The organism is Afifella sp. IM 167, assembly GCF_020144925.1.
GTDB lineage: Bacteria > Pseudomonadota > Alphaproteobacteria > Rhizobiales > Afifellaceae > Afifella.
Genome location: NZ_NSLC01000007.1, coordinates 55526 through 111903, shown reverse-complemented (window position 1 = coordinate 111903; position 56378 = coordinate 55526). Strand labels below are relative to the sequence as shown.

Annotated in this window: 56 protein-coding genes (2 of these 56 running past the window's edge); 39 read left to right on the top strand and 17 right to left on the bottom strand. The window is 66.5% G+C overall.

Going from position 1 to position 56378, the window contains the following annotated elements:
* Nucleotides 1–93: the end of a DUF6538 domain-containing protein gene (locus CLD20_RS20410; protein ID WP_370636902.1), read on the top strand. It extends 267 nt beyond the left edge of the window; 93 of the gene's 360 nt are visible here — the last part of the coding sequence; its start codon lies beyond the left edge, outside the window; the stop codon is at nucleotides 91–93.
* Between the two features lie 6 nt (nucleotides 94–99).
* On the opposite strand, the gene CLD20_RS14000 is transcribed toward CLD20_RS20410, so the two are convergent.
* The 3 genes from CLD20_RS14000 to CLD20_RS13990 are packed head-to-tail and all read right to left on the bottom strand — an operon-like array spanning nucleotide 100 to nucleotide 2990.
* Nucleotides 100–1005 (bottom strand): NAD(P)-dependent oxidoreductase, encoded by a 906-nt coding sequence (locus tag CLD20_RS14000; RefSeq protein ID WP_224407276.1) that lies wholly within the window; start codon nucleotides 1003–1005, stop codon nucleotides 100–102.
* A gap of 45 nt (nucleotides 1006–1050) precedes the next feature.
* Entirely contained in the window at nucleotides 1051–1815 is a 765-nt protein-coding gene (locus CLD20_RS13995) for an acetoacetate decarboxylase family protein (RefSeq protein WP_224407275.1), read from the bottom strand.
* Between the two features lie 23 nt (nucleotides 1816–1838).
* Nucleotides 1839–2990, bottom strand: coding sequence for an alpha-hydroxy acid oxidase (locus CLD20_RS13990; RefSeq protein ID WP_224407274.1), 1152 nt, complete (start codon nucleotides 2988–2990; stop codon nucleotides 1839–1841).
* Between the two features lie 293 nt (nucleotides 2991–3283).
* Between CLD20_RS13990 and CLD20_RS13985 the strand changes: the two genes are divergently transcribed.
* The 15 genes from CLD20_RS13985 (at nucleotide 3284) to CLD20_RS13915 (ending at nucleotide 18607) form a co-directional block, all read left to right on the top strand.
* Nucleotides 3284–4024: an SDR family NAD(P)-dependent oxidoreductase gene (locus tag CLD20_RS13985; protein WP_224407273.1), complete on the top strand. Its 741-nt coding sequence runs from the start codon at nucleotides 3284–3286 to the stop codon at nucleotides 4022–4024.
* A 38-nt stretch (nucleotides 4025–4062) separates the two neighbouring features.
* Nucleotides 4063–4914, top strand: coding sequence for a fumarylacetoacetate hydrolase family protein (locus tag CLD20_RS13980; protein ID WP_224407272.1), 852 nt, complete (start codon nucleotides 4063–4065; stop codon nucleotides 4912–4914).
* Between the two features lie 119 nt (nucleotides 4915–5033).
* Complete coding sequence (locus CLD20_RS13975; protein ID WP_224407271.1) at nucleotides 5034–6059, top strand: TRAP transporter substrate-binding protein; 1026 nt, start codon at nucleotides 5034–5036, stop codon at nucleotides 6057–6059.
* Between the two features lie 85 nt (nucleotides 6060–6144).
* Complete coding sequence (locus CLD20_RS13970; protein ID WP_224407270.1) at nucleotides 6145–6633, top strand: TRAP transporter small permease subunit; 489 nt, start codon at nucleotides 6145–6147, stop codon at nucleotides 6631–6633.
* Nucleotides 6623–7936, top strand: coding sequence for a TRAP transporter large permease subunit (locus CLD20_RS13965; protein ID WP_224407269.1), 1314 nt, complete (start codon nucleotides 6623–6625; stop codon nucleotides 7934–7936). The genes CLD20_RS13970 and CLD20_RS13965 overlap by 11 nt, the downstream gene beginning before the upstream one ends.
* Nucleotides 7937–7944: 8 nt before the next feature.
* Complete coding sequence (locus tag CLD20_RS13960) at nucleotides 7945–8946, top strand: GntR family transcriptional regulator (RefSeq protein ID WP_224407268.1); 1002 nt, start codon at nucleotides 7945–7947, stop codon at nucleotides 8944–8946.
* A 241-nt stretch (nucleotides 8947–9187) separates the two neighbouring features.
* Nucleotides 9188–9988: an IclR family transcriptional regulator gene (locus CLD20_RS13955; protein ID WP_224407267.1), complete on the top strand. Its 801-nt coding sequence runs from the start codon at nucleotides 9188–9190 to the stop codon at nucleotides 9986–9988.
* A 235-nt stretch (nucleotides 9989–10223) separates the two neighbouring features.
* Complete coding sequence (locus CLD20_RS13950) at nucleotides 10224–10736, top strand: TRAP transporter small permease (RefSeq protein ID WP_224407266.1); 513 nt, start codon at nucleotides 10224–10226, stop codon at nucleotides 10734–10736.
* A 17-nt stretch (nucleotides 10737–10753) separates the two neighbouring features.
* Nucleotides 10754–12061: a TRAP transporter large permease gene (locus CLD20_RS13945; protein WP_224407265.1), complete on the top strand. Its 1308-nt coding sequence runs from the start codon at nucleotides 10754–10756 to the stop codon at nucleotides 12059–12061.
* Entirely contained in the window at nucleotides 12058–12828 is a 771-nt protein-coding gene (locus tag CLD20_RS13940; protein WP_224407264.1) for an SDR family NAD(P)-dependent oxidoreductase, read from the top strand. Before CLD20_RS13945 ends, CLD20_RS13940 begins: the two co-directional genes overlap by 4 nt.
* Nucleotides 12825–15053 carry a thiamine pyrophosphate-dependent enzyme gene (locus CLD20_RS13935; protein ID WP_224407263.1) on the top strand — a complete coding sequence of 743 codons (2229 nt, stop codon included), beginning with the start codon at nucleotides 12825–12827 and terminating at the stop codon, nucleotides 15051–15053. The genes CLD20_RS13940 and CLD20_RS13935 overlap by 4 nt, the downstream gene beginning before the upstream one ends.
* A gap of 47 nt (nucleotides 15054–15100) precedes the next feature.
* Entirely contained in the window at nucleotides 15101–15559 is a 459-nt protein-coding gene (locus tag CLD20_RS13930; RefSeq protein ID WP_224407262.1) for a VOC family protein, read from the top strand.
* A complete protein-coding gene (locus tag CLD20_RS13925; RefSeq protein ID WP_224407261.1) occupies nucleotides 15556–16464 on the top strand; it encodes an NAD(P)-dependent oxidoreductase in 909 nt (302 codons plus the stop codon). Before CLD20_RS13930 ends, CLD20_RS13925 begins: the two co-directional genes overlap by 4 nt.
* Before the next feature lie 282 nt (nucleotides 16465–16746).
* Nucleotides 16747–17910: a TRAP transporter substrate-binding protein gene (locus CLD20_RS13920; RefSeq protein ID WP_224407260.1), complete on the top strand. Its 1164-nt coding sequence runs from the start codon at nucleotides 16747–16749 to the stop codon at nucleotides 17908–17910.
* A 190-nt stretch (nucleotides 17911–18100) separates the two neighbouring features.
* Nucleotides 18101–18607 (top strand): TIGR02444 family protein, encoded by a 507-nt coding sequence (locus CLD20_RS13915; RefSeq protein ID WP_224407259.1) that lies wholly within the window; start codon nucleotides 18101–18103, stop codon nucleotides 18605–18607.
* 57 nt (nucleotides 18608–18664) lie between these two features.
* Here the strand turns inward: CLD20_RS13915 and CLD20_RS13910 are convergent, their stop codons facing one another.
* The 3 genes from CLD20_RS13910 to CLD20_RS13900 form a co-directional block, all read right to left on the bottom strand.
* Nucleotides 18665–19273 (bottom strand): UbiX family flavin prenyltransferase, encoded by a 609-nt coding sequence (locus CLD20_RS13910; protein WP_224407258.1) that lies wholly within the window; start codon nucleotides 19271–19273, stop codon nucleotides 18665–18667.
* Nucleotides 19274–19338: 65 nt separating this feature from the next.
* Nucleotides 19339–20526, bottom strand: coding sequence for a cystathionine beta-lyase (gene metC / locus CLD20_RS13905; protein WP_224407257.1), 1188 nt, complete (start codon nucleotides 20524–20526; stop codon nucleotides 19339–19341).
* Nucleotides 20527–20533: 7 nt separating this feature from the next.
* Nucleotides 20534–21157, bottom strand: a complete 624-nt coding sequence (locus tag CLD20_RS13900) for a VOC family protein (RefSeq protein ID WP_224407256.1) — start codon at nucleotides 21155–21157, stop codon at nucleotides 20534–20536.
* Nucleotides 21158–21743: 586 nt separating this feature from the next.
* On the opposite strand from CLD20_RS13900, the gene CLD20_RS13895 reads away from it, so the two are divergent.
* The 9 genes from CLD20_RS13895 (at nucleotide 21744) to CLD20_RS13855 (ending at nucleotide 31125) form a co-directional block, all read left to right on the top strand.
* Nucleotides 21744–22553, top strand: coding sequence for an ABC transporter permease (locus CLD20_RS13895; protein ID WP_224407255.1), 810 nt, complete (start codon nucleotides 21744–21746; stop codon nucleotides 22551–22553).
* Between the two features lie 44 nt (nucleotides 22554–22597).
* Nucleotides 22598–23530 (top strand): ABC transporter substrate-binding protein, encoded by a 933-nt coding sequence (locus CLD20_RS13890; protein ID WP_224407254.1) that lies wholly within the window; start codon nucleotides 22598–22600, stop codon nucleotides 23528–23530.
* A gap of 75 nt (nucleotides 23531–23605) precedes the next feature.
* The gene (locus CLD20_RS13885; RefSeq protein ID WP_224407253.1) at nucleotides 23606–24418 is read left to right on the top strand and encodes an ABC transporter ATP-binding protein; all 813 of its coding nucleotides are present in this window, start codon (nucleotides 23606–23608) and stop codon (nucleotides 24416–24418) included.
* Between the two features lie 106 nt (nucleotides 24419–24524).
* Complete coding sequence (locus tag CLD20_RS13880; RefSeq protein WP_224407252.1) at nucleotides 24525–26171, top strand: UbiD family decarboxylase; 1647 nt, start codon at nucleotides 24525–24527, stop codon at nucleotides 26169–26171.
* Nucleotides 26172–26199: 28 nt separating this feature from the next.
* On the top strand, nucleotides 26200–27717 hold the full coding sequence (locus CLD20_RS13875; protein ID WP_224407251.1) for a class I adenylate-forming enzyme family protein: 1518 nt from the start codon (nucleotides 26200–26202) through the stop codon (nucleotides 27715–27717).
* Nucleotides 27718–27751: 34 nt separating this feature from the next.
* Complete coding sequence (locus CLD20_RS13870; protein ID WP_224407250.1) at nucleotides 27752–28174, top strand: PaaI family thioesterase; 423 nt, start codon at nucleotides 27752–27754, stop codon at nucleotides 28172–28174.
* A gap of 181 nt (nucleotides 28175–28355) precedes the next feature.
* Nucleotides 28356–29378, top strand: coding sequence for a zinc-binding dehydrogenase (locus CLD20_RS13865; RefSeq protein ID WP_224407249.1), 1023 nt, complete (start codon nucleotides 28356–28358; stop codon nucleotides 29376–29378).
* A gap of 88 nt (nucleotides 29379–29466) precedes the next feature.
* Entirely contained in the window at nucleotides 29467–30282 is an 816-nt protein-coding gene (locus tag CLD20_RS13860) for a GntR family transcriptional regulator (RefSeq protein WP_224407248.1), read from the top strand.
* A gap of 96 nt (nucleotides 30283–30378) precedes the next feature.
* Nucleotides 30379–31125 carry an SDR family oxidoreductase gene (locus tag CLD20_RS13855; RefSeq protein ID WP_224407247.1) on the top strand — a complete coding sequence of 249 codons (747 nt, stop codon included), beginning with the start codon at nucleotides 30379–30381 and terminating at the stop codon, nucleotides 31123–31125.
* 41 nt (nucleotides 31126–31166) lie between these two features.
* On the opposite strand, the gene CLD20_RS13850 is transcribed toward CLD20_RS13855, so the two are convergent.
* The 11 genes from CLD20_RS13850 to CLD20_RS13800 form a co-directional block, all read right to left on the bottom strand.
* Nucleotides 31167–31970, bottom strand: a complete 804-nt coding sequence (locus CLD20_RS13850; RefSeq protein WP_224407246.1) for a hypothetical protein — start codon at nucleotides 31968–31970, stop codon at nucleotides 31167–31169.
* 4 nt (nucleotides 31971–31974) lie between these two features.
* Nucleotides 31975–33249 (bottom strand): amidase family protein, encoded by a 1275-nt coding sequence (locus tag CLD20_RS13845; protein WP_224407245.1) that lies wholly within the window; start codon nucleotides 33247–33249, stop codon nucleotides 31975–31977.
* 48 nt (nucleotides 33250–33297) lie between these two features.
* The gene (locus CLD20_RS13840) at nucleotides 33298–33996 is read right to left on the bottom strand and encodes a DUF2848 domain-containing protein (RefSeq protein WP_224407244.1); all 699 of its coding nucleotides are present in this window, start codon (nucleotides 33994–33996) and stop codon (nucleotides 33298–33300) included.
* Nucleotides 33997–34028: 32 nt separating this feature from the next.
* Nucleotides 34029–35309, bottom strand: a complete 1281-nt coding sequence (locus CLD20_RS13835) for a TRAP transporter large permease (RefSeq protein WP_224407243.1) — start codon at nucleotides 35307–35309, stop codon at nucleotides 34029–34031.
* Nucleotides 35306–35881, bottom strand: a complete 576-nt coding sequence (locus tag CLD20_RS13830; protein WP_224407242.1) for a TRAP transporter small permease — start codon at nucleotides 35879–35881, stop codon at nucleotides 35306–35308. The genes CLD20_RS13835 and CLD20_RS13830 overlap by 4 nt, the downstream gene beginning before the upstream one ends.
* Nucleotides 35882–35900: 19 nt before the next feature.
* Nucleotides 35901–36965, bottom strand: coding sequence for a TRAP transporter substrate-binding protein (locus tag CLD20_RS13825; protein WP_224407241.1), 1065 nt, complete (start codon nucleotides 36963–36965; stop codon nucleotides 35901–35903).
* Nucleotides 36966–37024: 59 nt separating this feature from the next.
* Nucleotides 37025–37822, bottom strand: a complete 798-nt coding sequence (locus CLD20_RS13820) for a putative hydro-lyase (protein WP_370636899.1) — start codon at nucleotides 37820–37822, stop codon at nucleotides 37025–37027.
* Between the two features lie 99 nt (nucleotides 37823–37921).
* Nucleotides 37922–38827 (bottom strand): LysR family transcriptional regulator, encoded by a 906-nt coding sequence (locus tag CLD20_RS13815; RefSeq protein ID WP_224407240.1) that lies wholly within the window; start codon nucleotides 38825–38827, stop codon nucleotides 37922–37924.
* Between the two features lie 9 nt (nucleotides 38828–38836).
* Nucleotides 38837–39655, bottom strand: a complete 819-nt coding sequence (locus CLD20_RS13810) for an ABC transporter permease (protein ID WP_224407239.1) — start codon at nucleotides 39653–39655, stop codon at nucleotides 38837–38839.
* A complete protein-coding gene (locus CLD20_RS13805; RefSeq protein ID WP_224407238.1) occupies nucleotides 39652–40908 on the bottom strand; it encodes an ABC transporter permease in 1257 nt (418 codons plus the stop codon). Before CLD20_RS13805 ends, CLD20_RS13810 begins: the two co-directional genes overlap by 4 nt.
* A gap of 8 nt (nucleotides 40909–40916) precedes the next feature.
* On the bottom strand, nucleotides 40917–41966 hold the full coding sequence (locus CLD20_RS13800) for an ABC transporter substrate-binding protein (RefSeq protein ID WP_370636897.1): 1050 nt from the start codon (nucleotides 41964–41966) through the stop codon (nucleotides 40917–40919).
* A gap of 264 nt (nucleotides 41967–42230) precedes the next feature.
* Between CLD20_RS13800 and CLD20_RS13795 the strand changes: the two genes are divergently transcribed.
* From CLD20_RS13795 to CLD20_RS13730, 14 genes are all read left to right on the top strand, one after another.
* Nucleotides 42231–42938, top strand: a complete 708-nt coding sequence (locus tag CLD20_RS13795) for a Crp/Fnr family transcriptional regulator (RefSeq protein ID WP_224407236.1) — start codon at nucleotides 42231–42233, stop codon at nucleotides 42936–42938.
* Between the two features lie 168 nt (nucleotides 42939–43106).
* Nucleotides 43107–43757, top strand: a complete 651-nt coding sequence (locus tag CLD20_RS13790) for an SCO family protein (protein WP_224407235.1) — start codon at nucleotides 43107–43109, stop codon at nucleotides 43755–43757.
* A gap of 44 nt (nucleotides 43758–43801) precedes the next feature.
* Nucleotides 43802–44356 carry a DM9 repeat-containing protein gene (locus CLD20_RS13785; RefSeq protein ID WP_224407234.1) on the top strand — a complete coding sequence of 185 codons (555 nt, stop codon included), beginning with the start codon at nucleotides 43802–43804 and terminating at the stop codon, nucleotides 44354–44356.
* Nucleotides 44357–44781: 425 nt separating this feature from the next.
* The gene (gene nosZ, locus CLD20_RS13780; RefSeq protein WP_224407233.1) at nucleotides 44782–47019 is read left to right on the top strand and encodes a Sec-dependent nitrous-oxide reductase; all 2238 of its coding nucleotides are present in this window, start codon (nucleotides 44782–44784) and stop codon (nucleotides 47017–47019) included.
* Nucleotides 47020–47090: 71 nt separating this feature from the next.
* On the top strand, nucleotides 47091–47852 hold the full coding sequence (locus CLD20_RS13775; RefSeq protein WP_224407232.1) for a c-type cytochrome: 762 nt from the start codon (nucleotides 47091–47093) through the stop codon (nucleotides 47850–47852).
* A 29-nt stretch (nucleotides 47853–47881) separates the two neighbouring features.
* Nucleotides 47882–48592 carry a c-type cytochrome gene (locus CLD20_RS13770; protein ID WP_224407231.1) on the top strand — a complete coding sequence of 237 codons (711 nt, stop codon included), beginning with the start codon at nucleotides 47882–47884 and terminating at the stop codon, nucleotides 48590–48592.
* Nucleotides 48593–48660: 68 nt separating this feature from the next.
* On the top strand, nucleotides 48661–49983 hold the full coding sequence (locus CLD20_RS13765) for a hypothetical protein (RefSeq protein ID WP_224407230.1): 1323 nt from the start codon (nucleotides 48661–48663) through the stop codon (nucleotides 49981–49983).
* Between the two features lie 16 nt (nucleotides 49984–49999).
* Nucleotides 50000–51373, top strand: a complete 1374-nt coding sequence (nosD, locus tag CLD20_RS13760; RefSeq protein ID WP_224407229.1) for a nitrous oxide reductase family maturation protein NosD — start codon at nucleotides 50000–50002, stop codon at nucleotides 51371–51373.
* A complete protein-coding gene (locus CLD20_RS13755; protein WP_224407228.1) occupies nucleotides 51370–52284 on the top strand; it encodes a 4Fe-4S dicluster domain-containing protein in 915 nt (304 codons plus the stop codon). Before nosD ends, CLD20_RS13755 begins: the two co-directional genes overlap by 4 nt.
* Complete coding sequence (locus tag CLD20_RS13750; protein ID WP_224407227.1) at nucleotides 52281–53261, top strand: NapH/MauN family ferredoxin-type protein; 981 nt, start codon at nucleotides 52281–52283, stop codon at nucleotides 53259–53261. The genes CLD20_RS13755 and CLD20_RS13750 overlap by 4 nt, the downstream gene beginning before the upstream one ends.
* Nucleotides 53258–54166 carry an ABC transporter ATP-binding protein gene (locus tag CLD20_RS13745; RefSeq protein ID WP_224407226.1) on the top strand — a complete coding sequence of 303 codons (909 nt, stop codon included), beginning with the start codon at nucleotides 53258–53260 and terminating at the stop codon, nucleotides 54164–54166. Before CLD20_RS13750 ends, CLD20_RS13745 begins: the two co-directional genes overlap by 4 nt.
* Nucleotides 54163–54771 carry a nitrous oxide reductase accessory protein NosL gene (locus CLD20_RS13740; protein ID WP_224407225.1) on the top strand — a complete coding sequence of 203 codons (609 nt, stop codon included), beginning with the start codon at nucleotides 54163–54165 and terminating at the stop codon, nucleotides 54769–54771. Before CLD20_RS13745 ends, CLD20_RS13740 begins: the two co-directional genes overlap by 4 nt.
* On the top strand, nucleotides 54768–55595 hold the full coding sequence (locus CLD20_RS13735) for an ABC transporter permease (RefSeq protein WP_224407224.1): 828 nt from the start codon (nucleotides 54768–54770) through the stop codon (nucleotides 55593–55595). Before CLD20_RS13740 ends, CLD20_RS13735 begins: the two co-directional genes overlap by 4 nt.
* 113 nt (nucleotides 55596–55708) lie before the next feature.
* A protein-coding gene (locus tag CLD20_RS13730) for a DeoR/GlpR family DNA-binding transcription regulator (RefSeq protein WP_224407430.1) crosses the window boundary here: on the top strand, nucleotides 55709–56378 show its 5' portion. Its footprint extends 122 nt past the window's final position; 670 of the gene's 792 nt are visible here — the first part of the coding sequence; the start codon lies at nucleotides 55709–55711; the stop codon falls past the right edge of the window.

The window sequence follows — 56378 nt, the reverse complement described above, 5'->3', positions numbered from 1 at the left end:
GCGACTAATCAAGAGCAAAGGCGCAAGTTATATTCGGAAGTGGCGGGAACAACGATCAGCTCGCCAGGGATATGCTTCCCGTCATGGATGTAGCCGGGATCACTGCCCGGCCATTTCGGCTCTGAGCGCCGTTGGGAGAGGCTGGAGCCGAAAGCCAAGGGCATGTTCGGCGAGCGCGCCCGAGACGTTGTTGACGAAGATGGGTGCCGCAGGCGTTTCGCTGAAGTGGAAATGGAGACGCGGCTCGATCTTCGCGATCTCCTCCACGAGGGCCCGTGCCGTGACGCGGTAGCCGCCTGAATTGAGGATGGGAGGGAGCGAGGTCGGGCTTCGTACCGCAAGCGCAAGAAGGCGGGCGGCATCTGCGGCCGAGACAAGGCTCATGGGATCGTCGGGGGCGACGGGGATATGGATTGCGTCGCCGCGCGCCGGCTCGAGCATGTGCGACGTCCAGGCCGTGAAGCCGTGGCGGCGGCCGGGCCCGAAGACGATGCTGAGGCGCACGCCGCATGTCTCGACAGCGCTTTCGGCGCGCACGCGCCGGGCGATGAAGTCGTTGAAGGCCTTCATTGCCCCGTAGGTGGTGCCGTGCGCCTCGAGCGGGCAGGAATCGCTTTCGGTGATTTGGCGATCGCCATAGACGGACTGATCCGTGCCGTAGGCGGCGATCGAGCTCGAATAGACGACGCGCGCGACGCCACAATCGCGGGCGGCATCGAGAACGTGGAGATGACCGTTGACGTTGATGCGCGTCGAGCGATCGAGATCGGCCTCAAGCGCGTCGCCGGTCGCATAGGCCAGATTCACGATCACGTCGGGCCGGATCTCGGCGACGAGGGAAGCGACGGCCTGGCGCTCGCTCACATCGATCGCGTGGATCGGCGAGGACACCGAATCCCTGGCCGTTTCCACATCGGCGCCGACGACCGCGACCTGCGCCCGGGTGAGCTCGGCCACGAGCCGACGGCCGACGAAGCCCGCCGCGCCGAACACCAGAACCTTCATGCGCCGTCGTCCTCTGCTTTCAATCTCGCGCGGCCTCAATCGCGATCAGGGCGTCAAACGCTTCAGAAGGCGGCGATCCTCCAGCTCGAACCCGCCGGCATAGACCCGCGATGCCATGAAATGCGCACCGAGAATCTCGGGCTCGAGGTCCGCGATCGGGTCGAATTCCGACGGATAGAGCTTGAGGTCGATCTTGCCGGCGAGCGGGGCGGAATAGTCGAGCGGGGTGAGACGGTAGACGACGTCCTCATAGGCCGGCTCGGGGCGCTCGGGGTGGGGCAGGCGGCGCACGTGGATTTCGCCGCCCGGCTGCTCGTCGCCGTCGACCAGACGCACGATCGGGGCCGTTTCGTCCGGCACGAAGGTGAACTCGGCGAGCTGGAAGCCGCGGCGATTGACCCAGCCGCGGGTCGTGCCGAAGGCGTCCTCGTCGAACTGGTAGGTGCAGTCCTTCTTGGTATAGCCGAACAGCTCGCGCCCGGCGACCATGCCGATCGGATCGCTGCAATACATGTAGATGTGAGTCTGGGTGAAAAGATCCTGGTAGCGCACCGCGACGGTGATCATCAGGTCGAACATCGCGCCCTTGTGCAGCGAGAGCGTATGGCCGGGCGACAGCATGAAGCGAAAGGCGACGCGATCATTGACGCGCTCGAAGCCGCTTCCCTCCAGCATCGCGTCGATCTTCGCCGGATCCACGCGGGTCACCACCTCGACGGTGCGCAGCGTGCAGTCCCATTCGAGCGGATAGGCCGGCGAATGGTGCGGGTTCACCCCGCTCTTGGGGTAAAGCTTGAAATTGCCGAACATTGCGTTCCTCCTTCTTCGGCGTCTCAGTTGCGCGGGACGATCGTGTCGCGCGTGATCTCCTCGACCTTGCGCACGCCACACAGGGCCATGGTGAGATCGAGCTCTTTCTTGATGATGCTGAGGCAGCGCGCCACGCCATCCTCGCCGAGCGCGCCGAGGCCGTACATGTAGGCCCGGCCGATATGCGCCCCCCGGGCCCCGAGGGCGACCGCCCGGAAGACATCCTGGCCTGAGCGCACGCCGCTGTCGAAATGGACCTCCGTCTCGTTGCCGACGGCGTCGATGATGGCGGGCAGAGCATGGATGCTGGCGGGCGCTCCATCGAGCTGGCGGCCGCCATGGTTGGATACGACGATGGCGTCGGCGCCGGCGCTCACGGCATGGCGCGCGTCTTCGGGGTCCATGATTCCCTTGAGGATCAGCTTGCCGCCCCAGCGCGCCTTCACCCAGTCGACCGCTTCCCAGTCGAGTGTCTGGTCGAACTGCTCGCTGACCCACAGCGCCATCGAACTGGTGTCGTGTATGTCCGGCGCGTGACCAACGATGTTGCCGAAGGTGCGCCTTTTGGTGCGCAGCATGCCCCAGCACCAGCGCGGCTTGGTCAGGAGGTTGACGAGGTTGGCGATGGTTAGCTTGGGCGGGGTCGACAGGCCGTTCTTGATGTCCTTGTGGCGCTGCCCCTGGACCGGCAGGTCGAGGGTGAGGACGAGCGCCGAGCAGCCGGCCGCCTTGGCGCGATCGATGAGATCGCCCATGAATTTGCGGTCCTTCATCATGTAGAGCTGGAACCAGAAGGGGCGCCGCGTCGCCTCCGCGACATCCTCGATGGAGCACACGCTCATCGTCGACAGGGTGAAGGGAACGCCGAAAGCCAGGGCGGCCCGTGCGGCGAGGATCTCTCCGTCGGCGCATTGCATCCCCGCAAGGCCCGCAGGCGCGAGGGCGAGCGGCATGGCCGCGGGCTCTCCCAAAAGCGTCGTGGCGGTCGAGCGCCCCTCGATGTTCACCGCGACACGCTGCCTGAAACCCCAATCCGACATGTCGCGCGCGTTCGCCCGATAGGTCGTCTCGCTCCACGAGCCGGAATCGACATAGTCATAGAACATGCGCGGCACGCGGCGGCGCGCCAGGATCCTCAAATCCTCCACCGCAGTGACGGTTCGGTCGATATTCATGCGCGCTCGTCACCAGCCTCGATAATGAATGTCTTTTGGATGTAAAGTACGTTTGGAGCCCGCCTGTCAAGCTGCGGTCTCGCACGGTCGATCGTGGCCGAAACGCTTGGAAACAGGGCAGGGGGAACCGAACGGCAGGATGGAGACGGTAGGGGAACCCGAAGAGACTCGGGCTTGACGGCGCAACATCTGGCGTACAGGATATGCAAAATACATTCATGGCCGTGGGACAAACGCGGCGACGGGAGGACATCATGCCGCCGCAAGGCGATCCAGCCATAGCGGTCCCAGCCATGGCGGTCCCAGCCATAGCGGTCGTTGTCGGCGGGGGCGGCGATCTCGGCCGCGCCACCGCGCTTCGGTTCGCCGGCAAGGGCATCGCGGTGGCCCTGCTCGACAGCAGCCTTGAAGGCGCGCGGCGCACCCTTTCCGAGATCGAGGCGACTGGCGGGCGCGGCATTGCGCTGGCAGTGGACGTGACAGAGGCCGAAGCCCTCGCGGCCGCGATCGACACGGTCGAGGGCAGCCTCGGCGCGGTGACGATCCTGGTCAACAGCGCCGGCATCGAAGGGGCGGTCGAGCCGATCGTCACCTATCCGGAGGACGCTTTCGATCGCGTCATGGCCGTCAACGTCAAGGGCGTCTTCCTCGCCATGCAGGCCATCCTCCCGCACATGATCGCCCGCGGTCACGGCAGCGTCGTCAACGTCGCCTCCACCTCGGCGATCCGCGGACGCGGCGGGCTCGCGGGCTATGTCGCGAGCAAGCACGCCGTCCTTGGACTGACGAAGGTTGCCGCGCTGGACGTGGGCGGCCGCGGCGTGCGCGTCAACGCGGTGCTCCCCGGGCCGATCGCGGGACGCATGATCGAGAACATCGAGCGCCAGAGCGAGGGCGGCGTCCGGCGGGGGAACGCGGCGCCGGTCGCACGTCCGGAGGATGTCGCGACGGCCATCGCCTTCCTGGCGTCCGATGAGGCGCGTCACGTCAACGGCGCCGGCCTTGTCGTCGATGGCGGCTCCACGCTGATTTGATGAAGGGCTGATGTGATGAAAGGACGAGGATTTCTGCGATGAAACTTTTGAGATTTGGCGAGCCCGGCAGGGAAAAGGTCGGCGCGATCGACCGCGACGGAGCGGTCCGGGACCTCTCCGCAAAGGTCGGCGATCTCCATTCCTCCCGGTTCGAGGGCGGGCTCCTCGACGAAATCGCCAATCTCGACCTGACCGACTTTCCCGTTGTCGAGACGCCCGGCCGGCTCGGTGTCCCCTGGGAGGGGATCTCCAAATATGTCTGCATCGGCCTCAACTATTCCGATCATGCCGCGGAGGCGGGGATGCCGCTTCCGCAGCGGCCGATCGTCTTCCTGAAGGCGCCGTCGGCAATCTGCGGTCCCAATGACGACACCATACAGCCCGTCGGCTCGACGAAGCTCGACTGGGAGGTCGAGCTCGGCATCGTGATCGGCCGCACGGCCCGCAACGTGTCCGAGGAGCGGGCGGCGGACTTCATCGCCGGCTATTGCGTCCTCAACGACGTCTCCGAGCGCGCCTTCCAGATGGAGACGACGCAATGGGCGAAGGGCAAGGGCTGCGACACCTTCGGCCCCATCGGGCCGTGGCTGGTCACGCCGGACGAGATCCCCGATCCGGGCAAGCTCGACCTGTGGCTCGACGTCAACGGCGTGCGCATGCAGACCGGCAATACCGACAAGATGGTCTTCCCCGTCGCCGCGCTCATCGCCGATCTCAGCCGCTGCATGACGCTGCTGCCCGGCGACGTGATCGCAACCGGCACCCCGCCCGGCGTCGGGATGGGCATGAAGCCCGAACCCGTCTGGCTGAAGCCCGGAGACGTGGTCGAGCTCGGCATCGCCGGGCTTGGACAGCAACGCCAGAAAGTGGTGCCGAACCCGCTCGCGTGACGGGCCCGAGACAGAGGCGAAGCTGAAATGGGCCGCCTTGCGTGCGGCCCGAACGGTAAAGCAATGGCCGCTTGGCGCTGCCCGGCGGCCGCAATCTGAGAATGTGGAGGAAAAAAGAAATGACAAAAACTTTGAAGACCATCGCGGCCGCCGCTTTGTTCGCCGCGGCGCCGCTCGCGGGACCTGCCGCGGCACAGGACTACAACTGGTCGATCCAGAGCCTGTGGCAGGCCGGAACGGCGACGCAGCAGAGTTTCGAGCGCTTCGCCGAGGATGTCGCCAAGCGGACCAACGGCCAGATCAAGATCCGCGCCCTGCCGGCCGACGCGGTTGTCGGCACCGCCGAGACGCTCGAGGCGGTGCAGATGGGCGTGCTTGACGGCGAACACAACGCGCCTGCCTACTGGACCGGACGCGAGCCGGGCTTCGCGATCCTGGGCGGCCTCGTCGGCGCCTACCAGACGACGCAGCAGCTGCTTGATTATCACTACGAAAACGGCGGCCTGGAGCTCCTGCAGGAGGCCTACGAGCCGTTCGGCCTCTATCCGATCGGCATCACCACCTGGGGCGCGGAATCGCTCCCGCTGATGAAGCCGGTCGAGCATCCCTCCGAGTTCAAGGGCATGAAGCTCAGGATGTCGAAGGGCATGTTCTCCGACGTCTTCGCGCATTTCGGGGCGATCCCGATCGAAATGGCGGGCACGGAGGTCTACAGCGCGCTCGACAAGGGCGTCGTCGATGGAGCCGACTGGGGCACGCTGTCGATGAACGAGGAGCTCGGCTTCCACGACATCGCGAAATACGCGATCTATCCGAGCGTCCATTCGATGTCGATCGCCGACGTCGCGATCCGCAAGGCGGTCTGGGATTCGCTGACGCCCGAGCTGCAGCAGACGCTGAAGGACGCGGTACGCGCCTTCGCCGACGACATGGCAGATACCATGGCAAAGAAGGACGCCGAAGCCGCCGAAAAGCTGCGCGCCGAGGGCGTTACGCTGATCGACTGGAGCGACGAGGACAAGAAGACGTTCCGCGCCGCGGCCATCGATGTCTGGAAGGCTTACGCCACGCGCAGCCCGTTCGCCCAGAAGGCCCTCGATAGCCAGCTCGCCTACATGAAGAAGATTGGCCTGATCGAGGAGTGATCTTCGCGAGGGACCCTCGTTGGCCGGCTCGCTTCGGCGAGCCGGCTCTTCGAGCTTCGCAACCCGCATCATCCAAGGTACCGCGGTGGAATACATAAGCCTCTTCAACCGAAAGCTCGGCGAATACGGCTCCATGGCCGCCTATTTCGCCGTCTTCGTCATTACGGTCTACGACGTCGGGATGCGGTATTTCTTCCAGTCACCCACGGTCTGGGGGCTGGAACTCGTCATCGCGATCGCCGCCGTGCATTACGTTCTCGCCGGCGCCTACGTCCTTGGCGAAGACAAGCATGTGCGGATCGACGTGATCTACCAGACGCTGCCCTCGAGGGCGCGCATGGTTCTGGACGTCGTGGCGATCCTGCTTTCGATGATATTCCTCGCCGTCGTCGTCTACTATGGCGCCAAGCAGGCGCTTCCGGCCATTCGCAGCGGCGAAACCTCGGGCGGTGGCTGGAACTCCCACGCTCCCATGATCATGAAGGCGGCGATCCCGTGCGGCGCCACGCTGATGATCCTCGAATGCACCAGCCGCCTGAAACTCGCCATCGGGAGGATCGCCCGTGAGTGGTGAGTGGCTGAGCCTCCTGACGCTGGGCATTCTGCTCGTTCTTCTCGTCACCGGCATGCCGCTCGCATTCGCGACCGGCCTGACCGCGGTCATCCTGATCCTTTCGACCTATGGGCCGGACGCGCTCTACCTCATTCCGAGCCGGATGCTGACGCTGATGGGCAACTATGCCCTCATCGCCGTTCCGATGTTCGTGCTGATGGGCTGCCTCCTGGAAAAGGCCGGCATCGTGGAACGCCTGTTCCATGCCCTGCATGTCTGGTCGGGGCGGCTGAGGGGAGGGCTCGCCGTCGGCACCTTGCTGACCTCGACCATCCTTGCCGCCATGGTCGGCATCATCGGCGCCGAGATCGTCGTCCTCGGCCTCGTCTGCCTGCCCGCGATGCTGGCGCGCAAATACGACCGCAGACTTGCCCTCGGCGTCATCTGCAGCGGCGGCTCTCTCGGCACCCTGCTGCCGCCGAGTATCGTTCTGATCGTCTACGGGCTGGTCGCACAGGTCTCGATCGGCGAGCTCTTCCTTGCCGCGGTGCTGCCAGGCCTGCTCCTTGCCGGTCTCTACATCGCCTACGTGATGGCCGTCTGCTACTTCCAGCCGGAAAAGGGCCCGCTCGCCGATGCGGCCGATCTCGATATGCCGTTCGGCGAGAAGGTGGCGCTCGGCAGGGCGCTTGTCCTGCCGATCCTCCTCATCGGCGTAGTGCTCGGCTCGCTCTATACCGGCGTGGCAACGCCGACGGAGACGGCTGGCATCGGCGTCCTGGGCGCGCTGATCCTGGTATTCATCAACGGCAAGTTCTCGTTCGGGATGATGGCCGACGTCCTCAAGCAGACCGGCAGCACGGTCGCGATGCTGACCTGGGTGTTCTTCGGCGCCTCCGCGCTCGTCGGCATCTACACGCTGGGAGGAGGCACCTCGTTCCTTCAGGGAATGATCAGCGATCTTCCGCTGCCGCCGCTCGCTATCGTCGTGGTGATGATGCTGATCCTGATCGTCCTCGGCGCCTTCATCGACTGGATCGGCATTACCCTCCTCACCATGCCGATCTTCGTTCCGATCATCAGGGATCTGGGCTTCGATCCGATCTGGTTCGGGATACTGTTCACCATGAACATGCAGATCTCCTACCTCACGCCGCCGTTTGGCCCGGCTGCCTTCTATCTGAAGGCCGTGGCACCGCCGGATGTGACGCTCGGGGAAATCTTCAGATCGGTCATTCCTTTCGTGATGCTTCAGGTTCTGGGCCTCGCCATCGTGCTGCTCTTTCCGCAGCTCACCCAGTTTCTGCCGGCCATGATGCAATGATCAGCCCCATGACCGAAAAAACGCCAGCTCACCGGGGGCAAGCCCGTGGCCGGTCGCTCAGCCAGCGGATCTACACGCTGCTGAAGACGATGATCGAGAACGGCCGCATCAAGGGCGGCGAGCGGGTGATGGAGACGCAGGTCGCCAAGGCTTTTTCCGTCAGCCGCTCGCCTGCGCGCGCGGCGCTGATCGACCTGCGCAATGACGGCCTCCTCATGGAGATCGATGGCGGCCAGGGCTACACGATCGTCAGTGCGATTGCCTCGCCGCGCCCCGGCGAACTGGCTGTGCTCGACAGCCTGCGCCTCGATACGACGCGCCAATGGGAGCACATGTACACCGAGCTGGAGAAGGAGATCGCCATGCGCGTCCTCTTCGGCTCGGTGCAGATCAACGAGCAGACGCTTGGCGAGCATTTCGGTGTCAGCCGCACGGTGACGCGCGATGTCCTGGCGCGCATGAACGGCGTCGGCCTCGTCGTAAAGGACCGGGCCGGCCACTGGCACGCCCACAAGGTGACGCCCGAGCGCATCGGCCATCTCTACGAGCTGCGCTGGATCCTCGAGCCGCAGGCTTTGCTGCAGGCCTACCCCCTGATGCCGGCCGGGGAGGTCGAACGTGCGCGCGAGCAGACGGTCAACGTCTTGAGCCGTTCACCGATCGCCAGTGCCGAGTTCGACCGCGTCGAGGTCCATCTTCACAGCACGCTTCTCTCCTTCTGCCCGAACCTCGAGATTCTCGCGGCGCTGGAGCGCACGCAGCTCCTCTTCGTCCCGACCCGATATCTCACCGACCCGCTTCTGGCGATCCCGATGGAGCTGATCGAGGACGCGCTGAAAGAGCACCTGCACATCCTCCAATGCCTCCTCGAAGGGCAACCGGAAAAGGCCGCCCAGTATCTGGTCGACCATTTGAAGGTCGCCCAGGGGCGCTGGCTGCAGCGGTTCGAGATCGCCGCCCGGGTGGCCGACCTGAAGATGCCGAACTATCTCAGCGTCTCGCGGGCCTGATCGCTGCGAAGACCTCTGCCGGTGATGGCAGGCTGGCACCGGCGCTCTGGCCCGTTCCTTGCTTCTTAAGCGGCGAGGGGCCGCTTCCGTCGGACCACTTCTTGTTGACCTTGCGGGCACCTTTCTATAGCCGCTCGCGCATATGTGACGGGCATACATGCCGGAGCGCGCAGGGCGCGGGGGCTGGCGCTGAGAGGTGGGCTGCCGGGCGACTCGCGGAAGCGCCCACGAAGGCGAGGCGATGAGAACGAAGAATTCCGGGGCAGGGCAGAAGGCGCCCGACCGCAATCCCCCGAACGGGCCGCTGGCCAAGGTGTTCGATGTGCTGAGTCTGGCGACGGCGGATCCGGACCGCTCGCTCGGCGTCGCGGAAATTGCCGAATCGCTCAATATCCCTCGGCCGAGCGCCAATCGCATCGTCAGCAACCTCATCAAGCTCGGGCTCCTGCAGCGCGAGGTCGGGACCGGGCGGCTGATCGAGGGCGAGCGGCTGACGGGGCTCGCCATGGCGACGATGCGCGGAGCGGCCCAGCGCGGCGCGCGCCGCGAAGTGCTGCAGCAACTCGCCGCCGCCACACGCGAGACCTGTAACGTCGGCATGATCAATAGCGGCCGCGTCGTCTATCTGGACCGGGTCGAGGCCTCCTGGCCGCTCGCCCTGCGGCTTGAGGCGGGCAGCCAGGTTCCGGTCTATTGTTCGGCGATCGGCAAGCTCTTGCTGAGCCGTTTGCCGGGCCACCAGCGCGAGAGGCTCCTGCGGGCGATGCCCCTGGAGCGCCATACTCCCCGTACCATCTGCGATCTCGATCCGCTGCTTGAGGAACTCGACCGGATTGCGCGCGAGCGCGTCGCCTTCGACAACGAGGAGTGCTTCAAGGGCGTGCTCGGCGTGGCGGTGCCGATCGAGGTCGAATCGCCGTCCGCCGTCCTCGCCCTGGGGATCGCGGCCCCGAGCGCCAGGGTCACCCTGGACGAGCTGAAGAGCCATCTTCCGCTCATGCAGGAGGCGGCTGCGCGCCTTGCGCAAAGCTACGAGTTCTAGGGCTTTCCACGCAATTCTGATGTCGAAGGAGACGGCGCGCGCTCGTGCGCTTTGTGTCGATTCATCCGAATCCTGCTTGACGTCATCATTTTCCGAGATGAAAATAATCAAATAATGATAAGGCCCCAATGGGGGCCAAGAGACTTTGGAAGCCAGCGCAGCGCCGAGGGAGGATGGCCATGCGCAGATGCGATGCTCAGGCATCGGCCGTTCGCCGGAATCCGGCGGCGGCCACATGAGAATTCTGGCCCGCCTGAACGACAGCGCCGAACGCTGGGCGATGCTTTGGCTCTATGCCTTCATCACCCTGGTGATCGTCATCGAGGTGTTGCGGCGCTTCGTGTTCGACTATTCCTCGCTCTGGGGCGAGGAGGCGGCGCGCTTCGCCTTCATCTATCTCGTCTGGATCAGCGCCGCGGTCGGCATTCGCAACCGCGCCCATATCCGCTTCGACATCCTCGCCAACCTGCTTCCGCCCCGTCCCGCCGCGCTCCTTTCCGCCTTCGGCAACGTGGCGGTGATCGTCTTCGCCGTCTTTGCGGTCTACTGGTCGCTCGATCCCATCATGACGTCTCTGCGCTTCGGCTCGGTGACGGAGGGCCTGCGCCTGTCGCGGGCATGGTTCCTGGTCGCAGTGCCGCTCGGTTTCACGCTGGTGGTCATCCGCGCCCTCATGGTGCTGTGGGACGACCTCGGCAATTTCAGACATGGGCGCAGGCCCGAAGAGGGCGAAAAGCTCTTCGACTGAGCGCGAGAGGTCACCGAATGCTCTATCAGCCCATGGATGCGGCGCTTGAGATCGGCTGGGAGGTCACGCTCTCCCTGGTCATGCTCGGCGTGCTCTTCGTCCTCGCCGTGCCGGTGTGGATCTCGCTCGGCCTGACGGCGCTGCTGATGCTGTGGCTGACCGACGTTCTGCCGCTCTCCCTTCTCGGCGAGAGCCTCTTCGGCGGCGTCAACCATTACGCGCTCATCGCCATCCCGCTATATCTCCTGACGGGCGATGCTCTGGTGCGCACCGGCCTGTCGAAGAAGCTGCTGGATGTGGCGGAAGCGACGGCCGGCTCGCTGCGCTCCGGCATGGGCACCTCGACCGTGCTCGGCTGTGGTTTCTTCTCTTCCATCTCCGGCTCCGACGCCGCCGGCTGCGCCGCGGTCGGGCGCATGACCTATGGCCGGCTCGTCGAGAAGGGCTATCCGCCAAGCTACGCTTCGGCGCTGGTCGCAGCGGGCGCCTGCACCGGCATCCTCATCCCGCCCTCCATCGCCTACATCATCATCGGCATGATCCTCGGCATTTCCGCCGCTAGCCTCTTCGTCGCCGCGATCGTGCCGGGCATCCTCGTGCTTCTGGCGATCATGTTCACCAACATCGTGCTGAACCGGGTCCACGGCTACGAGGATAGCGGCGCGAAGTTCTCCTTCACGCGCTGGCGCCATGCGATGTGGGACGGCAAATACGCGCTGGCGATCCCCTTCATCATCCTCGGCGGCATCTATTCCGGCGTCTTCACGCCGACCGAGGCCGCCGCCGCCGCCGTGGCCGTCACGCTCATCATCGGCTTCGCCCAGGGCACGCTCACCTTCGCCGACATTCCCGACATGCTGTGGAGCTCGGCCAAGGTGAACGGCATCATCGTGCCGATCATCGCCGTCGCCCTGCCGCTCGCCCAGGCGCTGACGCTCGTGCAGGTGCCGCAGGGATTTGCCGGCCTCATCCGTTCGCTTACCGACGACCCGACCCTCATCACGCTGCTGATGCTGGCCGTCTTCCTGGTCGCGGGCTGCATCATGGAGGCGACGCCGAACATCGTCATCCTGGCGCCGATCATGTTCCCGCTGGCGCAGGAGATCGGCATGAACGACATCCAGTTCTGCATCTTCATGATTACCTCGCTCGGCGTCGGCTTCATCACGCCGCCTCTCGGGCTCAATCTCTTCGTCATCACCTCCGTCACGGGCGACCCGATACTCTCGGTCGCGGCGCGATCGGTGCCCTACGTGGTGTCGATCCTTCTCGTCGTGCTCCTCATCGCCTTCGTGCCGGCCCTGTCGCTGTGGTGGATGCCATGACCGCTCTTGCCTCTCTGTTTTCCCTCTCGGGCCGTCACGCGCTGGTGACGGGCGGAAGCGCCGGGCTCGGGGCGGAGATGGCGCGCGCGCTGGCCTCCGCCGGAGCCGCCGTCACCCTGGTCGCGCGCCGCGCCGAGCGCCTTGAGGAGATCTGCGCCGCCATCGCCGATGGCGGGGGCGAGGCGCATGCCCTTGCGGCCGATCTTTCCGCGCCGGACGGCGTGGAAGAGCTCGCCGGGACCCTGCGCGAGCGCGGCGTCGAGCCGGACATCCTGGTCAACGCGGCCGGCACCAATCTTCGCCAGAAGGCCGGCGAGGTGACGCGGGAGAGCTGGGCCGCCACGCTCGACCTCAATCTCGCCGTGCCCTTCTTCCTCGCCCAGGCCCTCGTGCCGGCGATGGCGCGGAAGGGCCGGGGCCGCGTCGTCAACATCGCCTCGCTGCAGTCCAAGCGCGCCTTCGCCGACAGCGTTCCCTACGGCGCCTCCAAGGGCGGCGTCGTCCAGCTCACCCGGGCGATGGCCGAGGCCTGGTCGGGGCAGGGCATCACCTGCAACGCCATCGCCCCGGGCCTCTTCCCGACGGAGCTGACGCGCGGCCTTTACGACAACGCCGAGCTGGTCGCCCAGATGGCGGCGCGCACCTGCGTCGGCCGCAATGGCGAACTCTCCGACATTCACGGCCTGGCGATCTACCTCGCCTCCGACGCCTCGGCATTCATGACCGGACAGACCCTGTACCTCGATGGAGGATTGACCGCCCGATGAACAAAAAGAACGGCACCAAGGAGCGGGGCGCCAAGACCTATCCGGGGCTGGAGCGCCTCGAACTCGACACGCCGTGGTGGGCGCTGACGGTCGCCGACGAGGACGTGCTCGCTGTGGATCGGACCGAGCTCGTCGTGATGCTGGAGCAGCTTGCCCTGATCCGCACCTTCGAGGAGCGCCTTCTGGAGCTCAGCGCCGAAGGGATCCTGCACGGTCCCGCCCATGCGAGCATCGGCCAGGAGGGCGCGGCGGTGGGAGCGATGTCCGCGCTGGATTCGCTCGACAAGATCAACGGCACCCACCGTATGCATCACCAGTTCCTGGCGAAGACGCTCAACCATTCCAGGATGGAGGGCTACTCGCCGCTGGAGCAGGGCTTCCCCCAGGGGCTGGAGGACGTGGTCTTCCGCACCTATGCCGAGATCCTGGGTCTTTCCGCCGGCTTCTGCGGCGGTCGCGGCGGCTCCATGCATCTGCGCTGGCAGGAGGCGGGGGTGCTCGGCTCCAACGCCATCGTCGGCGGCAACCCGCCCCATGCCGTGGGCTATGCCTTCGCCGATCGCATGGCCGGCCGCGACGCGGTTTCCGTCGCCTTCTTTGGCGACGGGGCGACGCAGAACGGCACCAGCTACGAGGCGATGAACCTCGCCGCGCTCTACGACACGCCGACCGTCTTCTTCATCGAGAACAACCTCTACGCCGTTTCCACCCATGTCAGCGAACAGACGCGCGAGACGCGGCTGAGCGCGCGCGGCCTCGGCCTCGGCATCCCCTCCATCACCTTCGACGGGATGGACGTCATCGCGGCGCGGCGGGCGATGCAGACCGCCAAGCAGATCATCGCCGACAGATCCGGTCCCGTGGTGCTGGAGGCGCGCACCTACCGCTATCTCCACCAGTCGGGGGCGCTCAAGGGCAGTGCTTTCGGCTACCGCAACAAGGACGAGGAGGAAGAGTGGAGCGCCCGTGACCCGCTGGTGACCTATCCGGCCCAGCTGGAGCGGCTCGGGGTGATCGACGAAAAGGGCATCGCCGCCCTCAAGGAGCGGGTCGACGGTGTGATCGACGGCGTTCTTGCCCGGCTGATCGAGAACTATTCGGACAAGAAGACCCGCCGTTTGCAGCCCTCGCTCTGGCCGGATCCGGAAGCGGTGGAGGAGGGCATCCGGGGCGACCTTTCAGAGCTCGATGGGCTGCCCCGTCTGGAGGAAGGCGAGATTGCGCCGGAGGACCGGAGCGAGGTGAAGTTCATCGACGTCATCTCGGCGGCCATGCTGCGCAACATGGAAAAGTTCGACGGGCTCGCCATCTTCGGCGAGGACGTGCATCGCCTGCGCGGCGGCACGGCTGGCGCCACGCGCGGCATCGGCGAACGCTTTCCCGAGCGCCTCATCGGCACCCCGATCTGCGAGAACGGCTTTACCGGTCTTGCCCTCGGCGCGGCGCTCAACGGCATGCGGCCCGTCATCGAGATCATGTATCCCGATTTCGCGCTCGTCGCCGCCGATCAGCTGTTCAACCAGATCGGCAAGGTGCGCCACATGTTCGGCGGGGATTTCCCGGTACCGGTGGTGGTCAGGAGCCGCGTCTCGCAGGGCACGGGCTACGGCTCGCAGCACTCGATGGATGCGGCCGGCCTCTTCGCCCTCTATCCGGGCTGGCGCATCGTCGCCGCCACTACGCCGCACGATTATATCGGCCTTCTCAACGCCGCCGTGGCCTGCGACGACCCCGTGCTCGTCCTGGAATACAATGAGCTCTTCCAGAAGCGCGGCTTCGTGCACAAGGACGACTGGAACTACATCGTCCCCTTCGGCAAGGCGCGGATCGCGCGCGAGGGCAGGGCGGCGACGATCCTCAGCTACGGGCCGATGGTCGACACCTGCTGCGAGGTCGCCGAACGGACCGGGCTCGACGCCGAAGTCATCGACCTGCGCACGCTCGACCCGCTCGGCCTCGACTGGGAGACCGTCGAGACGAGCGTGCAGCGCACCAACGCGCTGATGATCGCCGAACGCACGACGCGCGGCACCTCGATCGGCTCGCGCATCGTCAGCGACGCCCAGACCCGCCTCTTCGACTGGCTCGATCACGAGATCGTCCACGTCACCGGCACCGAATCCTCGGCCGTCGTTTCCAAGGTCCTGGAGGCCGCCGCCTTCGCCCGGCCGCAGGACGTCGAAAAGGGACTGCGCGCCATGATCGACCGACGTCGGGCGGCATGAGGAGGCGGGCGGCATGAGGAGGCGGGCGGCATGAGGAGGAAAGCGCGATGAGCATCGCCGCAACCGTGAAGGGCGTTCACCACACCGCGCTCTGCGTCACCGACTTCGAGCGCGCCCGGGACTTCTTTGTCAAGTTCGTGGGCTTCGAGCTGGAGGGCGAGATCGACCATCGCCAGGAGCCGGAGCTCGGCGAGGTGGTGGGCGAGGCCGGGGCGATGATCCGCTGGGCGCTCCTGCGCCTCGGCGCACATCGCATCGAGCTCTTCAAGTACTACCGGCCGCACGGCGCCAAGGATCCGCGCCGGCAGTGCGACTTCGGCTACACCCATCTCGCCTTCGAGGTCGAGGATGTGGATGCCGTCTACGCCCGCACCCAGGAGGCGGGCTATCCGGCCATCTCGCCACCCAAGGTCATGCGCGGCGGGCGCACCAAGGCCTTCTATCTGCGCGAACCCGAAGGCGCCGTGACGGAGTTCATCGAATTTCCGGCGGAGGCTTCCTCATGAGCGCGGCTCTCGCCTTCATCGGGCTCGGCACCATGGGAGGGCCGATGGCGGCCCGACTGGCGCAGGCGGGCTTTACCGTGCGCGGCTACGATATCGACCCGGCCAAGACGCGCGCGCTGGAAGAAGCGGGCGGCACGGCCGCCTCCAGCATCGCCGACGCCTGCGCGGGCGCCTCGATCGCCCTCACGATCCTGCCGCGCGACGCGCATGTCGAGACGGCGGCGCTCGGTCCGGGCGGGCTGCGCGAAAGCCTTCCGAAAGGCGCGCTCCTTATTGAGATGAGCACGATCTCGCCCACCACCAGCCTGGCGGTCGCCGCGGCGCTTTCTGAGGCCGGCATCCGCATGATGGACGCGCCGGTCGGGCGCACCCCCGCCGACGCCGCAAGGGGCACGCTCCTCGTCATGGCCGGCGGCGAGGCGAGCGACTTCGCCGAGGCGACGCCGGTCTTCGAGGCCTTCTCCGACAAGGCCCTGCATATGGGACCCCTCGGCAGCGGCATCCGCATGAAGGTCGCCAACAACTACATGTCGATGGTCACCATGGCGCTGACCGCCGAGACGCTCGCTTTGGCGGGCAAGGCCGGCATCGACGAGAAGATGGCCGTCGAGGTGCTGCAGAACACCGTCGCCGGGCGCGGCCAGATCAACGTCAATTATCCCAGGAAGGTCCTCGCCGGCGATATCACGCCGGACTTTCCGCTCGTCCTCGGCGAGAAGGACATCTCGCTCGGTCTGGCGCTCGGCCACGACCTCAAGGTCCCGCTCTTCCTGGGCGCGGCCGCCCGCGAGCTCTTCGGCCTCGCCCCGGCGATGGATCTGGCGCAGGCCGATTGCACGGCGCTGCTGCTCATCCTGGAAAAGCTGGCGGGGATCGAATCGCCGCCGCGCGGCGGGAAAGGATAAGCCGGTGCCATCTCTCAAGACCGCTTCGGCCTCCCTTTCGCTGCTCCTCTTTGCCGTCTTCGCCGGCAACATCGTCATGGCGAAAATCGCCAGCCTTCTCGCCACCCGGGTGCCGCTTCTGCCGCCACTCGGAGAATTCCTTCTGCTCCACGCGGCGACGATCGTGGGGATGGTTTTCCTGTACTGCGCCGAGCGGGACAGGAAGCGGAGCGCAGGTACGTGGAGCGCGTCCGTTCAGCAGGGCCCAGAGAGGCCGCCACATAACTCTACAAGGGAGAAAACATGACGTTCGACCCAACCCGGAATAAAGACCTGCCGACCTCCGAAGAGCGGAGAACATTCCTCAAGCTTGCCGGCACCGCCGGCTTCACGACGGCCGCGGTGGCGGCCGGGGCGGGCGTCCTCGGCGTTCAGCCGGCCGAAGCGCAGACCCGCGCCGAAGAGGCCGAGCGCGAGAAGGCGGCCGAACACGTGATGTCGATCGCGACCGCCTATCGCCTTGGCACGACGCGCACCTTCCCGGTGATGCAGCTGCAGCTGAAGGAGAACATCCAGAACGCCACGCGCGGCAAGGTCTATGTGCGGCTGGTGCCGGACGGCGCCCTCGGCGCGGGAACCGAGCTGGCGGAGAAGGTGCAGAACGGCACGATCCAGGCCGGCCAGCATTCGGTGGCGAACTTCGCGCCCTTTGCCTCCACGGTCGATCTCGTCAACATTCCGTACTGGTGCGGCGACAACCAGCAGTTCGTGAACCTCGTCACCTCCGACGTCTGGAAGAAGGAAGTCGATGCGAAGGTCGCCAAGAACGGCTTCCAGGTGCTGCTCTATCAACCGGTCGATCCGCGTACGGTCTCGCTGCGCCGTGGTCTGCGCGAGGAGCCGGTGCGGACCCCCGAGGATATCCGCGGCCTGAAATTCCGCGTGCCGGGCTCGAAGATCCTGGCCCAGCTCTACGACATGCTGGGCGCCAACCCGACGCCGATCGCCTGGGGCGAGACGCCCTCGGCGCTGCGCCAGGGTGTTGCCGACGCGCTCGATCCGAATGTGATGGGCCTCAACCTCTTCGGCTTCAAGGACATCGTCTCGCACGTCACCTTCGCGCGGACCGTGCCGGATGCGGGCGTTTATTCCTGCAACATCGCCTGGCTCGAGCAGCTCGATTCCGACACGCGCGAAGCGGTCGAATGGGGTGCCTACCTCACCTTCCTGCAGAACCTCTCGCAGGTTCCGGCCTCGCGCGAATACGCCATGAACGAGATGGCGGCCGCGGGCGTCCAGTTCTACTCGCCGACCGAGGAAGAGATGGCGCAGTGGAAGGAAAAGGCCGGCGCGCAGCGGCCGGAATGGGACAGCGTCAAGAAGGATCTCGTCGGCTCGCTAGAGCTCTTCGACAAGCTCAACGAGGCGGCGAACACGCCGTCCAAGTACTACGTGCACGACGCCTAGACCGGGCGTAGACTCGGGCCGCGTTCCCGGCGCGGCCCGTTTTTTTCATCGCATTCGCGGGGGAACCCGCCGCTCGCGTCCTGCCTTCTTGCGGTCCGCCGCCGCTTGCCGGAGACTGGCCCGTCGCTTCGACAAGGCCTTTCCTCCCACCCCTTGCAGCCTGCCGCGCGCAGGCGACAGGACGGCGCCGATGCCCGCATTCCCGCCCCATCCCTTCTGGGACTTCTCGCTCGCCCTCTACGGGCGCCCCGGTGTCGCCGAGGCTTGTCTGAAGCTTCAGGAAAGGCACGGTCTCGACGTCAACATCGTGCTTTTCTGCCTGTGGTCGGCCGCGGACGGGCGCGCGCCGCTCGGCGCGCGGGAGTTCGCCGCCATCCTGGAGCGGGCGGGGGAGTGGCATGAAAACGTCGTGCGTCCCCTGCGCGGGACGCGCCGGCGCATGAAGGAGGGCGCCGAAGGGCTCGAGCTTTCCCTCGTTCTGGATGTGCGCAAGAAGCTGGCCGGCATCGAGATCGACTGCGAGCATCTGGAGCAGCTCGCCATAGCGGCGGCTGCCGGGCCGGGCGCCGCAGATACCGCGGGAACACCCGCCGCCGAGCGCGCCCGTGCCAATGTGGACACCTATCTCACGGCTGTCGGCGTCGTCGCGGATGCTGAGGACCGGCAGGTCCTGGAGCGGATCATCGAAGCGATGTGACGGCCCGCCGTCGGGGCGTTCTCCTTCGCCGCCGGGCAGGGCGGTGGGAGGCGCATCTCAATCGCTTTCGCTGTCGCCACCCTGGCGCCATCGGCGAACGACGCCGACCTCAATTTCGAAGAGGTCGAGAATGCGCCCGACCGAATGGTCGATCATGTCTTCCAGCGATTGCGGCTTTGCGTAGAAGGCCGGGACGGGCGGGGCGACCACGCCGCCCATTTCCGTCACCGCCGCCATGCTGCGCAGATGTCCGAGATGCAGCGGCGTCTCGCGCACCATCAGCACCAGCCGCCGGCGTTCCTTCAGCACGACGTCCGCCGCGCGGGTCAGAAGCGTCGAGGTGACCCCCGAGGCGATCTCCGAAAGGGTGCGGATCGAGCAGGGCGCCACGATCATGCCGCGGGTATGGAAGGAGCCGCTGGAGATCGCCGCACCGATGTCCTCGACGCTGTGGCATACATCAGCAAGCGCCTTGACGGCGGCGATCTTGTAGCGGGTCTCGTGGGCGAGCGTGATCGCCGCCGAGCGGGAAATCACGAGATGCGTCTCGATCGGCACCTCGCGCAGGAGCTCCAGCAGGCGCACCCCGTAAATGACGCCGGAGGCGCCGGAAAGGCCGACGATGATACGGTCCGGCCGTGCGCCGGCGGGCTGATGGTCGGGCAAGGCGCTCTCCTGATGCTTCCGTTACACGCTTTTCTTCCGCTGCGAAGACGCGCCCCCTACCGCGCTCATGCGCTTGCCGCGGCGAATGCGAGGGCCTCGTTCATGTCGGCGATGAGATCGGAGGCGCTTTCCAGCCCGGCATGAATGCGCAGCAGCGGGCCTCCGTCCTTGCCCGGCGCGGGCTTGTCGTAGGGCAGGATCAGGCTCTCGAACCCGCCCCAGGAAAGGCCGATGCCGAAGAGCTTCAGCCGCGAGAAGAGCGCGCGCAGAACCTTGTCGTCCATCTGGTGCAGTTCCACCCCGAACAGGCCGCTCGCGCCGGTGAAGTCGCGTCTCCAGATGATGTGGCCCGGATCCTGGGGCAGGGCAGGATGCAGGACCCGTTTGACGAGCGGCTGGTCGAGCAGGCTTTCCGCCAGCATCACGCCGTTCTCCCAGTGGCGCCTCAGCCGCACGTCGAGCGTGCGAATGCCGCGCAAGGCGAGATAGAGGTCGTCCGGGCCGGCGGTCTGGCCGAGGTCGTGGGCGCCGTGCTGCAGCTGCGGCCAGACGCTCTCCCGCGCCGTCGCAACGCCGAGAAGGGCATCCGAATGTCCCACGAGATACTTCGTGGCGGCCTGGACGGAGACGTCGACGCCGTGCTCGAACGGCTTGAAATAGAGCGGCGAGGCCCAGGAATTGTCCATGACGACGATGGCACCGCCCGCATGGGCCTCCTCCGCGATGGCCGGGATGTCCTGGACCTCGAAGGTCCATGAGCCCGGCGATTCCACGTAGACGACGCGCGTGTTGGAGCGCATCAGGTCGCGGATATTGCCTCCGGCGAGCGGGTCGTAGAATTCCACCTCGATGGCAAAGCGGCCCAGCACCCGCTGCGTGAAGGCGCGCACCGGCCCGTAGACCGAGCGGGGCATGAGGACGTGATCGCCTCCCTCCAGGAACGCCAGCAGCGAATGGCAGCATGCGGCAAGCCCGGAGGGGAAGATGATGCTGCGATAGCCTCCCTCCAGATGCGCCACGGTCTCCTCAAGGCTTCGCGTCGTCGGATTGCCGAAGCGGCCATAGGTGCCGAAAGGCTCACCCGCCGATCGTTCCCGCCAGGTCTCCAGATCCGGCGCGAGGATCGTCGAGCCGCGATGCACGGGCGTGTTCACGAGGCCGGCAAAACGCTGCGGGTCGCGCCCGCCATGGACGAGAAAGGTGCAGGGATCTTCCCTGCTGTCCGGCGTCGTCACGTGAGAGATGGATTTCATGGGCGTGTCAGGAGGTCAGGACGAGTTCGCCGCGCGGTCCGGAGAGGATGGCGCGGAAGGCGGGGCGGTCGGCGCGCAGCACCGGCAGGTCGATGCCCAGCGTCTCGTAGATGTCGGAAAGGCCCTCCCGATCGGGGTGCATCACCTCGAAGAGCTTCAGGCTGAGGCCGCCCGGCGTCGTGCGCGCGGGGTGGGTCGTCTCCTTCCAGTCGATGAAGAGGGGAAGGTGGTCGCCATATTCGGTCTCGTCGGCGAAGCCGAGCTGCCAGAAGAGCTCCGGGCCGTCAGGCTGCTTGCGGCTCCAGTCCTCCGGGCCGCGGAAGGGGATGCCGGCATCCCGCGCCGTCTTGCCGAGGCCGGTGAGGTCGTCCGTGCAGATGGCGAAGGCGAAGATGCCTGGCATCGCCCGTGCGCTCAGCCTCGCCCCGAGGTTCGCCTCCAGCTCCTGTTCGGGATCGGGGGCGATGATCTCCAGGTAGCAGTCCTCGCCCAGCGAGAGGAGGGCGTTATGGGTGCCGCGCCCCGGATGTCGCCCGCCGGGCGCAGCCCGCACGCCGGTGAGGCGCTCGATGAGATCGATGCCGTCTTCCAGGACGGGCGCGGACCAAAGGAGATGGTCGAGCCGTGACATGAGCGCTCCTTCGATGTCGCCGCAGGCCGCCGGGGGAGCGCTTCGGCAGCGCGCATTTCCGGGAGGGCATCGGCAAGATTGGGCTCCGATAGGCTTCGTAACATGTCAAGTCAATCGTCGGATGGCAATCGCTTTGCAATGCGCCGGCGCATGATTGCCTGCAAGATAGTCAAGATGGTGCCCGGGCGGGCAGACTTCGACTGGGATGCGCGACTTGTGCGCAGCACCTTCCGTTCGACAGCGGCGTTTCAGAAAACATTCAAATATATAGCTAGTTAGAGAAGGGTAGGCGGAATCTCGCGCCCCACACTCCATTCCCGAGGGGCGGAAGCTCCGTGCAAATCGGGAAAGACTCATCCGCCCGGTGGGAGATCCTGGTATGGCATGGCGCTTGCGAGGTTGTGGGGGAAGCTGTTCGCGCCACGCCGAATTCGCGGCGTATTGACATGTTTCGGATATCTTACTAACAGGTTACAAATCGCCCGGACGGACCCGGGCGGCTGGCCTGGAGGCGGATGTCCATGACCCAAGCGAGATTGTCTGTTTCGGCGAGGGACGACAGCCTCTGGCACGGGCAGGGCAGGGCGTGAGCGCTCCTGCTGTCGCGGGCACGGGTCCTGTCGTCCGCAGAACCGTTTCCCTTCCGGCCTTGTGGCTGAGCGGCTGGCGGATCGCCCTTTTGGTCGCCATCCTCGCGATCTGGGAAGTCGTCTCCTTCACCCTCATCGATCCGTTCTGGATCAGCCGGCCGAGCGATATCGCCGTCCGGCTGTGGGATATGGCCGTGTCCGGCTCGCTGTGGACGAACAGCTGGGCGACGCTCTGGCAGGCGATCCTCGGCCTTGCTCTCGGCCTCCCCGTCGGTCTCGGCATCGGCGTCCTGCTCGCCGCGCTGCCGCGCTTCGCCAGCGTCGTCGAGCCGTTCTGGATGGGCCTCTACAGCCTGCCGCGCATCGCGCTCGGCCCGCTCTTCGTCATCTGGTTCGGGATCGGCCTTCTGTCGAAGGTCATGCTGGTCTTCTCCCTGGTCGTCTTCGTCTTCATCCTCAATGCGCTCCAGGGGCTGCATGAGGTCGATCGGGACCTCGTCAATCTCATGCGCACGATGCGCGCCTCGCGCTTCTACATCCTGCGGCGCGTGCAGATGCCGTCGATCATCCCGTGGATCATCGCCGCCATGCGCATCAATGTCGGCATCGCCCTCATCGGCTCGGTCATCGGCGAGATGCTTGGCGCGAACCGCGGTCTCGGTTGGTACATCCAGATTTCCGGCGCTCGGCTCGATACGACTGGTGTATTCACTGGTCTGTTTATCCTCATGATCATGGCAATATTGTTCAACGAAGCAATAAAAATCATCGAGGATCGCCTTCTTCCCTACAAGAGGGCTTCATGAATAACCATAACCACAACTCGAGAGGGACTTATATGATTTCGTACTTGGGAAAAGCGGCCTTCGCGACACTTCTGGCGGTTGGTGCCAGTTCGGTCGCCTCGGCCGAGACGACGACGATCCGCGCGGGCGTCGCCGTGAACTTCGAAGGCATGCTGCCGGTGATGGCCGCCAAGGAGAAGGGCTACCTTGCCGATGAAGGCATCGAGATCGAGACCCTGGACTTCCAGGGTGGCGGTCCGACGGTTCAGGCTTTCGCCGGCGACAGCGTCGATATCTGCTTCTGCGCCGGCGACCACGTCGTGCGCCTTCGCAACCGTGGCATTCCGGCGGTCTTCCTGTATGGCCTCGACGACCGGCACGACTACACGCTGATCGGCAAGAAGGGCGCCGCGGGCAGCAGCATCGCCGAGATGAAGGGCGAGACGCTCGGTATCACCTCGCCGGGCTCCATGACCGACAATACGCTGCGCTGGGCCATCAAAGAGCTCGATATGAAGCCGGACAGCGACTACTCGCTCATCCCCTCCGGCACCGGCGCCTCGATGGTCGCCGCGATCGAGGGCGGCAAGGTGAATGCCGGCATGCTGGTGACGACCGACCGCGAATTCCTCCTCAAGCGCGGGGATTTCGAGATCGTGGAAGACTTCACGCAGCTGCCCTACGCCGGCTTCTCGGCCATCGTGAAGGAATCGTGGATCAAGGAGAATCCGGAGCTTGCCGCCGGTCTGGTGTCGGCTCTGGACAAGGCTTCGGCCGATCTGAGAAGCGATCCGGCCTTCGCGCAGAAGCTCGTCAAGGAGCTCTATCCGACCTTGTCCGATGACATCATCGCGGCAACGGCGGAATCGGCCGTGAGCCGCATCCCGGAAGGCGGCAAGTACAGCCAGGATGCGATCGACACGGTGAACAGCATCATGACGAGTGCCGATCCCTCGCTGAAGCCGATCACTCTCGAGGAATCCTACCTCGAAATGTGAGGCATTCGGGCGCCCGGGCCATGTCGGCGCGGGCGCCTGACCCCTGGAACGTTGCTTCCGACACAGGTGAAATCGATGGACATGCAAGTCTCGGCGGGGCCGAAGGTGGTGCTTGAGGGCGCTTCCGTCGCTTACGGGGATCTGACGGTTCTCAAGGACGTCGATCTCGTGCTGGGCGACGGCGAGTTTCTCTCCATCGTCGGGCCGAGCGGCTGCGGCAAGTCGACGTTGCTGAAGCTCATCTCCGGCCTGGAGCCGCCCGCGGCGGGCCGGGTCTTCGTCGACGGCGCCGAGATCGACAGGACGCCGCCGCATGTCGGCTTCATGTTCCAGCGCGATGCGCTGCTGCCCTGGGCGACGGCCGAGGAGAACATCAATGTCGGCCTGGAGCTCGGCGGCTATCCGCAGGCCGATCGGGCGAAGCGCTGCCAGGAACTGATCGATTTCCTTCAGCTCACCGGCTTCGGCAAGCACTATCCCTCCATGCTCTCGGGCGGCATGCGCCAGCGCGTCTCCCTCGGCCGCCTCCTGGCCTACGAGCCGGAGCTCTACCTCATGGACGAGCCCTTCGGCGCGCTCGACGCCCAGACCAAGGTCATGATGGGTCGGGAGCTGCTGCGCATCTGGGGCCGTTATCGCAAGAGCGTCATCTTCGTCACCCACGACATCGAGGAGGCGGTCTCCCTGTCGAGCCGGGTCATCGTCATCAGCGGCCGGCCGGGCAGGGTCAAGCGCGAGGTCAAGGTCGATATCGACTATCCGCGCGATCTGCGGGCCGTCCGCAAGACCGCCGTCTTCCACGATCTGTGCTCCACCATCTGGGACGAGATCATGGGCGAAAAGGCGGTCGAGCAGGCCGCCGACGATCCCGCCGAGGCCCCCGCCTGATCCCATCGTCGCCGCCAGCCGGCTGCGCCTGCGCGCCGGCGGCTCGCGCGGCACCCCGTGTTTTCCGCCGCCTGTCTTCTCCAGTCCGCCTCAAGGAACGTTCCTCATGCAACACAACACGAACATGCCGATCGAAGACCAGTCCGCGGAGCCGGGCGTGGAAACGAAGGTGATCAGCGCCGGGATACGCGAATTCGTTTCCGATCTGCGCGAGGCGGGAGAGCTCGTCGATCTCCACCAGCCGGTCGATCTTCGCCATATGGCCACGCTCGTCGACCAGTCCGACAAGGCGCTGATGTTCCACAATCCCATCGGCTACGACATGCCGGTCCTGTCGGGCGTCCTGCGCTCCGCCAACCGCGCCTTCATCGCCATGGGCAGCTCCAGCTACCGCGACATCGAGAAGATCCTCTCGCGCGGTCTTGCCAATCCGATCGAGCCGACCCGGGTCTCCACTTCCTCCACCGAGGAGGTGATCCTGACGGGCGACGAGGTGAACCTGTTCGATCTGCCGGTGCCGATCTTCTCCGTGCATGACGGCGGCCCGATGATCACCGCCGGCATCGTCATGGCCAAGGACCCCGAGCTCGGGGTGGTGAACACCGGCTGCTATCGCTTCATGGTCAAGGAGAAGGCCCTGACCGGCATCGACATCGTCACGCCGAACAACCTTCGCTACTACGCCAACCGCGCCTACGAAGCCGGCCGGCCGCTGCCGATCTCCATCTCCATCGGCACGCATCCGATCGAAATGTTCGCGGCCAACTACCGCGCCCCCATCGAGGTGGAGGAGATGTCGCTTGCCGGCGGCATCCGCGGCCAGGCCGTCGCGCTCGGCCAGTGCCGGACCATCGACCTGCCGTACATCGCCGACTGCGAGATCGTACTGGAGGCGGAGATCCTGCCGGTCGGCTGGACGCAGCCGGAAGGCCGTTTCGGCGAATTCACCTTCCTGATGGGCGGCCTGCACTGGAACCCGAACGTGCGCGTCAAATCGATCATGATGCGCCGGGACGCGATGTACTGGGCGCTGCACATGCCCTTCGAATACACCTATCTCGGGGCCGCGGCGCTGCACCAGCCGGTGCGCACCGCCCTCACCAATACCGGCATCGAGGTGAAGGACATCAACATCACCGTCGGCGGCGCCGCCTACTGGCACGCGGTGATTTCCATCAAGAAGCAGGCGGGGGAGGGCAAGTCGGCGCTGCTCGCCGCGCTTTCGGTCGGCGACCTGAAGCACGTCGTCATCGTTGATGAGGAGATCGACGTCTACAATCCGCTGGAGGTGGAGTGGGCGATCGCCACGCGCGTGCAGGGCGACCGCGACGTCATGATCATCCCCGGCGCACGGGCCAAGCCGCTCGATCCGAGCCTCTTCATCACGCCGGGCCACGTGCCGACCGGCACCAAGGTCGGCATCGACGCCACCATCGGCGAGAACATCCCCAAGGAGCGCTACGAGCGCGTCGCCTACGCTTATGCCGACCGGGTGAAGGTCGGCGACTATGTCGAGGGCAAGAGCGACGAGCCGCAGGAGGCCAAGGCCGATATCGCCGCTGTCGCGCAGGAAATCCTGGCAATGATCGAGCCGGAGCCGATGTACTACACCGACATCGACTTCAAGCTGTCCTCGTATGGCTTCCGCAACGTGGCCGCCGCCTTCGGCGAGCTGCATGCCCAGGGCAAGCTGTGGAAGGACAAGTTCGGGCGCGTCTGCCTGCGCGATTCCGAGTTCGCGGCCAAGCCGTGAGCGCCGGGCAGGGGATGGCACCACGAAGATGATCACCGACTTCTTCAATCTCGGCGACCTGATCGATCGCAGCCAGGATCAGGCCCGCACCGCGATCGTCGATCTTCGCGATCCGGCCGCGCCGCGCTCCTACACCTATGGTGAGATGGATCTTCTGTCGGGCGGCATTGCGCGCCATCTCTCGGCGCGCGGCCTGCCGCCCGGCGCAAGGGTCGCCATCGCCTCCATGAATCGGGCCGAATACATCGCCGCCTATTTCGGCATCATGCGTGCCGGTCTCGTCGCGGTGCCGGTCAATATCAAGCTTCCGGACGAGATCATCGCCTTCCTCGTCGAGGACGCCGACGTCGCTCTCGCCTTCACCGATGCGGGCTCGCGGGCACGGCTTCCCGCTGGCCTGCCGGTGATCGATTTCGATAATGCGGGCCCCGACGGCTTTGCGGCCCTGATCGAGCCCGCCGCGTTCGAGACCGTGGTGCCGCGGGAAGGCGCGCTGGCGCAAATTCTCTACACCTCCGGCTCCACCGGCCGCCCCAAGGGCGTCCTTCTTTCCCATGAAGGCCAGCTCTGGGTTCTCAAGGCCAAGGCCGTGGCGCCGGAAATGGCCGAAAGCCGGCAGATCATCGCCCAGCCGCTCTTTCACATGAACGGGCTCATCGTCACCAAATGCGCTTTCCTCGCCGGCGCGCTGCTGGTGATGATGCCTTCCTTCAAGGCGGCCGAATATACCGCCGCGATGGCGCAATATCGCGTCACCCATGTGATGGCGATTCCGACCATGTTCGCGCGCGTGGTCAAGGAACTGGAGAAGGAACCGGAGATCGACCTTTCCAGCCTCGTCCAGATCGTCCTGGCGTCGGCCCCGCTGACGCTCGCCTTGATCGACCGGGTCGAGAAAATGATCCCCAGCGCGACGGTGGCCAACAGCTTTGGCACGACCGAGGCGGGCGCCTCCGTCTTCGGTCCGCATCCGGACGGGCTGCCGACGCCGCCGCTTTCGCTCGGCCACCCGCTGCCCGGCAGCGAGGTCAAGCTCGTCGACGGCCCGGACGAGAACCACGGCACGCTGATGATGCGCAACCCGGCGGTGATGACCGGCTACAACAAGCTGCCGAAAAAGACCGCCGAGGTGATCCGCGACGGCTGGTACATCAGCGGCGACGTCATGCGGCGCGACGAGAACGGCTTCTTCTTCTTCTTTGGTCGCGCCGACGACATGTTCGTCTGCTCGGGCGAGAACATCTACCCGAACGAGGTGGAAAAGCTGCTGGAGCGCCATCCGAAGGTGCAGCAGGCGGCCGTCGTGCCGATGCCGGACGAGGAGCGCGGGCACATCCCGGTCGCCTTCATCGTGGCGGCGGCCGGCACCAGCCCGGCGGTGGAGGAGATCAAGGCGTTCTCGATCGCCAACGGCCCGGCCTACCAGCATCCGAGGCGGATCGAACTGCGCGCCGACCTGCCGCTCGCCGGCACGAACAAGATCGACCGCAACGCGCTGATGCGGCGCGCCCGCGATCTGGAGACGGCCGGCGGCTGGAGCACATGAGGCCGCGCCGGCACCGCCTTCGAAAGGAAACGAATTGACATCATCGCCTATGACCGCCGCGGACATCCAGGCCCACCTCGATGCCTCCCCCTTCATCGCCTTCCTGGGCCTGCATTGCTCCGAGCTCGATGCCGAGGCCGGCACGCTCGCCATGACCATGAAGCTGCGCCCGGAGCTGGAGCGTGCTGCGGGCACCGGGCAGTTCCACGGCGGCGCCGTCGCCTCCCTCATCGATACGGTGGGCGATTTCGCGGTGGTGATGGTGGTGCCGGGCGACGTGCCGACGATCAATTTCCGCGTCGATTATCTGCGGCCCTCGACCGGGCCGCATCTCCTCGGCACGGCGAGGGTGCGCCGCGTCGGCCGCACCGTCGGCGTCATCGACATCGACGTCACCGACGAAGCCGGACGGCTCACCGCGGTCGGTCGCGGTTGCTACGGCGTTCCGAAGGTCTGAGGCCGAAGGGCGGTTCTGCGCCCCGAAATCTGGTGTGGCGGACGGCCCTGCCGCCGCCGCCTCGTGTCGTCGGCGGCGCTCCGGGCGCGGGACGGCGCTATCCGTCGACACCGGAGCGAAACGAGAAACGGGCGAGGAGCGTGTCGCCGGTCCGGCGCGCCCGTCCCACGAAGGAGCAGGCATGAAAGCCGTGGTCATCCGTCAGCACGGAGAAATCGGAGAACTGGCCTACGAGACCTCCTGGCCCGATCCCGTGGCCGGCGAGGGCGAGGTCGTCATCGCCGTCAGTGCGTGCGCCCTCAACTACCACGATCTCTTCACCTTGCGCGGCATGCCGGGGATCAAGATCCCGATGCCGATCATCATGGGCATCGACGTCGCCGGCGAGATCGCCGAGGTCGGGCCCGGCGTCAGCGACTGGAAGGTGGGCGACCGCGTCATGGTCGATCCGCTCGATACCGAGACCGGGCGCCTTCTCGGCGAGAGGATGGACGGCGGCCTTGCCGAATACTGCAAGGTGGGCGCCCACATGCTGGTGCCGATGCCGGAAGGCGTGTCGTTTCGCGAGGCCGCGGCGTTGCCGGTCGCCTATGGCACCGCCTATCGGATGATGGTCACGCGCGGCAAGGTGGCCGCCGACGAGAAGCTGCTGGTTCTCGGCGCCTCGGGCGGCGTCGGAACCTGCTGCGTCCAGCTCGGCCGGCTCGCCGGCGCGCATGTCATCGCCGCCGCTTCCACGCCGGAAAAGCTTGCCCGGCTTGCCGAGATCGGCGCTCACGAAGGCATCGACTACAAGGCCGACGATTTCATGAAGGTCGTGCATGAGCGCCACGGCAAGCCGAGGGTCTACGGCGCCGGCGCCGGCTCGGGCGGCGTCGACGTGGTCGTCAACTTCACCGGCGGCGAAACCTGGGTGCCCTCGCTCAGGGTGGTGCGCCAGGGCGGCCGCATTCTCACATGCGGGGCGACGGCCGGTTTCGATCCGAAGACGGATCTTCGCTACATCTGGACTTTCGAGATCGATATCCGCGGCTCCAACGCCTGGGAGCGGGGCGATCTCTTCGCGCTTCTGGATCTCGTGCAGGAAAAGCGCCTCGCGCCGACGATCGACTGCGCCCTGCCGCTGAAGGAGACGCCTACGGCTTTTAGCCGCCTTGCGGAGCGCAATGTGTTCGGCAAGATCATCATTGAATCGCATCGTTGAACTGTGGCAGTCCTGCGGGATGCTCAAGTTCTGCGTGTGCGCATGACGGGCGGCGTCATCCGAATGGTCGTCGCGGAAGGCGGTTCCGATGACTGACGGGCACGAAGCGGGCGAAGGCCGTCCGGCGATGACGGCGCTCAAGACGAACGGGGCGGCGCGAAGCTCGCGCGGCCGCTCCGGTGCGGATGGGGTGCGCCAGAGCGACGAGGCGGTCGAGAAGATCCGGCGCGCCATCACCCGCTGCGAGCTGATGCCGGGCTCCATGACCTCCGAGGCCGATATCGGCAAGCGCTTCGGCCTCAAGCGGGCGGCGACGCGCACCGCGCTGGAACGGCTGGCGGTCTACGGCTTCGTCCGGCCCGTGCATCGCCGCGGCTACCAGATCAAGCCGATCACCCTGCGCGACGTGAACGATCTCTACCAGCTGCGCGAGATCGTCGAGCGCGCGGCCGTGCGCCTAGTCGCCGGCCGCATCGACGAGGCGAGCCTCAGGCGGCTCGACCAGATCTGCACGCAGAGCTACACGCCCTACGACCGCGGCAGCGAGGAACGCTTCCTCCACGCCAATTCCGCCTTCCACATGCTGGTGGCGAGCGCCACGCGCAACGAACGCCTCGCCGACACGGTGCGCTCCGTCCTGCAGGAGATGGAGCGGATCCTTCATTTCGGCCTTGCCGTGCGCAACCGCACCGAGGAGATGCGCCACGAGCACGAGGCGCTCATTGTCGCCCTGACCACGGGCGATGCCGACGCCGCCGAGCGGGCGATCTGCGACGAGCTTTCCTCCTCCAAGGCGATGGTGCTCGATGCGCTGATGTCCTCCGCCAGCCTGCTCGACGTCAATATCAGCGCCGGCTATGCCGGTTCCGGCGAGGACGAACCCTTCGAGCCCTATCCGGCGTGAGCGAGAGGCTGCTCACCCCGCCAAAGGCGAGGGCGCGACAGGGGCGGCCGTGCGCCTGCCTGACCGAGGCCCTGGCCCTGCCTCCAAGGATCTCCAATGGTAGCTGAGAACGCGCTGGGGGGCAGGATCGCCCTGGTGACGGGCGCCTCGCGCGGCATCGGCGCGGCGAGCGCCCTCGCTCTGGCGAAGGCCGGCGCGGAGGTCGTCGTCACGGCAAGGAGCCTTGAAGGTCTGGAACCGGTTTCGCAGGCGATCGCGGCCGCCGGTGGAAAGGCGAGGCCCTTTGCGCTCGACATGCGCGATGGCGCCGCGATCGCCCGCTTCGGCGAGACGGTGGAAGAGCGCTTCGGCCGGCTCGACGTTCTTGTGGCGAATGCCGGTCTTCTCGGCTCGCCCGCCAGGGCGGTGGAGATCGACCCGCAGGCCTGGAAGGACATTATCGCGGTCAACCTGACGGGCAATGTCGATCTGGTGCGCGCGCTGGGGCCGTTGCTGGCGCGCTCGGATGCGGGGCGGGCGGTGTTCGTCACCTCCGGCCTTGCCTGGCGCCGCCAGCCCGGGCTCGGCGCCTATGCGGCGAGCAAGGCCGCGCTCAACGCCTTCGTCGAGGCCTATGCGGCCGAGACGCGCGACGGGCCGCTGCGGGTCAACCTTTTCAGCCCCGGCGCGGTCCGAACCGAGCTCTATGCCAACGCCTTTCCGCAGAACGACCTTTCCGCCGCCGCAGCGCCCGAGGAGGTCGCCGAGGCGCTCCTCGCCTGCTGTCTGCCCTCGGTCGCCGAGACCGGCAAGGTGTGGGATTTCCGCTCCGGCCGGTGGATGGAGCTGATGCCTCCCGCATGAGCCGCCGGGGCGGGAAGGCCGCAGCTCGGCCGGCCGAGCTTTCAGCCCGTGCCGCCCGGCTGTTGCCGGCTCCACAGGGTGAGGAAGCTCGTCGCGGCGAGGCCTCCAAGGAGCGCCAGGCCGTAGGCGGCGGTGCTGCCCAGAAGCGGAATGCCGACCGCAAGCCCGAAGGAGAAAATCGCCAGGCTGAACGTGCCGAGCATGGCGGCATTCAGCGTGGCGATCGCCGCCACGCTTCCGGCCCGCTGGTGCACCGTGACGGATATGACGGTGAAGCCGACCGGAAAGGTGACCAGAAGGCCCGACCAGGCAGCACCGAGTTGCGCGCTCAGCACCGTGACGCCGGCGACGAGAAGGCCGGCGAGGAGGCCGCGCAGGAGGAGAGGGGCGAGGCCTCGCCCGCCTCGGGCCGAAGCGCGCACCTTTGCGAAGGCGCGCACGAGGAGGTAGGCGGCAAGGCCGCTCGCCGTGAAGACGGCCGCCCCGAGAAACGGCATCGGCGGCATGGCGGCGACGAAGGGCACGACGGTGAGCCAGGCGAGGATCGCCGCCGCCAGCGAAAGGAAAGGGCCGGCCCTTTGCGCCGCCAGGCAATAGCCGAGGAGGAAGGCCTCCGTCGCCGCCAGCGAGAAGAGCGAGGTGGCGGCCGCGTCCGCGGCGAAGGCCGCGCCGTGATCGCGGATCAGGAAGAAGAAGCCCGGCCCGATGACGATCGGAAGACCCGCGAGCGAGCCACCGATCCGTGGGCCGAAGCGCTCAATGGCAAGCGTCGCCGCGATCACGATGAGGGCCGTGGAGCCGGCTCGCACGGCCAGCTCGAAGATCATCGGATCGGGCGGCGGCAAGCTGTTACTGCGACAGGAGGGCTTCAAAGCGCTCCGCGAGCGCCAGAACCTTCCAGTCGGCCCCTGCGGGCGCGAAGATCATCGACCCTGTCGCAAGCTCCCCGATCGCGCTCATCGGCACCGTCGCCGCGCAGCCGTCAAGGAAGTTGACGCAGGAAGGGTTGCGCAGGACGAGGCCGTTGAGCCGGTCGAAATCGGCCTCGACCTCCTCGATCCCCGGTGCCAGAACCGGAACTGTCGGCGCCACGAAGGCGTCGAAATCGGAGGCGAGGGCGGCAAAGGCCTGCTGCGCCTCGGCGCGGGACCTGCGGGCGCCCTCCAGATCCTCGCTGGTGAGCGTCTCGGCAAAACGGATGCGCTTCAGGACGTGCGGATCGCCGGTTGTCTCAAGCTCGCTGAGATAGGCGCGGTGGATCTGATGCGCCTCGGAGGAGACGATCGCGCGGTTTGCCGCCGCCGCCTCCTCGATCGGCGCGAAGGTGACACCGACGAGTTCGGCGCCGGCTGCGGACAGCGCCTTGAGCGTGGCCTCGAAATCCTCCGCCACCGCCCCGTCCATGCCGTCGGTCATCACCGTGCGCATGACGCCGAGGCGCGGCCTTGCCGGCGCCTTGAGATCGGGCATCGCCTCGCCGGAGAGCACGGCATGGATCGCCGCGCAGGTTGCGATGTCGGGCGCGATCGCCCCGATGCTGTCGCAGCTCGGCGAGAGCGGAAACACGCCGTCGCGGGGCACGGACTTCTGGCTGGGCTTGAAGCCGGCGAGCCCGTTCAGCGCGGCGGGGATGCGCACCGAGCCGCCCGTATCGGTGCCGAGAGCGGCGTCGCAGAGGCCGAGCGCTACGGCGACGGCGCCGCCGGAGGTCGAGCCACCGGGGATGCGCGTCCTGTCGTGGCTGTTGCCGGGCGTGCCGAAATGCGGATTGAGGCCGACGCCGGAATAGGCGAACTCGCTCATCGAGGTGCGCCCGAAGGGCAGGGCGCCGGCCGCCCGCAGGCGCCGCACCGCCTCCGCGTCCTTGTCGGCGGGCGCGTTGGCGGCGAGCTGGCGCGAGCCGGCCGTCGTCACCTCGCCTTCAATGTCGAAAAGGTCCTTGATGGTCACGAGAAGGCCGGCGAGCGGGCCTGCCGCAAGGCTGGCATCGCCGTCGATGCGCCTGGCTTCGGCGCAGACTTTTTCTGCGTCGAAGCGCGCGAAGATGCGGCCGGCTTCCTGCGGGTCGATGTCGAGCAGCTGCCCGATCGCCTCCCTCGCCTGATCGATGGCGCGAAAGCGCAATCTGCCGCCGGCGCGTCGGAGTGGTGAAATGTCTGGCAAGCGAATCCCTCAGGCAATGACGGGCAGGAAACGGCTTTCGTACGCGTGCTCGATCGTGCGGCCAAGGACCGGATCGTGCATGCGCATGGCGAAATGCCGGGCGGGGCGCACGCCGCCGGAAAGGACGCCGAGCGTGCCGCACATGAGCGCCGTGCCGGCCGCAAGCCGCCCGGGGCCGGCGGCGAAGGGAGAGGCCGCGGCGAGCTCGGCGAGCGGGCGGAGCTGTGCGAGCGTCCCGTCCTGGTAGGGCACCCAATCGGCGCCGGCTTCCTCGCGGATGAAGGATTGCAGCCCGATCCGGTCGAGATGGCCGGCGACCTCCGCAAAGGCCCAGGCATCGCCTGAGACGGGCTTGGCGCAGATCTGCTTGGACAGCGCCACGGAATGCGTCTCCAGCTTGCGGTCGGTATGGTCGGAGCCGAGCGCGAGATAGAGCGCCTGGCCATCGTCGAAGAGCACCGGCTCGACTTCGCCGGAAGACGTCTCGCCGACGAGCTCGATTGCCGGATCGGCGGTGAAGAGGGCGGCGCTGACGCGGTAGAAGAGGGGCACGGTGGAAGGCGGCGGCACGCCGATCGCCTGCAGCTCGGCGATATGGTGGTCGACCGCGGCCCGGTCGCGGCCAGTCCAGCCGGCGACGACGGCGTTCTGCAGGCAAAGGCGCACATGGCCCTCGCCCGGGAGACGGAATGTGAGGTCGGTGGTCAAGTCGGATCCGTTCGGCTGGAAAAAAGGGGCCCTCAAAGCCCGTTTGCGAGGAAGAGGGCGATGTCGGGCACAAGGACGAGCGCGACGACCATGGCGAGCATCGTCAGGACATAGGGGATGACGCCGAGCATCACCTCGCTGAGCGATCCCTTCGAGCGCGCGCCCTGCACCACATAGAGGTTGAGGCCCACGGGCGGCGTGATCAGCGCCATCTCGATGAGGACGATCATCAGGACGCCGAACCAGACCTTGTCGAAGCCGAGATCGGCGATGATCGGCACGACGATCGGGATCGTCGCGATCATCAGCGACAACGTCTCGATGAAGAAGCCGAGGACGATGTAGAGGAGGATGACGACGAGAAGCGTGCCATAGGCGCCGAGCCCGAGGTTTTCCAGAAGCTCCGTCAGCTGGCGGCCGAGGCCGGCCGCCGCCAGCGTGTAGTTGAGGAAATACGCGCCGACGATGACGAACATGATCATCGCCGTGGTGCGGATCGTGCCGAGCAGCGCCTCCACGACCATGGAGGGCGTGACCGCGCGGTGGAAGGCGGCGATGACGAAGGCCATGGCGACGCCGACCGCGGCCGCCTCCGTCGGCGTCGCCCAGCCGCGATAGATCGAGCCGACGATAACGCCGAAGAGGAGCGCGATCGGGATGAGATGCGGCAGGCCCGCCATCCGCTCGCCCCAGGTGAAGGAGCGCGACTGGCCGCCGAGGCCCGGCCGCACCTTGCAGATGAGGGCGGTGACGGCCATGAAGCCGATTGCCATCAGGACGCCCGGCACGAGGCCGGCGAGGAAGAGCCGCGGCACGGAGGTTTCCGTCAGGAAGCCGTAGACGATGAGGTTGATGGAGGGCGGGATCAGGATGCCGAGCGTGCCGCCCGCCGCGATCGAGCCGGCAAAGAGCTTCGGATCGTAGCCGAGGCGGTCGGCCTGCGGCATCGCGACGGTAGCGACCGTGGCAGCCGTGGCGACGGAGGAGCCGGAAGTGGCGGAAAACAGGGTCGCTGTGCCGATATTGGCATGGATGAGCCCGCCCGGCAGCCAGGAGAACCAGGCGTCGAGCGCCGCATAGGTGCGCTTGGCGATGCCGGCCCGCACCAGGATCTCTCCGAGAAGGACGAAGAAGGGAATGGCGATGAGCAGGAAGCTGTCGGAGGAGGAATAGACGACCTGGCCGAGGCCGCGGATCAGCGGAAAGGCCGAATAGAAGGTGTCGATGCCGATCCCGAGGAGGAAGAGCACGACGCCGACCGGCAGCGACAGCGCCAGAAGGCCGAGAAGGCCGATGCCGACGGACCAGATCATGTGCCGGCGCTTTCGGTGCTGCTGCCGGCGATCTCGTCGATCCCCGTCCAGTCGCGCTTCACGGCGAGCGCGAGGACGCAGGCGAGGAGCAGCACGGAGACGATCGCCAGCCACACCCAGCCCGCGAACCAGATCGATTGCGGGATCCACAGTGGGGTGGCGAGCGGCGTATTGGCGTGGGAATCGCGCGCCAGCGTTTTGGCGAGCACGTCCCAGGCGTAGAAGGAGACGAGGGCGGCGATCGCCGAGATGCCGGCGAGCGCGAAGATGTCGAAGATGGCGGCCCCCGCCTTGGGGAGCCGCGCCTGGATGAGGTCGATGCGCACATGCGCCCGTTCCGAGAGGGCAAAGGCGAAGCCCCATGTGGCGACGCCGGCCATGACGTAGCCGGAGATCTCGTCCGATCCGCCGATGCTGCCGACCGAAGTCTGCCGCAGCACGATCTCCAGGAGGATGAGCGCGACCGTCAGCAGCAGGGCGATGCCTGCCACGATCGCGATCATCCGGTTGACCTGGCCGAGCGCCCCGGCGATCCGGACGGGAAGCGGCGTTGCGGGTACGGTCGGCGTCACGAGCGCGCCGCCTTGCCGGCTATTTCGCCGAGACGGTGATGCCGGCGGCCTTGCCGACGCTCTCGTTCCAGCGCTTGGCCCAATCCGCGCCGGCGCGCGAGGCCCAGTCCGGCAGGACCTTGTCGACGAGCACCTGCTTGGCGAGCTTCTGGTCGTCTTCGGTCGGCTCCACCAGCGTCATGGAGGCCGACTTGCCGGCCTCGCATTCGCCCGAGCCCGTCAGGCAGGCGATGTCGCGATCGAGCGCGTCGGCCGCCTGCTCCCATGCGGGCTCTTCGAACTTCGTGGAGATTTCCTCCTTCAGGAAGGACTGCGTCTCGGGCGAGAGGCTTTCCCACTTGTCGAGGTTCATGGCGGTCACGACCGGATCCCAGCCGCCGAGCGGCAGGGTGAGGAGATGGGTGGAGGATTCCCACCAGCCGGCGCTGTAGCCGGAGCCGGCGCCCGTCACGGCGCAGTCGATGACGCCGCGCTCCAGCGCGCCCGGCACCTCGGAGAAGGACATGGTGATGCCCTCGGCGCCGAGCTCTTCGAGGAAGATCGCGGTCATGCGGCCGGAGGCGCGGATCTTCTTGCCCTTGAGGTCGGCAAGCCCGTTCACCGCGCCGTTGCAGAAGACGACCTGCGGCGGGTAGGGGGCGATGGCCAGAAGGTGCGAATTGAAGCGGTCGTGCATGATGTCGGCTACCATCGGGCGCGCCGCCTCGACGATCTCGCGCGCCTTGGCGGCATCCGTGGCGATCAGCGGCACATCGAGGCCTTCCAGCTCCGGCGCGTCGCCGACCGTGTAGTCGGCCACCGTCATGCCGACGTCGAAGACGCCGTCGCCGAGCAGGCGATAGACGTCGGCGCCCTTGATGCCCATCTGGTCGAAGGTGGTCATTTCCACGGTAATGGCACCGCCGGAATCTTCCGGCAGCGTCTCGGTCCAGAAGGGCTGTTCGTATTTCTGGTAGAGCGGCAGGCTGCTCCAGCTGCCGACGACGGAGAGCGTCGTCTCCGGCAGCTTGTCCTGCGCCATGGCGGGGAGCGCCAGGCTGGCGAGCGCGGTCGAGATCGTCAGACTTGCGAGGATGGCTTTCATGTCTCGGCTCCGTTCGTTGTGGTTTCGGCTCGGGTCTTGGCCCGGGTTCTGGTGGCGGCTCACGAACCCCTCTCCGCCAGAAGGTCGGTGACCAGCATGTGGCCGGGCTCATGGGTGATGGCGATGTCCGGGCGCGCGCCGCGGATCGCCATCTGTGGCGTCACCCCGCAGGCCCAGAAGACCGGCACTTCCCCTTCGGCAAGGTCGGGCGGATCGCCGAAATCGGGCGCGGCGAGATCGGCGATGCCGATCGCCTGCGGATCGCCGAAATGCAGCGGCGCCCCATGCGCCAGAGGCTGGCGATCGGAAAGCACCATGGCGCGGATCGCCTCCGCCGGCCGGAAGGCCCGCATGGAGACGACCGTCGGCCCGCCGAAGGGGCCCGCCGCGGCGGTCTCGATATTGGTGACGTACATCGGCACGTTGGTGCCGGCCGAGATGTGCGGCACGCGGATGCCGGCCCGCACCAGCGCGTCCTCGAACGAGAACGAGCAGCCGATGACGAAGGTGACGAGATCATCGCGCCAGATGTCGCGAAGGTCTTCCGGCTTCGCCTTGAGCTCGCCCTTCTCGAAGACGCGGTAGCGCGAAACGTCTGTGCGGATGTCGATGTCCTCGCCGAGCCGCGGCAGCATCGGCTCGCCGGCCTCGCCGACGGCCAGGAGCGGGCAGGGCTTCGGATTGAGAACGCAGAACCGGAGGAAATCGCCGGCGAGGGCGGCCGGCAGGATGGCGAGGTTGCCCTGCAGATATCCCGGCGCCTGACCGCTCGTCTGGCCCTTGAACGTGCCGGCCCGGATACGGGCGCGCAGTTCGCGCGGCATCATCGGAACGGGACGGGTCGGGCTCGCGGTCATTTATTGTGCAACTTCAGGGCCTGCGCATGATCTCGGCAGGAAAATGATCGACTCCCTGATTGAAGCCGTCAACCGATCAAATTTTGATCGTTTTGATCTCTATATGAGATCGTCGGTGGCTTGCACGGCATGTTCGGCCGCGGCTCTAAGTCCCTCTGCCAAAAGGGGATCGAGCGTATCCATATGGGTGAAGACGAAGCGCAGCGGTCGGGGCTTTGCCGCCTCGGCCGTTTCGAGCCGCCGGATCCGGCCGGCCCGCATCTCCGCCTCCACCATCTTCACTGGCAGGACGCCGATGCCGAAGCTGGTCTGCACCAGATGGATCGCCGCCGAGAGCGAGGCGCAGCCGTGCAGCAGCGGCGCCGCGCGCAGATGCGCGTCGGCGAAGACAGCCTCCACCTCGCGGTAGGGGATCGTGCCTTTGGGAAAGGTGATGATGGGAAAGCCGGCGAGCTCCTCCACCGAGAGTTGCTGGTCGGCGAGCGGCATGCTGGTGGAAGCGAACCAGTCGATCGCCGTGCCGTAGATGAAGTGGCCGGTGGCGCGCGCCGGCACCAGCGGCTCCATCATCACGGCGACGTCGAGCTCGTCCTCCAGGAGCTTGGCCGCCAGGGTCGGCGAGGTATCGACGGCAAGCTCGATCCGCAGGCCCGGATAGCGCTCGCGGATCAGCGTCATCATGCGCGGCAGCCAGGTATGGACGATGGTTTCGGCGACCCCGATGCGGATCGTGCCGGCAAAGCCCGTCTCCTGCGACAGGCTGCCGAGGATGCGCTCGCGCATCTCCAGGAGTCCCGCCGTCTGGTCGAGGAAGGTGCGGCCGGCGGGCGTTAGGCCGCCGCGCCGCTTGCGCCGGTCGAAGAGTTCGACGCCGAGCCGTTCTTCGAGCGCCGCGACCCGCGCCGAGACGGCCGATTGCGACTGGCGGATCTGTGCGGCCGCGGCGCGGAAGCCGCCGTGCCGCACGATCAGGCGCACGATTTCCACATCCTTGAGGTCGAACATCGCGGCGCCCTAGCGCTTGGCCTGCAGCCGCATGGAGCGGCGGCGCAGGAGTTCGGCGGAGACGAGGAGCAGGATCGCCAGCGCGATCATGATCGTCGCCGCCGCCGCGATGGTGGGCGAGATGTTTTCCCGGATGCCGGAGAACATTTCGCGCGGCAGGGTGCGCTGGTTCGGCCCACCGATGAGGAGAACGGTGATGACTTCCTCCAGCGAGACGGAAAAGGCGAAGAGGCCGCCGAAGATGACGCCCGGCGCGATCAGCGGAAAGACGATGGACCGGGCCACCCGGATGGGCGAGGCGCCGAGGCCGAGCCCGGCGCGGATCAGCGTGCGGTCGAAGCCGGAGAGCGTGGCGCTGACGGTGATCACCACGAAGGGCGTGCCTAGCACGGCATGGGCGAGGATGAGGCCGGCAAAGCTCGCGGTCAGATTCCAGGGCGCGAAATAGAAATAGAGGCCGACGGAATAGATGACGATCGGCACGATCATCGGCGCGAGCAGGAAGGCTCCGATGAAGCGTTTGCCCGGAAACTCGGCGAGCCACAGCCCGATCGCCGCCAGCGCCCCGAGGAAGGAGGCGAGGAAGGCCGCCGCCACGCCGATGATCAGGCTGTTGCGGATGGAGAACATCCAGGTGCCGGAGAAGAAGAAATCCTCGTACCACCTGAGCGAAAGGCCGCGCAGCGGATAGGTGAGGAACTGGCCGCCGTTGAAGGAGAGGGGGACGATCGCAAGGATAGGCGCCACCAGGAAGACGAAGCCGGCGATCGACACGACGTAGAGGACGACCCGCCAGGCCTTTTCGGTGGTGGTGACGGCGCCGCTCACATCACCCCCCGGATGCCGCCGACGAGGCGCGTATAGATCGTATAGAGGACGAGCGTCGCCGCCAGCAGACCCGCGCCGAGCGCCGCCGCCAGGCCCCAGTTCACCGTGTCGGTGGTGTAGAACGCGATGTAGTAGGAGACCATCTGGTCGGCCGCTCCGCCGACGAGCGCCGGGGTGATGTAGTAGCCGACGGCGATGATGAAGACGAGGATCGAGCCGGCGGCGATGCCCGGCATGATCTGCGGGATGTAGACCCGGCGGAAGGCGGTGAAGGGCGGGGCGCCGAGCGAGCGCGCCGCGCGCATGTATTCCGGCGGCACCGTGCGCATCACCGCATAGAGCGGCAGGATCATGAAGGGCAGCAGCACATGCGTCATGGCGATGATGACGCCGGCGCGGTTGTAGACGAGGCGAACCGGCCCGTCGGTCAGGTGGAGAAGCTGCAGGATCTGGTTGACCAGCCCGTGTTCCTGCAGAACGACGACCCAGGCTGCGGTGCGCACCAGAAGCGGCGTCCAGAACGGCAGGAGCACCAGGATCATCAGGATGTTCGCCTTGTTCTCCGGCAGGCCGGAAAGCAGGAAGGCGATCGGAAAGCCGATGGCGAGGCACAGGAGCGTCACCGTCAGGGCGATGACGAAGGTGCGCCCGTAGATGGTGAGATAGATGGCCCGATCGGGCGAGACGGGCACGATGTTGTCGTGGGCGTCGCGCTGCCGGTCGATGGTTTGCAGCAGGAAGAATCCGGTGAAGGGGCCCGAAGCGCCTCGGATCGCCGCCCAGGTGTCCGGCTTGCCCCAGCCCGGCTCGATCTCGAGGATCGCCGCGCGCCAGGAAGCCGGCGCGCCATCGAGCCGCGAGAGCTTTCGCGCCGTCGTCATGACGAGCGAGCGGGCGCCGGAAAGGTCGTAGTTGAGCCGCCGGGCGACGCCGGCGACGCTCTTTGCCTCGTAGGAGCTGACAAGCTCCGGCCCGAGCGCGGCAAAGACGCTTTCGTCCGGCACGCCCTCGCTCTTTGCCCAGTCGAATGCCTTCACGGCCGCGGCCGTCTCCGGCCAGGCCTCCATCAGATCCGTGTCGACGAAGCTGCGCTCCAGCATGCCGGCGATCGGCGCCACGAAGAAGAGGAGGATGAAGACGATGAGCGGCAGGACGAGGGCGAAGGCGCGCAGTTTCTTGCGGCGCTCCGCGCGGGCGAGGCTGCGCTTCAGGGACCGCGCGCCGCGCGGTCCCTCCACAAGGGTTGGGGTCATGGAAGACCCTAGTTGGTCGCGGCCCAGCGCCCCCAGCGCTCCGTCAGCTTGTCGATGTTCTCGATCCAGAAGGTGTCGGAGATCTGCAGGGCGTTCTTCATGTTCTCGTCCGCCGTCGGCAGGTCGGCAAGACGGTCGGCCGGGATCATCGGATTGGCCTTCTTGTTGGTGACGCCGTAGGCGATGGCGACCGGCAGCTTCGCCTGGTTTTCCGCCTCGCCGACGAAGTTCAGGAACTTGTAGGCCGCGTCGAGATCCTTCGAGCCGGCCAGGATCACCCAGGAATCGAGGGTGAAGAGGCTTTCGTTCCAGACGATGCCGAAGTTGCGCCCGTCGCTCTTGTTGGCCGCGTCGATGCGCCCGTTGTAGACGGAGGTGAGTGCCACCTCGCCGGAGGCCAGAAGCTGGGGCGGCTGCGCGCCCGCTTCCCAGAAGACGAGATCCGACTTGATCGTATCGAGCTTCTTGAAGGCCCGCTCGATGCCTTCGTCGGTGGAAAGCACGTCGTAGACTTCGCCGGGCTCCACCCCGTCGGCCATCAGCGCGATTTCCAGGTTGGTCTTCGGCCCGTTCCGGAGGGCGCGTTTGCCCGGGATTTTTTCAAGGTCGAAGAAATCGGCCCAGCCGCTGGGCGCCTCAGAGATCTTGTCCTTGTCGTAGCCGAGAACGAAATTGTAGACGATCGCGCCCACGCCGCAGGGGCTCACGGCCGCATCGATGTAGCTGTCCTTGCCGCCGATCTTGTCCCAGTCGAGCTCCTCGAAGAGACCCTCGTCGCAGCCGAGCTGCAGCTCTTCCGATTCCACCTGCACGACGTCCCAGGTGGCATTGCCGCCCTCGACCTGTGCGCGCAGGACGCCGATGCCGCCGTCCCAGCTCTCCTCGACGAGGTCGACGCCGGTCGCCTTCTCGAAAGGCTCGAAATAGACCTTGCGCTGGGCGTCCTGATAGGCGCCGCCCCACGAGGTCACGGCAACCTGCTCGGCCGACGCGATGCCGGTTCCGGCCAAGAACAAAGCGCTGAGCGCTGCAAGGAGCTTCGTGCGCTGCCTCATCATCCCCTCCACTCACCAATAGTATGATGCTGCGGAGCGCTTTTTTGCCCCCGCGGCGGCGATGGTCGCCGAGAGCCATCGTCTGCGCAATGGGTTTGATGCGGGATCTTCGGGCCCTGCAACCTGTGCGTGGCGGTAAGCTGTCGCGCCCGCGCCGCCCGCCGTTCACGGACCTTGCCGACGGCACGCGCTGCGGTTCAGGCCGCATCCGCTTTCGGCTATGTTTCACCTCGCACGCACTGCGAGCGGCTGCCCGGGGAATGGAAGATGCTGACATCCGCCGATCTTGAGACCGCCCTCGGTTCGCTGCTCCTTTCAGCGGCGCCGCGGGAGGTCGCCGAGGCGATCCTGGAGCGGTCTTCCGTGCGCAGCTGCGAGCGCGGCGCGAGCCTCTTCACCGAGGGCGAGCCGGCCGAGCACATCCACATCGTCCTTGCCGGCTGGGTGAAGCTCTTCCGCGTCACCCGAAGCGGCGCGGAGGCGGTGGTCGCCGTCTTCACCCGTGGCGGCAGCTTCGGCGAGGCCCCGGCCTTCCAGGGTGAGCCCTATCCCGTCTCGGGCGAGGCGGTGACCGACTGCCGGCTGCTGGCGGTGCGCGCGGGCCTCCTCGCGCGGATGGTGGACGAGCATCCCGAGCTCGGCCGCGCCATGCTGGCGGCGACCTATCGGCACCTCCATACGCTGGTCGCCCAGATCGAGCAGCTCAAGGCCCAGACCGGACCGCAGCGCGTGGCCGAGTTCCTGCTGGAGCTCTGTCCCGCCGGGGAGGGGGCCTGCGTCGTCACTCTGCCCTATGAGAAGACGCTGATCGCCGGCCGCCTCGGCATGCAGCCGGAGAGCCTGTCGCGCGCCTTCGCTCGGTTGCGCGAGGCCGGCGTCACGATCAGCCAGGATCACGCCGCCATTGCCCGGGTCGACCTGCTCCGCGCCTATGTGGAAGGCGACCGCGCTCTGCGCCTCGGACAGGCCGAATAGGCGAGGGGACCGGGAAGCCTCGCCGAGGGCGGGCGCGCCCGCGGAAAACACTCGCTGTAAGCGATTGATATCCGTCAATTCGCCGCACCGCGATCGGGGCTACCACGCCTTCGTCAGACAAAAGGGCGGGGCGCCTTTTGGCGCCTCCGCCGCGATACGGAGTTGGGCATGTCGAGACATCCGGCGATGGCAGGCAAGCGGCGTTTGCGCCGGCGAGCGCTCGCCATCGCGCTCTGCCTTGTCGCCTTCACGGGCCTTGCGTTCCTTGCCCAGGGCGCCGTCGCAGGCGCCCGAATCGTCTCCGGCGAGGATATGGCGGGCTCCGGCGACATCCGGCCCTTCAGCCTCACCGACCAGGACGGCCGCCACGTCACCGAGGAGGATTTCCTCGGCAGCTTCCAGATCGTCTATTTCGGCTACACCCATTGCCCGGACGTCTGCCCGACCAGCCTGATGGAGTTCACCCAGGCCCTCGACATGATCGGCGCCGAGCGCGCCGCCCATGTGCGCATCCTCTTCATTAGTGTCGATCCGAAGCGCGATACGCTGCGGCACCTCAAGGACTACATCACCGCCTTTCACCCGCAGACCGTGGCGATGACCGGCACCGACGCGGAGCTGCGCGCGGCGGCGAAATCCTACCATGTGCGCTTTCGCCTGACGGTCCCGGACGAGGACGGCGACTACGAGGTCGACCACACCGCCTCCGCCGTCCTGATGGGACCGGACGGGCGCTATCTGAAGCGCTGGGCCTACGGCACTGCGCCGGAGGAGATGGCCAGCGATCTCGAAAGCTACATGGGCGGGAGCGGATCGTGAGTGCCGTATCAGCCATACTGGATAGCCTGGGCCGCAGCGGCGGAATGCTCGCAGGAGTTGCATTTCTTGCCGCCGCCCTCGCGCCGCCCGCCCTGGCGCAGGGGGCCTTCGCCTCGAAGGCCTCGCGCGATACCGATGTCGGCCTGCGCTGGGTCGACGTCACCAATTCGGGGCTTCCGAAGGATCCGGTGATCGGCGGAAACCTCGCCGACGGCACGCCCCTTTACGTCTGCCGCGTCGTCCATATGCGCGACACGGAGAGCGGCAAGCGGGAAGGGCCGGACGGCCATGCCTGCCTCATCGGCACCTTCGGCATGGAGCGTCCCTACAGCACCTTCGAATCGCTCGCCGGCCCGATGGCGGGCGATGTCCCGGCCGGCGCAAAATGGGTTGCCGCCGCCCCCGGCAAGGTTCCCGAAGGCGCCTTCCGCATCGATGGCGGCCATGGCCCGAAGCGCTTTCTGTGCCGCGCGTCCTACCAGGGCGGCGTCCATCCGGGCGTGATCGAGGACACCCCCGAGGGCGATGTCTGCCATATCGGCTGGAAGGGCGACGAGCTGCAGAACGACGCGTTCGAGGTTCTCGTCTTCGGCGACTGAGCGCCCGCCTCGACGCCGCGCGCATCTTCCTTCTTGTCGGACGAAACGGCCGTCCGGGGCCTTGCCCCTGGATGATTTGCCGCAGGCCCGCGCGGTCGGCCGCATGCGGCAGACGCATGGCAGAAATGCGGCAGCGATATGGCGGAGGCTTGCGCCGACTTGACCGGCATCAAGGCGATATCGCGGGAAAGTACCTATGACATTCTTCTGAAAGTACAGGGACATAGCACCCCTGCTTTCGAAAGCTGGAGCGTCAGATTCAACCTCTCTCAAGGTGTTCGAAGCGCCCCATATCCAGTGCCCAAACAATAAAGCGGGGCAAGACCATGCACGACTTAAGTATTAGAGCCCTGGGCTGCACCGTAGCGGCTGCCCTGGGTCTGGCGGCTGCCGGCGCGCACGCGCAGGACACCCTCCAATCGGTAATGGAAGCACGCGGGCTGACCCAGAAGGACATTCTCGCGGCTGCCAAGACCTACACCCCCACCGGCGGACGCGACGAGTTCATCGCCTTCTCGTCAGGCGGCCAGAGCGGCCAGCTGATCGTCTACGGCATCCCCTCGATGCGCATCCTCAAATACGTCGCCGTCTTCACGCCCGAGCCCTGGCAGGGCTACGGCTTCGACGACGAATCCAAGGCCGTGCTCGCGCAGGGCAGGGTCAACGGCAAGGACATCACCTTCGGTGATACCCACCATCCAGCGATCTCCGAGACCGATGGCGACTATGACGGCCAGTATGTCTTCATCAACGACAAGGCGAATCCGCGTCTGGCGGTCGTCGACCTGACCGACTTCGAGACCAAGCAGATCGTCGTCAGCCCGATCATGAAGTCGGAGCATGGCGGCGCCTTCGTCACCCCCAATACCGAATATGTCATCGAGGCTGCGCAGTACCCGGCGCCGCTGACCAACGAGTTCGTGCCGCTCAGCGAATTCAACGACAAGTATCGTGGCGCGGTCACCTACTGGAAGTTCGATCGCGAGGCGGGACGCCTCGATCCGTCGAAGTCCTTCTCCGTCGAGCTGCCCCCCTACAGCCAGGACCTGTCCGATGCGGGCAAGGGTCCGTCCGACGGCTGGTCCTTCACCAACTCGTTCTGCTCCGAACGCTATATCGGCGGCATCGAGAGCGGTCGTCCGCCGTTCGAGGCGGGCTGCTCGCAGAAGGACACCGACTTCCTGCATGTCATCAACTGGAAGCGGGCCGCCGAGCTCGTCGCCGAGGGCAAGGCCGAGAAGATCAACGGCCACGACGTCCTCAGCATCAAGACGGCGGTGGACGAGGGCATCCTCTTCCTGATCCCGGAGCCGAAGTCGCCGCATGGCGTCGACGTCACCCCGGACGGCACCAAGATCGTCATCGCCGGCAAGCTCGATTCCCACATCTCGGTCTACAGCTTCGAGAAGATCATGAAGCTGATCGAGGCGAAGGACTTCGCCGGGACCGATCCCTACGGCGTGCCGATCCTCGAGCTGCAGAAGGTGCTGCACACGCAGCTGGAAGCTGGCCTCGGCCCGCTCCACACGCAGTTCGATAGCACCGACTGCGTCGCCTACACCTCGCTCTACGTCGATTCCCAGATCGTCAAATGGGACTATTGCGAGGGCAAGGTGCTCGACAAGGTGTCGATCCACTACAACGTCGGCCACCTGATGACGATGGAAGGCGACAGCGTCCATCCGAAGGGCAAGTATCTCGTCTCCCTCAACAAGCTCGCCATCGACCGCTTCAATCCGGTTGGCCCTCTGCATCCGCAGAACCACCAGCTGATCGACATCGCCGGCGACAAGATGGACCTGCTCTACGACATGCCGGTTCCGCTCGGCGAGCCGCACTACGCCGTGGCGATCGCGGCCGACAAGCTGCAGCCGCACATCCGTTACGACCTCGGCTGGAACAGCCGGGCCAACGAGAAGTCGGAGTTCCGCACCAGGCCGGGCCGGGAGAAGATCGAGCGCAGGGACGGCACCGTGCATGTGTACGGCAGCCTGATCCGCTCGCACATCACCCCGGAAATCGTCGAGGTCGAGGAGGGCGAGACGGTCTCCTTCCATCTCACCAACCTGGAACGCGCCGAGGACGAGACGCACGGCTTTGCCCTGCATTACTACAACGTCAACCTCTCGGTTGAGCCGGGCAAGACGGTCTCCGCGACCTTCAAGGCGGACCGCCCGGGCGTCTATCCCTACTACTGCACCGAGTTCTGCTCCGCGCTCCATCTGGAGATGCAGGGTTACCTCCTCGTGCAGCCGAAGGGCTACAAGTCCGAGAACGCGGCTCTCCAGGAGGGCACCACCTATGCCCAGGAGGACTACACCAAGCAGGTCGGCGCCAATAACGACACGCAGGACGTGATCGACGGCGTCGTCGCCTACATCACCGGCCGGAACTACAAGGACTTCCCGCCGGTCGTCGCTCTGGTGGAAGACGCCACGGACCAGCTCAACTTCGCGGCCGACGCCAAGAAGAAGTCCGAGGACTACGCCTCCAAGGAAGACTGGCAGAACGCCACCCTGTGGGCCCAGCAGTGGTTCCAGTACCAGGTCAAGGCGGCCGATATCGGCCTCAGAGCCAAGACCTATCTGGAGCAGAACGGGGCGGTCGAGATCAGCGAGCAGCCTCCGATCTCGCCGCGGCCTGCCGACGAGCAGAAGCAATAGCGCTCTGACATGGTCCGGGGGCGGCCTCGCCCGTCCCCGGCCTCTCCTCCAGACGCCAGGAACCCATTCCCATGCGATCCAAATCTCAACACCGGCCCTTGCTGCTCGCGGCGGCCATGCTCGCCATCTCGGCGGCTGCCGTGGCGGTCGGACCCGGCTCGGCCCGGGCGGCGGACCCGGCCACGCCTTCCGGCGGCTGGCAGCTCGCCCAGGCGGATGCCGCAAGTCCGCCCGCCAAGCCGGCTTCCCATCCCGGCAAGCGCGTCTTCCAGCGCAAGACCTGCCTTGCCTGTCACGGCAAGGACGGCGCCGGCGCCATCCTCGATTATCCGAACGTGGCCGGCCAGGAAGAGACCTACATCAAGGACCAGATCACCGACATCATCTCCGGCAAGCGCCTCGGCAGCCCCGACGCCACGGGTAATCCGCGCGCCGTCGGCATGCAGGGCTCGCTGGTGACGCCGGAGGGCGAATCCCGTCTTTCCAAGGAAGAGATCGCCGCCGTCGCCGAATGGCTCGCGGGCCTTCCTCCGGCCGATCTCAAGCTCGCCGACCCCCCGGTCCCCGCCGAGCGCATCGCCGACGGCAAGCGCCTCTACGACAAGACCGGCTGCCGCACATGCCACGGCGTCGAAGGCAAGAAGCCGCTGCGCGGCTATCCCTTCATCGCCGGCCAGAAGCGCGCCTACCTCGTCGCCCAGATGCACGACATCCGCGACGGCGCGCGCACCAACGGCAAGTCACGCACCATGCTGCCCTTCGCCAAACGACTTTCGGACGAGGATATCGAGCTCATCGCCGACTACCTCTCCCAGGTCGACCGCAAGGGCTGACCCAACCACCGGCCAAACAGGAGCGGGCCATGAAACTCTTCAAAATTCTCGCACTCGCCGCGGTCGGCCTCGGCCTCACCGCGCTCCCCGCAAGCGCCTGGAACGAAAAGGTAGGCGAGCAGGACGAGGCCGAGCATCTCGCGCCGAACGTCGAGAACGGCCGCGACGTCTACGAAGTCTGCTCAGCCTGCCACCTGCCGGAAGGCTGGGGCCAGGACGACGGCACCTTTCCGCAGCTCGCCGGCCAGCATCGTTCCGTGCTGATCAAGCAGCTCGCCGACATCCGAGCGCTCAACCGTGACAACCCGACGATGTATCCCTTCGCGCTGCCCTCCGAGATCGGTGGGCCGCAGTCGATCGCCGATGTCGCCGAGTACATCGCCCAGCTTCCCATGAACCCGGAGCCGGGCCTCGGCCCCTGGGAGGAGGGGAGCGCCGAATACGATCACGGCAAGCAGCTCTACGTCGACAATTGCGTGCGCTGCCATGGCGAGAACGGCGAAGGCAGCGCCGAGAAATACTACCCGCGCATCCAGGGCCAGCACTTCAAGTATCTTGTGCGGCAGTTCGAGTGGATCCGCGACGGCAAGCGCCGCAACGCCAACCCGGACATGGTCGAGCAGATCCAGGGCTTCTCCAACGAGGATGTGGAGCACGTCCTCAACTACGTCGCCCGCCAGAAGCCGCCGCAGGAAATGCTCGCGCCTTCTGCCGACTGGCTTAACCCGGACTTCGACTGAGGCGGTCCGCCGCGCTCCCCGAAAAGGGGGCGCGGCCCCGCTTTGGCCGCGCAATGTGAGCCAATTCCATGAGTGATACCAAGACAGCCGCAGGCCCGCCCACGGGCAGGGCGCGCAACTGGATCATCCGGGGGCTTCTTGCCGTCGCCCTCGTCCTGATCGCGGCAAGCTTTTTCTCGCCGGTCTGGTGGGTGGCGCTGAAGGCGCCGAACTATCCGGCCGAATCCTTCCCGGACGGCGTGCGCATCCACTTCCATTTCAACGGCACCTTCAATGGCTGCAGCCTGCACACCAAGGCCGAGGTCTACGAGAAGGAAGCCCTCGACTGCACCCACGAGATGGATGCCATCAACCATTTCGTCGGCATGTACCCGATTGCCTCGGGCGGTGTCGTGGAGCGGGCCTTCTCGCCCTTCCTGATCTCCTTCCTGTTAGTGCTCGTCGTCGGCTTCATGATCTTCAACCGCAAGATCCGGCTGGCCGTCATGGCGCTCGGCTTCGGCGCGATCGCCGTGTGGATGGCGATGACCTACTACACCGCCGGCGGCCTTGCCTGGCAGAGCCCCGGCTATCTCTCCGCGCTCGTCACCTCGCTCGGCGAAGGCCATGAGGAGGCCGGCGAGGAGCTGAGCCCGATCATCGCCCAGCTGCAGCGTTCGCTGGAGGAGAGCGGCCAGTCGAGCATGAGCTCCGAACAGGTCCGCGACAGGGTCAGCCGGGCGGGCGAGCAGGGCCTCGCCGACGCGCTGAGCCGGCTGCGCACCGGCTCCGGCCAGCGCACCGCCGAGGCGAAATCGCTGAAGGAGATCCTCGCCGAAGCCGAGGCCAGCGGCGCCAAGGGATCGGCGGCGAGCATCAGCATCCTGAAGGAGGCCTATGAGGCCGATCAGGCCCGCCTGCCGGTCGCCGAGCGCTCCGAATGGAAGGCGAGCGGCGCCCAGACCCTTGCCTGGCACTACAGCAAGGCGCTCGGACGCTGGTTCAACAACCCCGATGAGATCCGCCCGCTCGTGCGCAACATGACGCTCTTCGGCACCGGCCTCTTCTGGGCGCTGATTGCCGGCATGCTGGTCATGCTCTTCGCCGCAAGGCGTGCCGACCAGCCGCTCTACTGGCTGCTGCCGGCCATCCCCGCGCTCCTGCCCGTCTTCTTCCTGATCGAGTATTCGGGCTGGCTGTGGTGGTACGGGCACAGCCTCAACGACATGGGCGCCTTCACGCTGAAGCCGTTCATGCCGACCGTGTTCGGGCAGGGCAAGGTGGCCCAGTTCTCCACCTATTCCTTCCCGCATTACGGCTTCGCCCTGATGTGCGCCGCCTCGGTGCTCATCGCGCTCGCCGCCCTCCTGCGCCGCAAATCGCTGCGCGAGACGCGGCAGGCGGCGGCCTGAGGAAAGGCCAGTCGCGATGTTGCGGTCCCTTCTCCTCGCTCTGGCGCTTCTCTGGTCGGCGGCCTTCCTCGCCGCCGACCAGGTGCCGGGCGCGGCGGCTTCCGGCGCGGCGGGGCCGGATCTGCCCTCGCTCCAGGCCATCCTCGATGCCGCCGAGGAGGGGACGATCGTGAAGCTTCAGCCGGGCCGTTACCGCGGCCCGGCGGTCATCTCGCGCCCGCTGACTCTGGATGGCGGCGGCAAGGCGATCATCGACGGGGGCGGCAAGGGCACGGTCCTCACCATCGACACGGACGGGGCGACCGTCACCGGCCTGACGCTGACCGGCTCGGGCGAATCCTACAACGACATCGATTCCGGCATCCGCGTCCTGGAGAGCCGCTACAACACCGTGCGCGACAACGTCATCGAGGACTCGCTCTTCGGCATCGACCTGCAGCAGTCGAGCAACAACATCGTCAAGCGCAACAGCATCACCTCCAAGGACCATTCGCTCGGCCTCAGGGGCGACGCGATCCGCCTCTGGTACTCCTTCGACAACCGGATCACAGACAATACGGTGCGCAATTCGCGCGACCTCGTCGTCTGGTATTCCGGCAACAACATCCTGGCGCGCAACTCCGTGGAGAACGGGCGCTACGGCATCCACTTCATGTACGCCAAGTACAACCTCATCGAGGACAATTCCTTCCGCAACAATTCGGTCGGCATCTTCCTCATGTATTCCGACGACGTGGTCATCCGGAACAACTTCATCTTCCACGCCCATGGACCCGCCGGCATGGGCGTCGGCATGAAGGAATCGAGCAACACGGAGATCTCCGGCAACCAGATCCTCTATTGCGGCACCGGCCTCTATCTCGACGTCTCGCCCTTCCAGCCGGACACGACCAACCGCGTCTGGGACAACACCATCGCCTACAGCCGCATCGGCGTCCTCTTCCTCAACGACTGGCACGGCAATGTCTTCAAGGAGAACCGCTTCCGCGACAACATCCGCCAGGTCTCCGTCGCCGAATACGCCGGCGCCGCCGACAATGTCTGGCAGGGCAATTACTGGGACGATTATGCCGGCTTCGACCGCGACCGCGACGGGCGCGGCGACACGGCCTACGAGCCCAAGGTCTATGCCGACCGCCTGTGGATGGACGTGCCGCCCGCCGCCTTCTTCCTGGGCACGCCGCTGATGAGCCTCGTCGACTTCCTGGAGCGCCTCGCGCCCTTCAGCCAGCCGCTTCTCATGCTGCGCGACGAGAGCCCGCAGATGCACGCCGATTTCACCCCGACGGCCGCGCCGCGGGAGGAGGGTCCTTCCGAGGGAGAGGCCGGCACCACGACGATCGATCCGTTCGGCCTGAACGATCCGGGCATTGGGAGATCGACACAGTGAACGACGACAAAAAAACCCCGCTCCCGGAAACAGAAAAACCCGCAGCCGATGCGCCACAGACGGCGCCGGATGGGCCGGCCGCCGCTGCGCCCGATACGGCGCCCGACGCACCGGCGGCGGCGCCCCCCAGAGCCGCAAGGGCGGCGAAGGAAAAGCCCGCCGCGGCGAAGAAACGGCCGCTGTCGCACAAGCAGGAACTCGACAACCGGCGCGAATTCCTGCGCACGATCGTCGCCGGCATCGGCGTTACCGGTCTTGCGCTCGCCGGCGGCATTCCGGTGGTGATGGCGCATGAGCCGCGTCTGCGCCCGCCGGGCGCGCTGGCGGAGGAGGACTTCCTCGCCGCTTGCATCAAATGCGGCCAGTGCGTGCAGGTCTGCCCGGTGGAGGCGATCGAGCTCGGCGATTTTCTCGACGGCTTCGGCAACGGCGTGCCGCATATCGAGGCGCGCGCCCAGGCCTGCGACTTCTCCTGCGACGCCGTCCAGTGCGTCCTTGCCTGTCCGACCGGCGCGCTCACCCACCTCCTCAACACCAAGGAAGAGGTGAAGATGGGCAAGGCGGTGCTGGCGAACCCCTCCACCTGCCTGGCGCGCAAGGGCAGGGGGTTTGTCGGCCTTGCCCGCGGCGCCGGCTTTGGCGGCATCCACCGCTATGTCGAGGTCGACCGCTGGAACCCTATCCCGATCGCCGACCATCCCTACGATCTGGAGCTTTGCGACCTTTGCGTGCGCGAATGCCCGATCCAGGGCGCCATCGAGATGGCCCCGATGAGCGACGATCCGGACGATGCGCGGCGCACGCCGAAGGTGCTCGATGCCTGCGTCGGCTGCGGCATGTGCGAGATGATCTGCCCCACCGCTCCGGCGAGCATCGTCGTCGAGCCCAACGAGGAAGGGCACCCGGTATGAACCGCTTCGTGGAATCCTGGCGCCTGATGCTCGGCGGCAAGCCCTACAAGCCGGCGCCCGAACAGATGACGGAGGCGGCGCGCGAGCTGCACGCCTTCAAGCGCACGCCCGAGCAGAAGCGCCTGCGCATCGCCGCCATCCACGAGGAATTCGAGGGCGAGTACAAGGGGAGCTACAAGTGGCACTACCGCCGCTGGATCTCCATCATCGTCATCAACCTCATCTTCGTCGTCTCCTACCATTACGACGTGCAGCTGGTGGAAGGCGCGCTGACCGCCTCACGCTTCGTCGGCTTCCACATGGCCGATCTCAACGCCGCCCTGCAGGTGATGCTCGCCTACAAGGAGCTCCTGATTAATCTCGCCATCGGCTCGGCGACGGTGCTCATCGTCTGGTGGCTGGTCGGCGGGCGCGCCTTCTGCTCCTGGGTCTGCCCCTACCACCTCCTCGCCGAGGCGGCTGAATGGCTGCATCTGAAGCTCGCCGCGCGCGGCTGGGCGAAGGACCACACTTTCGACCGGCGCCTGCGGGTCGTCATCTACGTTGTCTTCATCGTGCTCGCCTTCGCCACCGGCTACACCGTCTTCGAGACGATCTCGCCGGTCGGCATCCTCAGCCGCTTCCTCGTCTACGGCACCTGGCTCGGCCTCGTCTGGGTCGGCGTGCTCCTGACCATCGAGATCTTCTATTCGAGGCGCTTCTGGTGCCGCTATATCTGCCCGATCGGCCTCACCTACGGCATGGTCGGATCGACCTCGCCCACCCATGTCGAGTACGACCTCGCCAAATGCCTGCACGAGGGCGAGTGCCGGCGCGTCTGCATGGTTCCGCACGTCCTGGAGATCACCAAGAAGGGCTACGCGCCCGATACCAGGGTCGCCATCGGGGCCGACTGCACGCGCTGCGGCATGTGCGTCGACGTCTGCCCGGTGGGCGCGCTCACCTACAAGGTCAAGGGACTGGACAAGCTGCTGTGAACCTCGCCCTCTCCCCCGATACGGCCGTCTTGCCCGTCGTCGCCTGCCGCGGCGTCGAGAAGAGCTTCCGCAGCCAGCGGGTCCTCGACGCGCTCGATCTCGATATCTGGCGTCAGGATCGCGTCGCCCTCGTCGGCTCCAACGGCGCCGGCAAGACGACGCTGATCCGCTGCATCCTCGGCGAATACCGGCACGGGGGAACCGTGCGGCTGGAGGGCGCCGATCCGCGCCGCGACCGGGTGGACGTGCTGCGCCGCGTCGGCTTCGTGCCGCAGCTTCCGCCGCCCCTGAAGATGCCGGTCGCCGAACTCCTGCGCTACGCCGCGAACCTCGTCGGCGTGAAGGTCGAGCGCATGACCTCCGTTGCTGCCGATATGGGCCTGTCGCTCGACGAGGCGCTGAAGAAACCCTTCAACAAGCTTTCGGGCGGCCAGAAGCAGAAGCTTCTGATCGGCATTGCGCTGGGGCGCGAATGCGATCTTCTCATCCTCGACGAGCCGACCGCCAACCTCGATCCGCCGGCGCGCCAGACGCTCTTCCGGCTTCTCGCCGAGCGGCCCCGGACGGCGATGCTGATCTCCAGCCATCGCCTGGAAGAGGTCGCCTCGCTGGTCAACCGCGTCATCGAGATGGATCGCGGCAAGGTCGTCCTCGACGACACCGTGTCGGAAATGATGGAGGGCGCGCCCCTGCAGGCCTGCCGCATCCTCGTCAGCCGGCCGCAGGAAGCCTTTCGCGCCGCCATCGCCGAATGGGGCTTTGAGAGCCGCGACGGGCTGGAATGGCGCGGCCGCGTCGCCGGTCAGGACCGCCTGCGCTTCCTCGGCATGCTCTCGCGCTATGCCGGGCTTCTCGCTGCCGTGCACATCGAAGACGAACGCATCCTGGAGGAGGAGCCGGCATGAGCGCCCCCCTGAACAAGGCCCCGACCCGCCCCATGAGCCCGAGCATGAGCCGCCACCCGAATCGTCGCGCCTTCCTTTGCCAAAGCGCCAGCTTCGCCTTTCTCATGGCCTCCGGCGGCATGCTCTCGGCCTGCAGCGAGGAGACCGGTCCCGCCGATATCCGCTTCGACCGCGATACCTGCGAGCATTGCCGCATGATGATCTCCGATCGGCATTTCCCGGCCTCCATCCGCGGCGGCCCGCGCCACGCCGCCCACAAGTTCGACGATATCGGCTGCGCCATGCAGTGGCTCGGCAGGCAGGAATGGGCAAGTGAGGCAAAGACGGAGATCTGGGTTGGCGACTACGAAAATCCGGGCACCTGGCTGAAGGCGAAAGAGGCCGTCTATATTTCCGGCCTCGTCACCCCGATGGATTACGGCTTCGGCGCTGTCGCCGCCCCGCATGAGGGCGCGGTCGATTTTGCCGCCATGAAGAAGGCCGTGCTGGAGCGCGATACCGCGCAGATCTGTTCGCCCTCGCGCCTTGCCCGCCGGCTCGGCGAGGCCGAGAAGCTCGCCTCCGCCGCCCCGCAGAGCCTCGCCGCGGGGAGCCCCGCCAAATGAAAGCCCTCTGGCTGACCGCGCGGCTCGACGCCATGGAATCGCTCCGGGCGCGCTGGTTTGTCGTCTACACCATCGTCTTCGGCGGCCTCGTCATCGGGCTGATGCTCTTCGGCCTGACGGAATCGCGGGTGATGGGCGTCACCGGCCTCTCGCGCATGCTGGTCACCTTCATCCAGCTTTCCATGGCGATCCTGCCGATCTTCATCCTGCTTTCCACCGTGCGCTCGCTCTCCGGCGACCGCGAGGCCGGCGTCTTCGAGTACATGCTCTCCCTGCCGGTCTCGCTGGCCGGCTGGTACTGGGGCAAGTTCGTCGGCCGTTTCGCCGTCGTCTTCCTGCCGGTCTTCGCGGCGATGGCGGGCGCCGTCCTGTGGGGGATGGTGCGCGGGCTCGACGTGCCCTGGCTGCACTTCCTCTATTATACCGGTCTGCTTCTCTCGATGTGCGTGTGCTTCCTCGGCATCGGCTTTCTGATCTCCAGCGTGGCGCGCTCCATCGACATCAGCCAGGGCATCGCCTTTCTCCTCTGGCTGGTCATGCTGATGTTTCTCGATCTCATCCTGCTCGGCCTCATCATCCGCACGCATGTGCCGCCGGAGATCGTCATCGCCATCGCGCTCGCCAATCCGCTGCAATCCTTCCGCACGGCGGCGATGATGCTCTTCGACCCGCAGCTCATCCTTCTCGGCCCCTCGGCCTATGTCATCCTCGATGCCTTCGGCCACGCCGGCTACATGGTCTTTGCGGCGCTCTATCCGGTCCTGGTCGGGGCCGCCTGCGGCGCCCTCGGCTTCCTGCTCTTTCGCCGCAACGACCTGCCCTAGAGGAGGGCGCATCGTATCGGCCGTTGCCAAAAACCCTGTTCTTCCTTGCGTCATTGGTGCATAGGGGTTTCGTTTGAAGCGCGAATGAAAGCGCCTGCATGAAACTCGACGCGATGGTGCACGATCGCCAGAAGGCCATCCTGGACCGGGCCCGCGCCACGGGCCGGGTGACGGTGGAGGATCTGGCCGAGGCCTTCCAGGTCTCGCCGCAGACCATCCGCAAGGATCTCAACGAGCTCTGCGAGCGCCGCTATCTGATGCGCGTGCATGGCGGGGCGACGCTCTCCTCCACGGTGGAGAATGTCGGCTACGACGCCCGCCGCATCATCGCCCAGGGCGAGAAGGCCGCCATCGGCCGTGCCGCCGCCGCCCTCATTCCCGACGAGGCCTCGCTCTTCATCAACATCGGCACGACGACGGAGGCGGTTGCCGAGGCGCTGCTGCAGCGCTCGGGCCTCATGGTGATCACCAACAACATCACCGTGGCGACGCTGATGCGCCCCTATCCCTCGCTTCAGGTCATCATTGCCGGCGGTTTGGTGCGCTCTTCGGACGGGGGCATCGTCGGCGAGGCGGCGGTCGATTTCATCCGCCAGTTCAAGGTCGACTACGCCATCATCGGCATTTCGGCGATCGATCTCGACGGCTCGCTCCTCGATTTCGACTATCGCGAGGTCAAGGTGGCGCAGGCGATCGCGGAGAATGCCCGCCGCGTCGTCCTGGTCGCCGATGCGACGAAGTTCGAGCGCACCGCGCCCGTGCGCATGGGGCATCTGAGCGAGA

What these genes read in the sequence shown, in the direction of transcription:
- CLD20_RS13950 (WP_224407266.1), top strand. Translation starts at nt 10,224, where the DNA reads ATGAGAATTCTGGCCCGCCTGAACGACAGCGCCGAACGCTGGGCGATG.
- nosZ (WP_224407233.1), top strand. Translation starts at nt 44,782, where the DNA reads ATGGAAGCACGCGGGCTGACCCAGAAGGACATTCTCGCGGCTGCCAAG.
- CLD20_RS13795 (WP_224407236.1), top strand. Translation starts at nt 42,231, where the DNA reads ATGCTGACATCCGCCGATCTTGAGACCGCCCTCGGTTCGCTGCTCCTT.
- CLD20_RS13735 (WP_224407224.1), top strand. Translation starts at nt 54,768, where the DNA reads ATGAAAGCCCTCTGGCTGACCGCGCGGCTCGACGCCATGGAATCGCTC.
- CLD20_RS13770 (WP_224407231.1), top strand. Translation starts at nt 47,882, where the DNA reads ATGAAACTCTTCAAAATTCTCGCACTCGCCGCGGTCGGCCTCGGCCTC.
- CLD20_RS13785 (WP_224407234.1), top strand. Translation starts at nt 43,802, where the DNA reads ATGCTCGCAGGAGTTGCATTTCTTGCCGCCGCCCTCGCGCCGCCCGCC.
- nosD (WP_224407229.1), top strand. Translation starts at nt 50,000, where the DNA reads ATGTTGCGGTCCCTTCTCCTCGCTCTGGCGCTTCTCTGGTCGGCGGCC.
- CLD20_RS13915 (WP_224407259.1), top strand. Translation starts at nt 18,101, where the DNA reads ATGCCCGCATTCCCGCCCCATCCCTTCTGGGACTTCTCGCTCGCCCTC.
- CLD20_RS13885 (WP_224407253.1), top strand. Translation starts at nt 23,606, where the DNA reads ATGGACATGCAAGTCTCGGCGGGGCCGAAGGTGGTGCTTGAGGGCGCT.
- CLD20_RS13995 (WP_224407275.1), bottom strand. Translation starts at nt 1,815, where the DNA reads ATGTTCGGCAATTTCAAGCTTTACCCCAAGAGCGGGGTGAACCCGCAC.
- CLD20_RS13945 (WP_224407265.1), top strand. Translation starts at nt 10,754, where the DNA reads ATGCTCTATCAGCCCATGGATGCGGCGCTTGAGATCGGCTGGGAGGTC.
- CLD20_RS13925 (WP_224407261.1), top strand. Translation starts at nt 15,556, where the DNA reads ATGAGCGCGGCTCTCGCCTTCATCGGGCTCGGCACCATGGGAGGGCCG.
- CLD20_RS13805 (WP_224407238.1), bottom strand. Translation starts at nt 40,908, where the DNA reads ATGACCCCAACCCTTGTGGAGGGACCGCGCGGCGCGCGGTCCCTGAAG.
- CLD20_RS13900 (WP_224407256.1), bottom strand. Translation starts at nt 21,157, where the DNA reads ATGTCACGGCTCGACCATCTCCTTTGGTCCGCGCCCGTCCTGGAAGAC.
- CLD20_RS13940 (WP_224407264.1), top strand. Translation starts at nt 12,058, where the DNA reads ATGACCGCTCTTGCCTCTCTGTTTTCCCTCTCGGGCCGTCACGCGCTG.
- CLD20_RS13960 (WP_224407268.1), top strand. Translation starts at nt 7,945, where the DNA reads ATGACCGAAAAAACGCCAGCTCACCGGGGGCAAGCCCGTGGCCGGTCG.
- CLD20_RS13825 (WP_224407241.1), bottom strand. Translation starts at nt 36,965, where the DNA reads ATGAAAGCCATCCTCGCAAGTCTGACGATCTCGACCGCGCTCGCCAGC.
- CLD20_RS13920 (WP_224407260.1), top strand. Translation starts at nt 16,747, where the DNA reads ATGACGTTCGACCCAACCCGGAATAAAGACCTGCCGACCTCCGAAGAG.
- CLD20_RS13855 (WP_224407247.1), top strand. Translation starts at nt 30,379, where the DNA reads ATGGTAGCTGAGAACGCGCTGGGGGGCAGGATCGCCCTGGTGACGGGC.
- CLD20_RS13775 (WP_224407232.1), top strand. Translation starts at nt 47,091, where the DNA reads ATGCGATCCAAATCTCAACACCGGCCCTTGCTGCTCGCGGCGGCCATG.
- CLD20_RS13820 (WP_370636899.1), bottom strand. Translation starts at nt 37,822, where the DNA reads ATGACCGCGAGCCCGACCCGTCCCGTTCCGATGATGCCGCGCGAACTG.
- CLD20_RS13815 (WP_224407240.1), bottom strand. Translation starts at nt 38,827, where the DNA reads ATGTTCGACCTCAAGGATGTGGAAATCGTGCGCCTGATCGTGCGGCAC.
- CLD20_RS13790 (WP_224407235.1), top strand. Translation starts at nt 43,107, where the DNA reads ATGTCGAGACATCCGGCGATGGCAGGCAAGCGGCGTTTGCGCCGGCGA.
- CLD20_RS13740 (WP_224407225.1), top strand. Translation starts at nt 54,163, where the DNA reads ATGAGCGCCCCCCTGAACAAGGCCCCGACCCGCCCCATGAGCCCGAGC.
- CLD20_RS13955 (WP_224407267.1), top strand. Translation starts at nt 9,188, where the DNA reads ATGAGAACGAAGAATTCCGGGGCAGGGCAGAAGGCGCCCGACCGCAAT.
- CLD20_RS13765 (WP_224407230.1), top strand. Translation starts at nt 48,661, where the DNA reads ATGAGTGATACCAAGACAGCCGCAGGCCCGCCCACGGGCAGGGCGCGC.
- CLD20_RS13865 (WP_224407249.1), top strand. Translation starts at nt 28,356, where the DNA reads ATGAAAGCCGTGGTCATCCGTCAGCACGGAGAAATCGGAGAACTGGCC.
- CLD20_RS13860 (WP_224407248.1), top strand. Translation starts at nt 29,467, where the DNA reads ATGACTGACGGGCACGAAGCGGGCGAAGGCCGTCCGGCGATGACGGCG.
- CLD20_RS13835 (WP_224407243.1), bottom strand. Translation starts at nt 35,309, where the DNA reads ATGATCTGGTCCGTCGGCATCGGCCTTCTCGGCCTTCTGGCGCTGTCG.
- CLD20_RS13990 (WP_224407274.1), bottom strand. Translation starts at nt 2,990, where the DNA reads ATGAATATCGACCGAACCGTCACTGCGGTGGAGGATTTGAGGATCCTG.
- CLD20_RS14000 (WP_224407276.1), bottom strand. Translation starts at nt 1,005, where the DNA reads ATGAAGGTTCTGGTGTTCGGCGCGGCGGGCTTCGTCGGCCGTCGGCTC.
- CLD20_RS13750 (WP_224407227.1), top strand. Translation starts at nt 52,281, where the DNA reads ATGAACCGCTTCGTGGAATCCTGGCGCCTGATGCTCGGCGGCAAGCCC.
- CLD20_RS13875 (WP_224407251.1), top strand. Translation starts at nt 26,200, where the DNA reads ATGATCACCGACTTCTTCAATCTCGGCGACCTGATCGATCGCAGCCAG.
- metC (WP_224407257.1), bottom strand. Translation starts at nt 20,526, where the DNA reads ATGAAATCCATCTCTCACGTGACGACGCCGGACAGCAGGGAAGATCCC.
- CLD20_RS13880 (WP_224407252.1), top strand. Translation starts at nt 24,525, where the DNA reads ATGCAACACAACACGAACATGCCGATCGAAGACCAGTCCGCGGAGCCG.
- CLD20_RS13975 (WP_224407271.1), top strand. Translation starts at nt 5,034, where the DNA reads ATGACAAAAACTTTGAAGACCATCGCGGCCGCCGCTTTGTTCGCCGCG.
- CLD20_RS13985 (WP_224407273.1), top strand. Translation starts at nt 3,284, where the DNA reads ATGGCGGTCCCAGCCATAGCGGTCGTTGTCGGCGGGGGCGGCGATCTC.
- CLD20_RS13935 (WP_224407263.1), top strand. Translation starts at nt 12,825, where the DNA reads ATGAACAAAAAGAACGGCACCAAGGAGCGGGGCGCCAAGACCTATCCG.
- CLD20_RS13980 (WP_224407272.1), top strand. Translation starts at nt 4,063, where the DNA reads ATGAAACTTTTGAGATTTGGCGAGCCCGGCAGGGAAAAGGTCGGCGCG.
- CLD20_RS13930 (WP_224407262.1), top strand. Translation starts at nt 15,101, where the DNA reads ATGAGCATCGCCGCAACCGTGAAGGGCGTTCACCACACCGCGCTCTGC.
- CLD20_RS13800 (WP_370636897.1), bottom strand. Translation starts at nt 41,966, where the DNA reads ATGATGAGGCAGCGCACGAAGCTCCTTGCAGCGCTCAGCGCTTTGTTC.